Raw genomic sequence first — 57322 nt, 5'->3', positions numbered from 1 at the left:
GAGGTCTGTGTGGGCGGTGCCGTGCGTGCTCGTCGATGCTCGGTTCCGTGTGAACAGCGCATCCCCGGCCGTCCGCTGGGGGCGTGGCGGCGGGAGCGTGCCGCCGCGAGCCGCATGCGACACGCTCTCGGGAGGGCCGGCGGCCGGGGCGGCGTCCTCGGGCGCCGGGGGAGGCCGGTGCCGCGGTGGGGCGCGCACCGGCCGCCGGCGGGCTCGGGGCGCGCTGTCCGGGTCGCGCCGTTCAGGTCACACGGCGATGACCGTGACGCCCGCCTCGCTGAAGCGGGATGAGGCCTCAGGGCTGATCCCGGAGTCGGTCACCAGGAAGTCGATCCGGTCGAGGCCGCAGACCCGGGCGAAGGCGCGCTTGCCGATCTTCGAGGAGTCGGCGGCCACGACGACCCGCTGGGCCTGCTCGGCGAGGAGCCTGTTGATGCTGGCCTCGCCCTCGTGGTGGACATGGGCGCCACGCTCGGTGTCGATCGCGTTCACCCCCAGTACGGCGACGTCCAGGGTGATCTCACCGAGCACCCCGCTGGCCAGCGGACCGGTGAGCTCGTACGACTGCGGCCTGGCCACCCCGCCGGTCACCACGGTCTTGATCTGTGGCCGGATCACCAGCTCGTTGGCGATGTTGAGGGCGTTGGTGACCACGGTGAGCATCGGCTGGGCCCCCGCCCCGGAGGCGGGATCGCCGACGATGTCGGAGCGCACCGCCAGCGAGCGGGCGACCTCGGTGATCGTCGTGCCCCCGGTCAGCCCCACCACCTCGCCCACGGCCACCAGTTCGGAGACCGCCCGGCCGATGGCCTGCTTCTCCGCCGCGTTGCGCCCGGACTTGTAGCGGAGCGCCAGCTCGTACGAGACCCCGTGCGCCACGGCGCCGCCGCGGGTACGGGTGAGCAGGTGCTGCTCGGCGAGCTGGTCCAGGTCGCGGCGGATGGTCGCGGCCGAGACGTCCAGCGTCGTGGCGGCGTCCTCGACCTCGACCCTGCCGTTCTTTCCGACAAGCTCCAGCAGTGCGTTCCACCGGGCATCCCTGGACAACAGAACTCTCCTTAGACGTCCGGGATTCGGGCATGCACTACCTGGGGTGCGGTCGCCGGACACGCGTAAGCGTGGCACAAGACACCGTGCAGTCAAGTTCCACTCATCCCATGTGCAAGAACATGCTTGTAAATGCTTCGAGTGGGCGTATAGCGTGCGTTAGTGAGCATCCAGTCGCGTGCAGGGAGTGCAGAAGTGTCGTATGTGGAGATCGAGACAGCCAGCCAGCCCGAGTGCTGGCGCCGCGCGGCAGCACTCGCGCAGAGCCAGTCGGGCGCGCTGCCCGCGAAGGGCGAGCGCATCGCCGTCGTCGGCTGCGGTACGTCCTTGTACATGGCCCAGGCCTACGCGGCGCTCCGCGAAGGATCGGGGCAGGGCGAGTCCGACGCGTTCGCCGCCTCCGAGTTCCCCATGGGCCGGAGCTACGACCGGGTCGTGGCCCTCACCCGCTCGGGTACCACCACGGAGGTGCTGGAGCTGCTGAACCGGCTTCGCGGCACCACCCCCACCGTCGCCATCACCGCTGACCCGGCCACCCCGGTCATGACCTCGGCCGACGCCGTCGTCGTGCTGGACTTCGCGGACGAGCAGTCCGTCGTGCAGACCCGGTTCGCCACCACACTCCTCACCCTGCTCCGTTCCCATCTCGGCCTGCACAGCGACGAGGTGGTGCGGGACGCGGAGGCGGCGCTGCGCGAACCGCTGCCCGAAGGCCTGGTGGAGTGCACCCAGTTCTCCTTCCTCGGCCGGGGCTGGACGGTCGGACTGGCCAACGAGGCCGCGCTGAAGATGAAGGAGGCCTCGCTCTCCTGGACCGAGTCCTACCCGGCGATGGAGTACCGCCACGGTCCGATCAGCATCGCCACGGCCGGCACCGCCACCTGGATGTTCGGCGACGCGCCGGAGGGCCTCCGGGAGCAGGTGCTCTCGACCGGAGCCCGCTGGGTGGAGAGCGGTCTGGACCCGCTGGCCGATCTGGTCCGGGTGCAGAGGCTCGCGATCGCCCGCGCCCAGGCCGCCGGCATCGACCCGGACAGCCCGCGCCACCTCACACGCTCGGTCGTCCTCACCGAGGCCTGAGCCGGGAGCCGGTCCCGGTCCGGCGCCGCACTCGGCGTCCTTGCCTGCCCATCCCGGGCCGGGCCGGAACTGGTGGCGAGCGGGTAGCCGGCGGTCGGTGACCGGCGATGGCTGCCGGTCGGCGAGGACCGGGGGAGCCGACGCGCTTCCCCGGCGCGACACGGCTCGAAGGCCCATCACCCGGCCCCGGCTTCGGGCGACCTGCCGGGAGCGGCGTCTCCCTCCCGATCCATCCGCCCCGCCGGTCAGGTGAAGAGAGCTCGACCCGCCCGGTCCGCCCGCCCCGCCCCGGCCTGTCGCGATGTACCCGCGCCCGAGCCGGGCGTCACCTTTCCGGTCGCCTCGTGCCTCAGGCACATCAGCAGCCCCGAACCTTCCCGCCTCCTGGAGCCCTCCATGCCCCTCGCAGCCACTGGCACCCTCGTCGCCGAAGCGGCGGCGGAGCACCGCGCCGTCGCGGCCTTCAACATCATCACGCTCGAGCACGCGGAAGCGGTCATAGCGGGCGCGGAGAGCTGCGGCTCACCGGTGATCCTGCAAGTCAGCGAGAACGCGGTGAAGTTCCACCACGGCCGCCTCGCCCCGCTGGCCCGCGCGGCAGCGGAGTCGGCCCGGCTCGCCGCCGTCCCCGTCTCCCTGCACCTCGACCACGTGACCGCGACCTCCCTGCTCCAGCAAGCTCCCGACTGCGGGTTCAGCTCGGTCATGTTCGACGCCTCGCGTCTGCCGTACGAAGACAACCTCGCCGCGACACGAGAGGCCGCCGACTGGGCGCACCGCAACTGCATCTGGCTGGAGGCGGAGCTGGGGCAGGTCGGCGGGAAAGACGGGGCGGCGCCCCTCGGCGCACATGAGCCCGGCGCCCGTACCGACCCCTTGGAAGCACGTGACTTCGTCGCGGCCACCGGGGTCGACGCCCTTGCCGTCGCCGTGGGCTCCTCGCACGCCATGACCACCCGCACCGCCCGGCTCGACCACGACCTGCTCGCCCGCCTGGCGGACGCCGTGGACGTCCCGCTCGTCCTGCACGGCTCCTCCGGCGTACCGGACGACGAGCTCCGGCGCGCGGTCGCCGGGGGAATCGCGAAGATCAACGTCGGTACGGGCCTGAACATCGCCATGACCGGCGCCGTCCGCAGCCACCTGGCCGGCGATCCCCGCGTGGTGGACCCGCGCGCGTATCTCGCCGCCGGGAGGACGGCGATGAGCCGTACCGTCGCCGATGTCATCTCCACCCTGGAATCGGCCGTCACCGCGGCCGGTGCCTGAGGCGCTGCGAGCGACGGGGATCAGGGAACTTACGGAATTCCGGGGGCGAACGGGGTCCGGGTCACAGCCCGGACTCCGGGTGGCCGGAACGGCGCTCAGGGGCGCATGACGATCTTCCCCACGTGCCCCCTGCGCGCGAGTTCCTCCTGGGCCCGCGCCGCCCGGTCCAGGGGGAAGGCGGCCGCGATGACCGGCTGCACCTCCGCGCGTCGGGCCAGGTCCATGAGGAGCCCGAAGTGGGCGGGCGTGTGCATCGCGGACCCGATGACCTGCGCGTTGTGCAGATAGAGGCGGCGCACGTCGAAGGCGACGCCGTATCCACCGAGCGCCCCCGCGATCACCCACCGGCCCCCCTCGCGCAGCAGCGGCAGGCCGTCGCCGACCAACTCACCCGCCACGACGTCCAGCGCTAGGTCGATACCCTCCGGGGCGGCGGCGCGGATCTGACCGGTGACGTCTCCCGCACGGTCGACGACCTCGTGCGCGCCCGCCTCCCGGACCGCCTCGATCTTCGGCCCGCTGCTGATGGCGACCACCTTCGCGCCACGGGCGCGGGCGATCTGGACACATGCGATACCGACTCCGCCGGACGCGCCCGACACCAGGACCGTCTCGCCCGCCCTCAGCCTGCCGCGTTCGATCATGCCCAGCGCCGTGCCGTAGGCCGTGGGGAGAGCGGCCAGCTGTTCGTCGGAGAGAGGGGAATCCGTGACGTCATGCGTCTGGTCCACGGGCGCCGTGACGTACTCGGCGTATCCGCCGTCGCGTTCGCTCCCCATCAGCCCGACCGGGTTGGCGTCCGGCCCTTCGGCGTCGTAGATCGCGGGGTCGACGACCACCCGGCGTCCCACCAGGTCCTCCGTCACTCCGGGCCCGACCGCGACGATCCGGCCGGCGACGTCCGCGCCCTGAACGCGTGGGAAGTCGATCGGTCCTCGCCATCCCGACAGCGCCGTCGGATCGTCCGGACGGCCGTAGGCGCCCTCGCGGGTCCACAGGTCGGTGTTGTTCAGCGCCACCGCGCCGACCTCGACCAGGACCTCCCCCGCACGGACGGCGGGGACGGCGATCTCCGACACATCGAGGACCTCCGGGCCTCCGTGCCTGGTGATGCGTACCGCTCGCATGACATCGGGGACATCTGGAACACCCATCGCTTGAACCTCCCCGGGTATACTGATCTGTGAACATCTCCACCGTACATCGCTCGGCGAAGGGCCTCCCGTGCAGGAAACGCGGCCTCTCACGCCGGCCGGCCGCCGCATCGTGGCAGCCGCCGAGGAACTGTTCTACGCCCGTGGCATCACGGCGGTCGGGGTGGATCTCATCGCCGAGCACTCCGGCGTGACCAAGCGGACCCTGTACAACCAGTTCGGTTCCAAGGACCACCTCGTGGCGGTCTACCTCGCGGAGCGCGACCGGCGCTGGCGGTCACTCGTACGTGCCACCGTCGACGCCGCCGCCACCCCGGCCGAAGCCGTCACCGCCCCCTTCGAGGCCCTGCGGGCCTGGAGCCGGACCAACGTTCGCGGCTGCGCCTTCATCAACGCACTGGCGGAACTCCCGGACCCCTCGCACCCCGCGCACCGCATCGCGGCGAACCAGAAGCTCTGGCTGCTGAGCCTCTTCGAGGAACTCGCCGTCGCAGCCGGCTGCCCGCAGTCGACCACCCTCGCCACCCAGCTCCTCGCCCTGCACGAGGGCGCCGTCGCCACCCGGCCTCTGCCGCTCGACTGCCTCCCGGCGAGCACCGACCTGGCGCGGCGCCTGGTCCGGGCGGGCACACAGCCCGGGTCGTAGACACGCTCGCGCCGGGCAGCCCAGCCGCCCGGCGCTCCGCGGCGGAGACCCCGCCGGACCCCTCAGCGCGTCGTGATCTCGTACGCCTTGCGCAGCGTCTCGTGCACGGTCCACGTCGTACGGTCGCCCTCGCGCAGCACGCAGAGGTCGCCGGGACCCACCGCGACCGTCGGACCGCCGGCCACCTCGATGGTGGCGCGGCCGCTGACGACCACGAAGAGTTCGTCGGCCTCGGTGTCGGTCACCACCCCCGGGGTGATCTGCCAGATGCCCCGGACGCGCCGGCCGTCCTCGGACTCCCAGAGGACCTTGCCCGACACCTCGGGAGAACCCTCGACGATCTGCGCGGGGTCGAGCGGGTCCGGCTCGAGGTCCGCGTCCGGAATGTGCACGGCGAAGGTGGTGAACTCTGTCATGGCGGTGACGCTAAGCCACCGGACCGCCGTTCCCCACCGCCACAGTGTCGCGGCAACCGCTGTGCCGGGCGACGTTACGTCGACCCGCGAAGGCGGGCACCGCACGGCGTACGATTCCGATGCCTGTCCGCCGCACCCCGGCCCTCTCCTGGGTAGGCGACGCCACCACACGAGGAAACGCGCATGAGCCACACGGACGCCCCCCGCCCCAGCTGCTGCACCCCGAGCCGGACACCGGCCGCGGACGCCCCGTCCCTCCCGGTGGTGGAGCCGGGCGGCCCGGTGACGCTCTCCGGGAGGCAGGGGAAGGCGGTACCGCTGCCCGGCGGTGAGTTCCTGATGGGCACCGAGAGCGCGGAGGGCTTCCCGGCCGACGGTGAAGGGCCCGTACGAGCGGTGCGCCTGAGTCCGTTCCGGGTCGAGCCTTACGCGGTGACGAACGCCGAGTTCGGCGCCTTCGTCGCGGCGACCGGCCATGTCACGGAGGCCGAGCGCTTCGGCTGGTCCTACGTCTTCGCGTCGTTCCTCCCGGGCGCGCTGCGCAAGGTCTCCGAGCGCGTGCAGGAGACCCCGTGGTGGTGCGGGGTGCACGGGGCCTGCTGGCGGGCGCCCGAGGGACCGGGCAGCGATGTCACCGATCGGGCCGACCACCCCGTCGTCCATGTGTCGTGGAACGACGCCCAGGCCTACTGCGCCTGGGCGGGCGGCCGGCTGCCGACCGAGGCGGAATGGGAGTACGCCGCGCGCGGTGGGCTCGAACAGCGCCGCTACTCCTGGGGTGACGAACTGACCCCTGACGGCGAGCACCGCTGCAACATCTGGCAGGGCCACTTCCCCACGAAGAACACCATGGACGACGGCTACCGGGGGACCGCGCCGGTGGACACCTACCAGCCCAACGGCTTCGGCCTCTTCAACACCGCGGGAAACGTCTGGGAGTGGTGCGCGGACTGGTGGACCACCGACCACGGCCCCGCCCCGCTGACCGACCCCTCCGGACCCGCCACCGGGACCGCGAAAGTCATCAGAGGCGGCTCCTACCTCTGCCACGCCTCCTACTGCAACCGCTACCGGGTCGCCGCCCGCACCTCCAACACCCCTGACAGCACGACGGGTCACATGGGCTTCCGGTGCTTCTACGACGCATGAGCCGACGCGGACGAGTCCGGGGCTGATCGCACGGAGGCGCGCGGGTGGTACTGGTCCCGCCAGGCCCGGGGCGAGATGCCGTAGGCGTCCTTGAACACCTTGCTGAAGTGGGTCGCGTTCACGAATCCCCAGCTCCGCCCGGTGGCCGCGATCGTCCGGAGCCTCCCCTTCGGGCCGGCCAGCTCGCGCTTGCACTCAGCGAGGCGGCGTGCCCGGATCCAGTCGCCGAGGCTGATCCCGGACTCGGCCAGGACGACGTAGAGATGGCGTACGGAGATGCCGTGCGCGAAGGCGATCTGCGCCGCCGACAGGCCCGGATCGGCCAGGTGTTCCCGGATGTAGTGGGTGATGCGCAGGCTGAGCGTCGCCTCCAGCGGCGCCCTGGCCGGCCCGGAGTCACCGTGCTGGGCGATCAGGGCTGCGCGTAGCAGCTCGATGCCGGGTGCCACGGCAGCGTCGGCGTACGCGCTCGGGTGCAGGTCCTTGCTCGCCGCCAGCTGGGAGAAGTAGCTGTAGGCGAGAGGTGCGAGAGGGTTGCCGGACCCCAGAGCGACCGTGGTGGTGTCTCGCAGCAGCCGGTCAGGCAGTGCCAGCGCCGCGAGAGGAAGGCGTAAGAAGTGGCTGTCGACCCCCTCGTCGAAGAGGAGCGTGTACGGGGCGTTCGACCGGAAGACGGCGAACTCACCAGGTCGCAGAACGCATTCCCGGCCGCTCTGCGTCCCCATGCTGGTGCCCGTCACCTGCAGGCTGAGGAAGAGGGAAGGCTCCTCGTCCTTCCTGACCAGCTGCTCCGTACGCCGAAGGGTGGCCGCGGTCGCGCGCGCCGAACTGATCCTCAGGGGCCCGATGGTGTTGATGTCCATCCGGGCGGAGATCTCCGAGGCCGGCGGGCGGTGGTCGATGTCGACGACCACGACGGAGTTCCAGACCGCGTGCCTGATCACTTCCTCCCGGTCCTTCGGACGTATGAAAGCGGTGTCCAGGGCCGGGCTCATGAGGCACTCCTCGGTCCTGACCGGTCATCCGGATGGCTTGAAGCCACCTCAACTCTTCGTCCCACAGGCCCCCCTAGGCACAGAAGTCTCACCTTTCGGCGGCGTCAGTCTGGAGGACATTCCCATGTGGCGCAACGCTCTGAACTAGTCGTAGTTGAGGCGTAGTTGTGGCAGAACAACGGATGCACGCCGCGCTGCGCGCCTGGCAAAGAGTCCTGCACGGACGACAAAACCGAAGGCTCACGATCACCTTAAGTTCCTCAGCAGGGGCGGCCGTCGGCTCGGAACGACGCGCAACCGCCGTGCCGTCGTCGCGCAAGGCAAGCGTGGCGTCCCCGAATCCAACCTCCGCAGGAACGGAAGCCCGATGTCGCTGAAGACCAGACTCACCGCAACGCTGTTCGCCATGGGCGTCGCCGTTGCCGCGCTCCCCATGACCGCCGCACCGGCCCAGGCCGCCAAGATGCATGGCTGTGACTACCCCTACGTCTGCCTCTTCAAGGGTTCCTACACCACCGGCAGCATCTGGGGCCATTACAAGGACCCGGGCTACCAGTCCATGCCGGTTGCCTACCGCAACGTCACTGACGCCGTGGTCAACACCCGTAACGACGACTCTGTCTGGCTGATCGATACGGGAGCCAATCCGGACCGGTACATCTGCATCCCGCGGAATACCGCCGTGAACCTGGGGAACTACGCCCACCCCAACGGTGGCACCTGGGCGAACGACGTCGACGTCATCAAGATCTGGCCGGCTTCGGACAACGGCCTGTGCAGTGGAACCACTCAGGTGCAGCAGGGCGAGGTGTGAGAGAAAGCGGCGGGTGCACAGGGGCTGACAGTCAGCCCGTCGACCGGCGCCCCTGAGCTGTGATCGGTGGCGCGGGCGGCTCGCTCTCCCCGGAGCACCAGGGGCGGCGAGACGCCCGCGCCGTCGGCAGGCCCTCACTGCTGAATGCGATTGCGCCGCCGTGGTGCCCGTCGGCGTGGCGATCCGTCTCCGGCGGTGCGGGGCTCCTGGGACAGATCCTGCGGCACCGGCCCTCTTCCCTTGTGCGGTAAGGGTGTTGGAGCATTCACATATGAATCACAATGGGCCCGAACCGGCCGCGGACGCGGCGACGGCATATCTCACGAGGCTCCAGGAGCGGCTGACCGACGACGGGTGCACGGTGACCTCGCTGCACTGGAAGGACCAGCCGGTGGTGATCGGGCGCCGCGCCGACCGTAAGGTCCGCTGGTTCGGCACGAAGACCGAACTGTTCGTCTTCGCGACAGCCGTCCCGGAGATCGACCTGACCACCTTGGCGGGGTTCACCGGGTGGTCCATGAGCTACGCCAAGAGCGTACGCAAGGGGTTACCGGGCATGCGCAACGCGGCCATGGTGCTTCCCGCGCTGGTCAGCGGGCGTGTGCAGCCGGATGCCGCGCAATGGGCCGCCGAGGACGCCCGGGTCGTCGGCGCGACGCTGATCGGCAGGCCCGTCGCGGTACAGGCCGTGCCGGGTGGTGGGGTGCGCGTCGCGATGTACCGGGGGCAGGTCCCCGTGGGTGGCCTGTTCACCAAGCATGTACTCGCGAAGGCGGCTCTGTACTTCCGTTGAGGGGTCTCCGTCCCGCCCTGGTCGGCCACCACCGGATGTGCGGCTGTCGCCGCCCCGAGGGCGGGACCCGGAGGCGAGTCGACCGGGCCGCCCCCGCTCCGCGCCGGGGCGGCCCGTCGGGCGTCACCCGTCAGAGCTCCGTCTGCATCGCCGGTCTGACCGCGACCACGGCCCAGGTGCGGTGCGGGATGTGCAGGACGTCACCGGGGAAGCGGTCGCGCAGGATGCCCTCCAGGTCGGCGGAGAACTCTTCGACCCGGTGGGGGGCGAGGCTCGCGCCCACCCCCGCGCTGGCCCGGATCCGCCCGGTCCATGCCTGCGGGGTGTACGGCACGTCGAGGTCGAAGGAGAACGTCTCGATCGCGCCGAATCCGGCGGTGGCCAGATCGGTCAGCCAACGCGGATACAGCCCGGTGCCGCCCCCCATGCTCCATGCGGGGTTGTACGCGGTGATCAACTGCTCGGTCGCCTCGACGACGTTGCCCGGAAGCGGCAGCCAGTCGAAGTGCGCGATGACGGCGTGCCCACCCGGGCGGAGAAGGCGCCCCACCTCGGCCGCAGCCCTCGGCGCGTCGAACCAGTGCCAGCACTGGCCCGCCGAGACCACGTCGAACGAGGCGCCCGGAAGCCCGGTGTCCTCGGCCGTGGCGACCTCGTAGGCGATCTCGACGCCGGCCTCCCGGTCGAGCCTCTTCGCCTGTTCGAGCAGCGCGGCGGCGGGGTCGATGCCCGTGACCCGTGCCCCGGCCCGGGCGAAGAGCCGGGCGAGGCTTCCGGTTCCGGTGCCGAGGTCCAGCACGTCGCCCTCCGCCACCTTCGCTCCGAGTCGGCCGAGCCGCTCGATGGTCTCCGGCGGGAATCCGGCGCGGTGGCGCGTGTAGTCGTGCGCCGTCAGCCCGAAGTCCGGATCGAGTCCAGTGGCCACGCGGTCCTCCGCTCTCTGCACGTACGGAACGGACGTACGTGTCATGGAAGTTTCTGGAGAGCGAAACTACCCGTTGTCGATCATCGAGGCATGGAATCCGCCGCCCTTGCCGGGGCGCCGCCGGAGGCTCTGCGTACGGGTGTCCCTCGCCCTCCGCCGCTCGGTAGCGGCGCGGGCGGAACTCGGCGCTCACCCAGCGCCTCTCACCGGCGAGGCTCTCGTGCGTTGCCTCCCGGTTCCGGGACAGGGGCTTCCTGCCGGTCCCACCCCCAGCACGGCCCCGTACGGTGACGGCTCGGTTCCGTCGAGTGAAAGAGGCGCTTCCGGAGGGTGACGATTCAGGGGCGACGGGTGACCGGATCTGTGAGGGCGCGCACAGGGCCCACGTCACACAGGGCCGGGGTTAGTAGATGCCCGGCGGACGCTCGTCCAATGAACGCGGGCCGTCCCGGCAGTCCCCGCGGCGGCCTGCGAAGGAGCGTAGTAGGTCACACACTTGTCGCGGGCCCCGAGCGTTCCGCATGGTGTTTGACGTACCGGGGAGCCGAGCGCCGGACCCGGACGGCAAGAGCCCGTCCGTGATCCAGACACCGGCCCTGATGACGCGAAGCCGCGTCCAACGCGGACACCGCGTCGCCGACCCCCCGTCGGCCTCCCCATCACGTCCCCTGAATGGAGAGGTACACACTCATGCACGCCATCACCCGCAGCCCCCTCGCCCGCAAGTCCGCCGTGGCCTCCCTCGCCGCCGCAGGCGCCGCCGCCGTCACGCTGACCCTCGTCCCGAGCCCGGCGCACGCCGCCGAGGCTTCCGCGGTGCAGGCCAAGACCGCCTCTGTGCAGGCCAAGGCCGAGGCAAAGGCAAAGGCGAAGGCGAAGGCCGAAGCGAAGGCGAAGGCGAAGGCCAAGGCGAAGGCTGAGACCGTCAAGGTCAAGCACATCGTCAAGGCCGGCGAGAAGAAGTACGGCGACGACCTCGACGGCTGGATCCGCACCGCCCTGGACGTCATGGACGCCAAGGGCATCCCGGGCAGCTACGAGGGCCTGCACCGCAACATCATGCGTGAGTCGTCCGGTAACCCGAAGGCGCAGAACGACTGGGACGTCAACGCCCAGAACGGCATCCCGTCCAAGGGCCTGCTCCAGACCATTCAGCCCACCTTCGACTACTACCACGTCAAGGGCACGAAGGACTCCATCACCGACCCGGTCGCCAACATCGTCGCCGCATGCAACTACGCGGCCGACAAGTACGGCTCCATGGACAACGTCGACTCCGCCTACTGACCGGCGGATCCACAGACCGCCTGAGCCCAGGGACAGTCGGTCCCGCGGGAGGCCGGCGGGGCCCAGGCAGCACGGCGGGGGCCGGAGGGACAACACGTCCATCCGGCCCCCGCCTGCGTCCGTTCCCGTCCGTGCCGCGTCGTCCGGCGCGGCGACGGCGCCTGCCGGCTCGCGGGGTGCCGCTCCTCCCGGTTCTCGTCAACTTGGTTGCTTCCATTGACACTTCACGCGGAAGCCCTAAGTTGGGAGCGCTCCCATAAAGGCTCTGCCACTGGAAGGAGTTCCCCCCACATGAACAACAGGATTCCGTTAACCGGGCGTTCGAGGTCGCGCCTCCCCCGCCCCCTCCAGGCGCTCGTCATGCTGTTCGCCGTCGTCGTCGGCGCGCTCGTCTGGTCGGCCCCCGCCCAGGCCCACGGCACGATCATCGGCCCCGCCACCCGCGCGTACCAGTGCTGGGAGACATGGGGCAGCAACCACACGGACCCGGCCATGGAGACACAGGACCCCATGTGCTGGCAGGCCTGGCAGGCCAACAGCGACACCATGTGGAACTGGATGAGCGCCCTGCGTGACGGCCTCGGCGGCCAGTTCGAGGCGACAACCCCCGACGGCACCCTCTGCAGCAACAACCTCTCCCGGAACGACAGCCTGAACAAGCCCGGGGCATGGAAGACCACCACGGTCGGCGACGACTTCTCGGTGCACCTGCGCGATCAGGCGTCCCACGGTGCCGACTACTTCAAGGTCTACGTGAGCAAGCAGGGATACGACCCCACGACCCAGACCCTGGGCTGGGGCGACCTCGACTTCATCACGCAGACCGGCGGCTATGCGCCGGCGCAGGACATCACGTTCCCCGTCCAGACCTCCGGCTACACCGGACATCACGTCGTGTTCGTGATCTGGCAGGCCTCGCATCTCGACCAGGCCTACATGTGGTGCAGTGACGTGAGCTTCAGCTGAGCTGAGCAGCGGCGCACTTGCGCATCGTTCTCGGGCGGGTGCCGTTGGGTCGCACTCCGGCCGAGTCCAAGCGGCCCAGTTCGGTCCGGTGCTCCCTGAACAGTGCCGGCATGCTGCCGTACCCCCGCTGCCCCGCTGCCCCGCTGCCCCGCTGCCCCGCTGCCCCGCTGAGCAGCGGGGCGGCGGGAATGCGGAGCACTCGTCATTGGGATGTCCTTGCCGTCCTGCTGCTTGCGTTCGCGCACGGCCGCCACCGGGCCGTGGGCCAGTGCTCTGGGCCGGTGCGGGCATGGTCCGGAACATGTACGGCCAGCGGCTCAACCGCATCGACAGGGGTGGCGGGCACTTTGCCACCGCCGCCGACGTGGAGGCCGAGAAGGCGATCATTGGCGTCATTCGTGCCGCACGGCCCGATGACGCGGTGCTCGGCGAGGAGGGCGGACAGCAGGGCTCCGCCGACGCTGTGCGCCAGTGGTTGGTGGATCCCCTGTGCGGCACGCTGAACTACGCCGTGGGCAACATGCTGGTGGCCGTCAACGTGGCGCTGCGTGATGGGGCGGCGGCGGTGGCCGACCCGTTCAGCGGCGAGGTTTCTTCACCGATGGGGAGACCGCCTGGGTGCGGCATGGCGGGGCCGATGACGACGCACTACTGATGCCCTCGCCCGCTACCCGATTGGTGGACGCCAACCTGGATCCGCCATTCCCGAGTGCGCCTGGATTCCGGGCCGTGGATCTGCTGGCCCACCCTGAATTCGTCGAACGTTTCCGGCCTCGGGTCGTGTCGACGACCCTGGCGCTGGCCTGGGTCGCTGCCGGCAAGCGCGCCGCCTATGTCACCGATGGCGGTGATCTGTCCAGGAGCGTGCACTTCGCGGCTGGCATCGCGTTGTGCCGGGCCGCTGGCTGTGTTGTCACCGGGATCGACGGTGCCCCGATCGGTGAGTCAGGTCGTGGGCTTGTGGTTGCCGCCGACGACGAGACCCACGGGCTGCTGATGTCGATTGCGCGCAGCCGAAGCTAGTGCCGCATCAGACAACGTTCGCCCCGTTGTGATGTGACGCGCCGTCCCGGTGCTGTGCCGGGCGGCGCGTGGTCGTCATCCTGTCCGGGTGGCAGAACGAGTACATGTACGCGAGATCGACGACGACGAAGGCAGACGGCTGCTTCGGATCATCCGCCGGGGAACCGGGTCGGTAGTGACCTGGCGGCGTGCCCAGATGGTCCTGCTGTCCGCCCAGGGCATGCCGGTGGCGAAGATCGCCGAAGTGACGTTCACCAGCGCGGACCGGGTCCGGGATGTGGTCCACAACTTCAACACCGACGGCTTCGACTCGCTGTATCCGAAGTACAAGGGCGGCCGGCCCAGGACCTTCACCCTGCCCGAGCGGCGCGAGATCAAGAAGATCGCGAAGTCCAAGCCGACCGAACACGACCTGCCCTTTTCGACCTGGAGCCTGACCAAGCTGGCGGACTTCCTGGTCGCCGAGGGGGTGGTCGACGACATCAGCCACGAGGGCCTACGCATCCTGCTCCGCGAGGAAGGCGTCTCCTTTCAACGCCTGAAGACCTGGAAGACCTCCCGCGACCCCGACTGCGCGGCCAAGAAGGCCCGCGTCGAACACCTCTACGCGATCGCCGACGGAGAGGTCATACCCGAGGCGGACGAGCCCGAAGTCGTCTTCTGCATGGACGAGTTCGGACCGCTCAACCTGATGCCCCACCCGGGCCGGCAGTGGGCCGAGCGCGCCGGAAAGCACAAGGACCCCGACCGCGAACCCCGTCGCAGGCGGCGGGCGACCTACAACCGCTACGGCGGAGTACGGCACCTGTTCGCCGCCCTGGACCTGGCCAAGGACAAGCTCTACGGCCACATCAAGCCGGTCAAGAAGCGCACCCAGTTCCTGGAGTTCTGCCGCTACCTGCGAACCCTCTACCCGCCCGGGGTCCGTATCGCGATCGTCTGTGACAACTTCTCCCCGCACCTGACCACGAAGAAGTGCCAGCGGGTCGGCACCTGGGCCGCGGCGAACAACGTCGAGATCGCCTACACCCCCACCAACAGCTCCTGGCTCAACCGCATCGAGGCCCAGTTCACCGCCCTGCGCTACTTCACGCTGGACGGCACCGATCACGCCAGCCACAAGGAGCAGGGCAGCATGATCCGCCGCTACATCATCTGGCGGAACAAGCACACCGCCGATATTCGCTTGCACACCCTCGTTACGCGGGTCAACGTCGCCTGACACCCGACGAAGGCAGAGAAGATGACCACGCCGACCCACCCCGTCGACCACGAACTCATCCAGGCCGCAGCCCATGTCGCGCGCACGCGCTGCCGGGGAGACAACCACACCATGGCAGCCGCAGCCCGAGCCAGCGACGGCCGGATCATCACTGCGGTGAACGCCTACCACTTCACGGGAGGCCCCTGCGCCGAGCTGGTCCTCATCGGTGCGGCAGCCGCCCAGGGCGCCTATGAGCTGGACACCATCGTCGCCGTAGGCGACCGCGACCGAGGGGTTGTTCCCCCGTGCGGCCGGTGCCGTCAGGTCCTTCTCGACTACTTCCCCGCCCTCAAGGCCATCGTCGGCGAAGTAGACCGCATCCGAACCGTCCTGATCACCGACTTGCTGCCCGAAAGCTACGTCTGGGCGGACCACCAGCTCGAGGCCGAGTAAACCGCGCCACTCAGCATGGGCTGACACCGCCGGCCGACAACGGGGCGAACGTTGTCTGATGCGGCACTAGCGCTGCGAGACGCATGGGCTTTCGCCGGGCTGGACCAAGAAGCGACTCGGAGGGGCCTGCCGCCCCGGCGGATGCCCTTCTCGCTGCGGATCCGGGCACGTTCACGGCGTCCATATGCCCGGACGACCGTCCCGGCGAACCTTCCCGGTCGGAGCACCCGCAATTCGACGGCCTGGTCCGGGCTTTCGGTCAGGGTCCGGGAAATCACCAGGTGACGCAGGTGCGGACAGGCGACGCCGATGCCGGCCGCAAGGCCGATCTCGTAGCAACGCCACCCCTCCAGCATGGTGGCGAAGTGAGTACCCGCCGCGGTGATGGAAAGGGACCCGCCGGGCATGGGCGGGCGGCGTCTCCGGACTCGGCCACGAGGTGCTGCAGGTAGTCCTCCGGCGCCCTGGTGGGTCAGGTCTCGGCGCGGGCTGCGGCGATTGCGGACGCGGCGGCGTGGTCGGCGTCGGTGTCTGTGAGGGGGTGGCCGGTATTCAGCAGGGCGTAGTACAGCGGAGCGGAGACGGCGGCGATGACGCGGTGCGGGTCCGTCCCTTCGGGTAGTTCGCCCCGGGCGACGGCGTCGGTGACGCAGCCGGCCCACTCGGCGATACGGACGGCGTAGAAGCGGTGAAGGGCCTGGGCGGCCTGCTCGTCGCACAGCGACGCGGCGATCAGGGCCTTGAACAGGCGGCCCTGCCGGGGGTCGTTGAGGGTCTTCACGACCAAGCGGGCGTTGGCCCGCAGATCCTCGGTGACGGAGCCGGTCTCCGCGCGGGGCAGGGACTGGGCCGCCATGTCCTCCAGCAGGTCCGCCGCCATTGCCCCCGGCGTTCCCCAGCGGCGGTAGACGGTCGTCTTGCCGACGCCGGAGCGGCGGGCGACCTCCGCCAGATCCAGTGCGGCGAAGCCTTCTTCGACCAGGACGTCGCCCGCCGTCCGCAGGACGGCCTCGCGGACGCGGGCGGTGCGCCCACCGGGGCGGACGGATCCCGGGGTGGGGGTTGCGGGCATGGCGGCCTCCTTCTGTCTCTGGCGTTCATGATGCCAAGACCATCCTATCGGCACTGCGGTTCCCTTACGGCGCTCCAGGGTGCTACTGTCTTGGCGTAACGGAACGCTGGACCCGTTAGTAACCCCTCCATTGCTCCCTTGCTGCGCCCCTCGCTTCTCTGCCCGTCCCGTGCGGGTGTGCCGAAGGGGCGCGACGTCGAAAGGATTCGTCAGTCATGTCCACTACTGATGCGGCACCGCGGTCCACCGCCCAGTCGCCCGCAGCACCAGACTTCCCGCAGCAGCTGACCGGCCGCCTGAAGGTCGTCATGGCGGTGCTGCTGGTCGCCCAGTTCATGCTCGCCGTCGACTTCTCGATCCTGAACGTCGCACTGCCCGTGGTCGGCGAGGGCCTGGGCTTCTCGCTGTCGAACCTGCAGTGGATCGCCACCTCCTTCGCGCTGGCCGCAGCCGGCTTCACACTCTTCTTCGGCCGGCTCGGCGACCTGATCGGCCGTAAGCGCACCTTCCTGGTCGGCCTCGGCGTTCTCGGCGCCGCTTCTCTGGCCGGCGGACTGGCCACGAGCCCGGAGGTGCTGCTCATCGCGCGGGTCTTCCAGGGCCTCGCCACCGCGGCCGTCACGCCCGCCGGCTTGTCCCTGCTGATCACCTCCTTCCCCGAGGGCCCACTGCGGCAGAAGGCGCTGGGACTGAACGGGGCGCTGATGTCGGCCGGGTTCACCGCCGGCGCGATCCTCGGCGGTGTCCTGACCGACCTGCTCTCCTGGCGCTGGGCGTTCTTCATCAACGTCCCCGTCGCCCTCGCGGTCCTGCTCGTCGCACCCGCCGTCATCAAGGAATCCCGGCCCGCGGTGCGGCCGAAGCTGGACCTGCCCGGCGCCCTCTCGGTCACTCTGGGCCTGCTCGGCATCGTCTACGGCCTCACCCAGGCCGGTGAGCACGGCTGGGGCAACGCCCACACCCTGACCGGCCTGCTCGCCGGTGTCGTGCTGCTGGTCGTCTTCTACTTCGTCGAGCGCAAGGCCGACCAGCCGCTTGTCCCGCTGAGTGTGCTGCGGCGACCCACCGTGGCGTGGGGCAACATCGCCGGGCTCCTGGCCTTCGTCACCGAGACCTCGCTGGTCTACCTGCTGACCCTCTACCTGCAGAAGACCCTCGGCTTCACTCCGCTGCAGGCCGGACTCTCCTTCGGCGTCCTCGGGATCGGAACCGTACTCGGCGGTGTACTCGCCCCGAGGATCATCGCCCGCACCTCCACCCTGACAACCCTCGTCGCCGGGGGGATCATCCAGACCGTCTTCACCGCGGCCCTGCTCTTCCTGGGCACCAGCACGACGGCCTCGATGGCGCTGCTGCTGCCCGCCACCTTCCTGGGCGGGGTGGGCAACATGCTCGTCATCGTCGGCTTCATGGTCACAGCCACCTCCGGCCTGCCCGACCGGGAACAGGGCCTGGCGACCGGTCTGGCCACCATGTCCCAGCAGGTCGGTATCACCATGGGCACTCCGATCATGTCCACAGTCGTCACCGCCGCCACCGCGGGCGTCGTCACCGCCGGCGCGGTCCTGCGGGGCGTGACGATCGCGATCGCCGCCAACGCCGCCCTGGTCCTGCTCGGCGTCCTGATCGCCGTGGTCTTCCTGCGGGCCAAGCGGACCGCGGCCCGCGCCTGATCCGCCGCACGCGGTGCAACCCGTCAAGCCGGGCGGGTGGCCAAGCCCAGGCCGCCCGCCCCATCCTCCACGCCGAACGAAAGGACCGACCGTGGCTTCCCGGCACGCCGTCGCCAGCCTCTCCGTCGAATGGGAAACGCGCACCCTCACCGCATCGGAAGCAGTCCCGGTACGCGTCTACCGGCCCGACACTTCCACCCGGGCGCCGTCGGCCGGCTGGCTCGTGTGGGCGCACGGCGGGAGCTGGCAGTACGGTTCCGCCGCCGACTGGCACGGGACCACCGCGTCTCTCGCCGCGCTCTCCGGATGGACGGTGGTCAGCGTGGACTACCGGCTCGCGCCCGCGCACCGCCATCCGGCGGCCCTGCTGGACGTACTGACCGCCCTGGACTGGGCCCGCACCCAGGCGGACGGAACGCGGGTGCCGGTCGGCGGAGACAGTGCGGGAGGCACCCTCGCGGCCTGCGCCGCACTTGCCTCGAGGGAACGCGGCCGGCCCCTCGCCGCACAGGTCCTCGCCTATCCGCCCCTGGACCCAGCTTGCACGGCCGCCTCCTACCGACGCGACACAGCCGCCTTTCCCGCGGCCGCGGACCTGCGCCGCGCCTGGCGCCTCTGGCGCGGCGCAGGCCCGACGCCCCCTTCGGCCGGCGACGGAACACGACTGCACAGCACTCCGTTCGAGGCGGATTCCCTCGACGGACTCGCTCCAGCCCTCCTCGCCGCCGGACGCACGGACCCGGTGGCCGGCGACGCCGAGCGCTACGCCCGTCTGCTGCGTGCCGCACACGTGCCGGTCGGTCTGTTCCAGCCTTCCGGACCGGAACACGGGGATGTCCTGCTGCCCGGCAGCCAGCTGCTCCGCCACCTTGCCGGCGCTCTGCGCACCCTGCCCACTCACGTAGAGGACGTCTTCTCATGAGTATCCACGCGAACGCACACACCGCCATGCCCGCTCCGATGGAGGCCCTGGTCCGCCACCTCACAGACCTCCGGGAAGGGACGCACGGCGGGCACACCGCCCGCTCCGAGAAGGAGGCCGCGTTCCGCGAAGCCACCGAGCTGCTCGACCGTCCCGTCCGTCAGGTGCTCGGCGAGTTCAACGAGCACCTTCTGATGGGCACAGGCACGGTCAGGGCCACCGGTCCGCTGCGTGACGCCGACGGGGGAAGCCACGCGACCTGGCACCTGCTGTGGCCCGAACAACGCCTCACCGGCATCGCTCCCATGACTCTCCACGCCCACTACGGGGCCGGCTTCCACCACCCCCACCTGCGCGGCGCCACCGTCGAGGAGTGGCCGCTGAACGTCTTCACCCCCGACCAGGCCGAGGAACTGATCCCCACGCTGCGCGCCATCGTCGCCGCAGACCTGCACAACCTCGTCTTCCAGCGCGACTGGCGCATCGTCCCCGCCCTTCACCACCCGACCACCGTCCCCGGCGATGGCGACGGCGACGATGGCGACGGCGAAGAGGGCAAGTGACCATGGAATCCCCACTCCGCGTCCGGCTGTCCGTCCTCGACCAGTCGCCCAGCGGTGAAGGGTTCGGCCATGCCGACGCACTGCGGCACACGGGGAGAAGGGCCAGGTCCGCACCCGCGCTCACCTGGACTTTCACCGTGCACGGCCGGTCGAGTACCGCAGCAGCGTGGTCGTGGCGGCAGATGGGGGCGAGTGAGAGGTGGTCCTGCGCATCCGGCGCGGAGGCCGCCCCGGCCGACCGCAGCGCACACGACACGTTCGACACCCGTGCCACCTCCTGTTTGAAACATTGCGATCAGATGGCAACTTCCTTTGGATTCCGGGAAAGTGATCCGCTGTGAGGCAGGGTCAGGTCAGCCCACCCGCCACACGCGTATCAAGGAGCCCCGTGTCCATTCCGGCGAACACACCCACCACCGGCAGACGCGCCTTCGGAGTGCTCGCCGCCGGCACCGTCATCAGCGCGCTGCTGCCCGTGGCCTCCGCCTCCGCGCATCCGCACCGCGGACGCCTCATCGCGGCCGACGACTTCCGCCACGGCCTGCGGCGGTGGGCCGTGGAGCTGGAGCAGGGCGGGGAGGTCACCGCCTCGCGCGGGGTGCTCGACATCAACGTCCCCGCAGGTGCCACGGTCTGGTTCAGGCAGCGCCTGACCGGCCCCTACATCCTGTCGTACACCGCCACCGCGGTGTCGGCAGGAGGCGCCTGGGACCGCGTCTCCGACCTCAACAACTTCTGGAACGCGACCGACGCCCGATCCCCCCACGACCTCTTCGCCACCGAGCGCGGAGGTGCGCTGGCCGAGTACGACCACCTGCGGACCTACTACGCGGGGTACGGCGCCAACACGAACACCACCACCCGGCTGCGCCGGTACGTCGGGGAGCCGGGCAACCGCCCCTTGGTGTACGACTACACCCGGCCCCTGCTCACCGCGAACGAGCCCAACCGGGTACGCATCGTCTCGGACGGCTCCACCGTGCGCTGGTGGAACAACGGCAGTCTGGTCTTCGACTACCGCGACCCCCAGCCGTACACCGGCGGCCACTTCGCCTTCCGTACGACCTGGAGCCACTTCCGCATCAGCGACTTCGAGGTGCGGCGGGTGCCAGGGCGCCACTGACCCCGGACCCGGCGGAGACGGCCGACAAGCGCTCTTCTGCCCGCCGAACCGCGGCGATCCGACGTTGACCACCGTGCGGCATGTCGATGCGGGAGCCTGAGCGCGAGCTCGGCGTGACGTGGCGGGCGGCGATCCCCGTATCCGCACGGCCATCGTCGACCGCTTGACCTGCAACGGGACCATCATTGCGACCGCCATCGACTCCCACCGCCTCGCCGGCCGACGGTGCGGTGCCCGGGGGACACCGCACCGCAGGGTGGGCGAGTGCGCGGGACGGCCGGGTCAGCCCGCGCTGCAGCTGCCGACCGACGGGGACGGGCTGCTGGGTCCGCTCACGGTGAAGCCGAACGACGTCGACTGGCCGGCGCCCAGCGTGCGGTTGTGGCTGGCCGGGGTCACCGTCAGAACGTTTCCGCTCCGGCTCGAGGTGCCGTTCCAGAGCGAGGTGACCGTCTGGCCGGACGCCAGCGTCACGGGCACCTTCCAGTTCGTGATGCCGCCGCTGCCGGCCTTGATGGTCACCTCACCGTTGAAGCCGTTGCTCCAGGAGTTGGTGGTGCGGTATGTGGCGGTGCAGGCGCCGGTCCCCGTGGGAGGAGGCGTGGTGGGAGGAGGCGTGGTGGGCGGCGGTGTGGTACCGCCACCGCCCAGGCTGACACTGGAGCTTCCGGTGCTCTGGTAGCCCTCCGTCGCCATGATCATGTAGTAGTTGAACGACCCCATGGGCATTCCGGCCGCTTCCCAGGCGTCGAAGTGCGTGCCGGTGTTGATGGTGCCGCTGCTGCGCTTGCTCTGCCGGATGCTCCAGTACTGCTGGAAGGTCTTGGTGCCTTCCACGGAGGGCTGGTTGGTCCTGGTGGACTCGTAGATGTCGTACGTCCCGCCACCGTCGGTGACCGAGCCCCGCCTCGTGCCGCCGGACCCGGGGTTGTACGGGCCGAAGTTCTCCACGATGTAGTACTCGACCAGCGGGTTCGCGGTCCATCCGTACAGCGCCAGGTAGCCGTTGCTACCGGGGTTGAACGAGCCGGAGTAGGTGACGGCCCGTCTGCTGCCGTTGCTCCAGCCGAGGCCGCCGACCCAGTTGTTGGTGTTGCTCCACTGACTGCTGTACGAGCCGGCGGTGTCCGACAGGGTCATGCTGACGGAGCCCGGGGCGTCGGTCCAGAAGGAGTAGTAGTAGCCGTTGTGCGTACCGGTCGAGTTGCTCGTCAGGACCGTTGCGGCGCGCGCTGTTCCGGGCAGCAACAGACCCGCTGTCCCGGCCGCCATCAGCGCCCCGGCACCGCCGAAGACGAGTTTCCTGCGACTGACCTGACGTGGTTCGGAGTTGGGGACGATGTCGCTCATGCGTTGTTTCCTCCTCGCGAAAGGCACGGTCTGTGACCGAGGGCGCGCCGAGCACATGCGTCGGCGTCCATCGATGAGGTGAGGTGGCACAGTCCGGTCGTGCGTATCCGTGCACGGCCGGGGAGCGACACAACAGTCGAGCCTGGCACGTAAGTTGTCAACGGTTTCCGTAACATTTCCGAAACTCGGGTGTCATCGTGGATCTCTTCCTCACTGTTCAATGCGGGCACAAGAGGCGCCTTGGGGGAGGAGGGTCGGAATGCGGCACGATCAGCCTCGTCGAAACTTTCGGCAACTCGAAACTTTCGGACGTCCTCGTACAGGCGCTCCGGACCGCGATGCGGATCCCGGACCCGGCTTCCGCGACCCGGCGCGCGTACTTACGGAGAGTGAACGCTGGATCGGCGCGTCCGAGCCGGTCCGCGAGCGTGTGCACGTCTACCCCGCTGGTGGTCATCATCGACGCGCACAGGTGTCGCAGGGCATGCGTCATCTTGTCGCGGGTTCGACGACTACTCGGTCGACACGATCAAGAACGTCAGCGGTGGCGGGGTGGCGTACTGGAACATCTCCGTCAACGGGTACGTCCACCCCGGTCGGTGGGTGCCAGTTCAAGCTGAACGCGGGTGACCGGGTGGCGTTCACCTGGACTGCGTTCTGACACTTCCGCCTCACAGACGGCGGGCCTCGGCGGGCGTGACCGGCTCATCGGCACGCACGCCGTGCAGGACGTGAGCCAACACCTCCGCCCCACGCACCACCCGGGGTCCTGGACGGTTGAAGTAGGACGGGCCGTCCAGGACCCACACCCGATCGGCGCCCACGGCCGGGAGGTCCCGCCATCCGGGCAGGCCGGTGAGCAGTTCCCGCTCCCGCAGGGTCCGTTCCGGCGGGAAACCGCAGGGCAGTAGGAGCACCACGTCCGGGCGGGCGGAGCGTACTGCCTCCCACGTCATCGGCTTGGTGTGCTCGCCGGGCGAGGCGAGGAGCGGTTCGCCGCCGGCCACCGTGATCTGCTCGGGCACCCAGTGTCCGGCGGGCCACAGCGGATCCAGCCACTCGATCGCCACCACCCGCGGACGGGCACGGCCCGCGACCGCCGCGCGCACCCTGTCGAGGCGGGCGGAGAGCTCGGCCCGGCGCTGTTCGGCATGTTTCCGCACGCCGAGCAGGTCTCCGACCGTGACCAGGCAGTCCAGCACGTCGCCCAGCGTGCGGGGCTCCAGGCTCAGCACGCGGGTGTCGGCGTCGAGGAGGCGGACGGTCCGGCTGACCTCCGTGTAGGAGACGGCGCACACGTCGCACAGGTCCTGGGTGAGGACGACCTCGGGGCGCAGCGCCGAGAGTGCCTCGGTGTCCAGGGTGTAGAGCGAGGATCCGGAGTGTGCCGATCCGCCGACGGCGTCGGAGATCTCCCGGCTGGTTAGCCGCTCCTGGTCCAGGTCGGCGCCGGTGACCACAGGGACGGACGCGACGTCCCTCGGTGGCCAGTCGCATTCGTGGGTGCGGCCGACGAGCTGTGCGGACAGACCGAGTTCGGCGACGATGTCGGTCGCGGCAGGCAGCAGGGAGACGATGCGCATACCGCGACCCTACGACTCCGGCAGATGCCTCATCGCGCGGTGATCGTGTCTTCCGCACTCACGGTCGTGCCCCGGGTCGCGGCGGTGAAGGACGAGTCGCCGATGCTCCCGAACGCGGCGCGGGTGGTGGCCTGCCGTCAGTTCCCGGCCACCGTGCCCAGGAAGCGGATGTGGGGCCGGTCGCCGGGGCCGGGGCGGGTCACCTCGGCGCGCACGCCGTAGACGTCGGCGATCAGGGGCTCGGTCAGCGTGTCGTCCGGAGTGCCGGCGGCGATCACCCGGCCGTCTTTGAGGACGACGACCTGGTCGCAGTACATGGCGGCCAGGTTGAGGTCGTGCAGGGCGACGATGCTGGTGACGGGCAGTTCGGCGATCAGGTTCAGCAGGTCGAGCTGGTGCTGGATGTCGAGGTGGTTGGTGGGCTCGTCCAGGAGCAGCTCGCGCGGTTCCTGGGCCAGGGCGCGGGCGATCTGCACGCGTTGGCGTTCGCCGCCGGACAGTGTGTGCCAGGGCTGGTCCGCGCGGTCGGTGAGACCGGTGCGTCCCAGGGCGGTGCGTACGGCCTCCTCATCCGACGGGGTGGCGGGAGTCCAGGCGCGGCGGTGCGGGATGCGTCCGAGGCGTACGACGTCGAGGACGGTCAGCTCGACGAGGGTGTCGGCGTGCTGCTCGACGACGGCCACGCGCCGGGCCACGGCGCGGCGGCCCCAGCTGCCGAGTGGGCGCCCGTCGAGGGTGACGACGCCGGAGGCGGGGGTGAGGACGCCCGCCAGCAGCCGCAGCAGTGTCGACTTCCCCGAGCCGTTGGGGCCGAGCAGACCGGTCACGGAGCCGGGGCGGGGAACGAGGCTGACGCCGTCGAGGATCAGCCGCCCGTCGATGGAGCGGCTCACGTGGTCGGCGGCGAGGGCGGGCGGCCCGGCGCACGACACGTCCTCGGGTGTCGGCCGGGCGGTCGTCGGTGCTCGCCCCGGCGTGTGGACACCGTCGTTCCGCCCTGGTGCGCGGGCCGTCATCGCATCCTCCTCGTGCGGTACAGGACCAGGACGAAGGCCGGGACGCCGACCAGTGAGGTCACCACGCCCACCGGCACCTCCTGGGGATCGAGGACGTTACGGGCCAGGGTGTCGGCCCAGACCAGGAACACCGCCCCGGCGAGAGCGGTGACCGGAAGCAGTCGGGCGTGCCCCGGGCCGACGAGGGCGCGGGCGGCGTGCGGCAGGACCAGGCCGACGAAGCCGATCGCCCCCGCGGAGCTGACCAGAGCGGCGGTCAGCAGTGCGGTCACGCACAGCAGCACCAGCCGGGTACGGGCCACCGCGACCCCGAGCGTGGCCGCGGCGTCCTGTCCGAAGGCGAAGGCATCCAGGGTGCGGGCATGGCCCAGGCACACCACAAGGGCGAGCGCCAGGACGGCCGCGCACAGTCCCACCTCGGTCCAGCCGGCCCCGCTGAGCGAGCCGAGCAGCCAGAACAGCACGCCCCGGGTGGTCTCCGCGTCGGCCGCCGTCGTCACCACGAACGAGGTCAGAGCGGAGAACAACTGCATGGCCGCCACCCCGGACAGCACCACCCGGTCCGTCGTCCCTCCGAGTGTGTGGCTGAGCAGCAGCACCAGCGCGAACGAACCGACCGCACCCAGGAACGCGCCGCCGGAGACGGACAGGACACCGCCGCCGGCACCGAGGACGATCACGGTGACGGCGCCGGTCGACGCCCCCGAGGAGACCCCCAGGACGAAGGGGTCGGCGAGGGGGTTGCGCAGCAGTGACTGCATCACCGCGCCGCACACCGCGAGTCCGGCGCCGCACACCGCGGCGAGCAGGGTACGCGGCAGCCGCAGGTTCCAGACGATGCCCTCGCGGATCGGAGTCAACTCCGTCGCGCCCCAGCCCAGACGGGAGGCGACCACCGACCAGACGTCGCCCACGCCGATGTCCGCCGGGCCGATGGTGATGGCCACGGCGACGGACACGGCGAGCACCGCCAGCCCACCGGACAGGCCGGCCACGAGGCGCAGCACCCCGGCGGCGCCGCCCCGAGTCGGGCGGACGGGGGAGGACCGCAGGGCGGTGGTCATCCGCCGAGCCCGTACGCGCGCATCGCAGCGGCCACCTTCTCCACGCCCTCGACCGTACGGATCGTCGGGTTCATGGCCTGCCCGCTGAGCAGCACGTACCGCTTGTCCTTCACCGCCTTCATGTTCTTCGTCGCCGGATTCGACTCCAGGAACGCGATCTTCTTGGCCGCCGACTCGGCGGTCTGCGACTTGCGGGTGAGGTCGCCGATGACGAGTACGTCGGGGTCGCGGTCGGCGACGGTCTCCCAGTTGATCTGGGGCCATTCCTGCTTGGTGTCGTCGAAGACGTTCTTCGCACCGAGCGTGTTGGTGATGATGCCGGGCGCGCCGCAGCAGCCCGCCATGTAGGGGGACTCCTGGTTCGCGAACCAGTACAGGACAGTGGTGTCCTCGGCGCGGATCCCGGACGTGGCCTTGGTCACCCGGCTCTTCAGCCGTTCGACCAACTGCTCACCCCGATCCTCCACCCGGAAGACCCGGGCCAGTTCCCGCACCTCACGGTAGACCGTCTCCATGGTCAGCGGCTTCGTCCGTGCGCCGTCGCCATCACCGCTGTTGTCCTTGCCCTCGCAGTCGGCGGGCGACAGATACGTCGGCACGCCGAGCTCCTCGAACTTCTCGCGCGGTGCCACTCCGCCCTTGCCCAGGGTGGAGGCGAAGGAGGACGCCACGAAGTCCGGTTCGGTGGCCAGGACCTTCTCGAACGACGGCTGGTTGTCGGCGAGCCGGGGCACCTCGCCGTCGCCCTTCTCCAGTCCCTTCATGACTGGATCGGTCCAGGTGGCCGTGCCCACCATGCGGTCTGCCAGACCGAGGGAGAGCAGGATCTCGGTGGTGCCCTGGTTCAGCGACACGGCCCGCTTCGGCGCGTCCTCGACCGTCACCTTCCGCCCGCAGTTGTCGAAGGTCACGCCCTGGCTCCCGGTGCCTGCGGGTTTGGCGGAGGAGCCGGAGCCGGAACCGCACGCGGTAAGCAGCAGGGCCCCGGTCAGGAGCAGGACGGAACAGCGGGTGGGACGTGACAGGTGCACGGTGGCGGCTTCCTAGGCGTCAGACCCATACGCGGGGTCCGTGCGGACGATCAGGTCGCCAGCAGGTCTTCGGACTCGGGATCACCCCGGCGGAACGCCTTCCCGGACCCGGCCGTGGCCTGCATCCAGTGGCTTCTGTCCCGCCTGTCACCCTTACCGCTGCGCGTCAGTTCCGGTCTCTCACCGGATTCCCTGACCCGTGCACGTGTACCTCTACGCTCACGAGTTCGACTGGCGTCCGGAAAGTACCACGTCCTGCCAGCGCGGCCCGAACCGCCCGTTGTGCTGGGGGTACGGTCTGATGGGACGTGGCGGTAACGGCCTCAGGCGCTGGGTCGGATTCGGTGATCCCGACCCAACGTCCCGGAGGAGTCCCACAGATGCCGACGAATCCCCTCCTGACTCGCGTAGATGCGGGTCAGGAGGGGATCGGCGTTCTGTCCGAGGCTGCTCAGACAGCCTCTCGAAGATCATCTTGCGCGGTTGTCGCACAAGCCGACCCTGGTGCAGGCGCTCCGGACCGCGACGCGGACCTTGGAGCCGGTTCCCGCGACAGGCATCCCACCCGCCGGCCGGGCCGGAGAGCGCTCAGCGGGTGAGGGTCTCGCGGACGGTTCCGCCGACCAGCGCGCACCATGTGCTGAGGTCGATCTTGCCGTTGGGGTGCAGGTTGTGCAGACGCTGCATGTCCTGCACGGCCTTCTTGGTGCTGTGGTCGTAGGCGCCCGTGATGCTGACGGTGTCCGCATAGCCCTTGATGGCGAGCAGATACTGCACGGCCTGAACGGGAAGTCCGGAGGCGCCCTTGTCCAGAGTGGGGGCCAGCGCTTCCCAGGTGGGGGTGTCGAAGGTGGCGTCAGGCGTGACGGCGATGCCCCGACTGGTCTGGAAGTCGGCGACGACCTCGTTCATGTCGGTACTGAACACACCGTCGATGGGCAGGTCGCTGTAACCGGCGTTCACCAGCAGGTACTGGGCGACCCGTACCACCTGACTGTCGACGAACCGCCAGATGTCCGGCCAGCGCCGTGCGGGTGCGGCGGCGGGCGATACGTTCATGGACTGCATCACTCGCCGGCGGATCCCGGGGAAAAGCCGGTAGAACGCGACACCTGGGCAGTCGGTGCCCAGGCGGAAGTCCCAGTGGCCGAAGATGTCCCACGCATTCAGGTCGAACTGCCTGCACACCGCGGTACACAGTTCCACCAGCGAGTCCACCAGCGCCGCCGGCGGGGTCTCGGTGGTGTAGGTGCCCTCGTTCTCGATCCCGATGGCGTTGCCGTTCTCTCCCGGGCAGTGGGCGGCGGTCACCTGGTGCTCGCCGGTGACGAGGGTCTCCAGGCTGCGGTGGCGACCCTCGAGGACATGGCCGCCACGGCTGACGGTGAAGTGCTGGCCGGTGTCCGCCCAGCCATTGGTGTCCATGTGAAGGTCCTGGCAGTCACGCGCCAACTGCATGGCGTGCTCGCGGGAGTAGTCAGTGACATTGGGGAACGCCATGTGGTGCAGGATGATCTTGTTGGTGGTGTTGCTGCCGATCTGGACCGGACTGACCGGCGGCCGCGCACCCCAGCTGTCGCAGTCGATGATCCAGGGGAACTGCGGCGAGGGGGCCGCACCGGCAGCGGCCGGGAACGCCACCTCCGTGCCGACGACAGCAGCGACTGCGGTGCCAAGGCCGACCCGGAACAGGGTGCGACGGTCGACTTCATGCTCGTGCATAGCCACGGGGACTCCGAAGTGAGTGGACAAGCCATGAATATTGGGCTTGTCGGAGACTATGCAGTGGATCTCCGATTCTCCAGGGTCGGTTCGCCACCTTCCCGGGTCTGCCGCACGCAAGGGTGACATCTGAACTGGCCTGCCTCGTCAGGCAGGTGGGAACGATGCTGCTGTGCCCAAGCCCTGTCCCCAAGAGTTCCGCGAGGACGTCGTGCGGGTCGCGAGGAATCGTGGTCCGGGTGTCACTGTCGAGCAGGTGGCTGCCGACTTCGGCGTCCACGCGATGACGCTGTGGAAGTGGATGCGCCGCGCGGACATCGACGACGGCACAGATCCTCAGCGGCCGCGTCCGAGAGGCCGCTCGGCGCGGGTGCGGGGCGCTGTGGGTTGGAGGGCATGACCCCACTATGGCGACCGGGGGAGCGGCGGGTCCTGAGATGCGAGCCGACGTCCGAAGTGAACGCGGGCGGCCTTCGGTTCCGACCGGAAGTCCCAGAAAAGAGGCGCCGCCACGCCCCCTCCTGCCTCGCGTTTATGCAGGTCGGAAGGGGTATGGCGGCGCCTTTTCCGAGGACCCTCAGATGTCCCGGAAGATCTCGATCTGCGCCCCCACCGAGTTCAGCCGCTCCGCGAGCTCCTCGTAACCGCGGTTGATCACATACACGTTGCGCAGCACCGACGTCCCCTCCGCCGCCATCATCGCCAGCAGGACCACCACCGCCGGGCGCAGTGCCGGCGGGCACATCATCTCGGCGGCGCGCCAGCGGGTGGGGCCCTCGACCAGGACGCGGTGCGGGTCCAGGAGTTGGAGGCGGCCGCCGAGGCGGTTGAGGTCGGTGAGGTAGATGGCGCGGTTGTCGTAGACCCAGTCGTGGATGAGGGTCTGGCCGTGGGCCGAGGCCGCGATGGCCGCGAAGAACGGCACGTTGTCGATGTTCAGGCCCGGGAAGGGCATCGGGTGGATCTTGTCGATCGGCGCCTCCAGCTTGGAGGGCCGGACCGTGAGGTCCACGAGCCGGGTGCGGCCGTTGTCGGCGGCGTACTCGGCGGTGCGGTCGCAGTCGACGCCCATCTCCTCCAGGACCGCGAGCTCGATCTCCAGGAACTCGATCGGGACGCGACGGATCGTCAGCTCCGACTCCGTCACCACGGCGGCGGCCAGCAGGCTCATCGCCTCGACCGGGTCCTCCGAGGGGGAGTAGTCGACGTCGACGTCGATCTCCGGGACGCCGTGCACCGTGAGGGTCGTCGTGCCGACGCCGTCGACGCGTACGCCCAGGGCCTCCAGGAAGAAGCACAGGTCCTGGACCATGTAGTTGGAGGACGCGTTGCGGATGACGGTCTTGCCGTCGTGCCGGGCGGCGGCGAGCAGGGCGTTCTCGGTCACCGTGTCGCCGCGCTCGGTCAGGACGATCGGGCGGCCGGGGCGGACCTCGCGGTCGACCTGCGCGTGGTACAGCCCGTCGGTCGCCGCGATCTCGAGACCGAAGCGGCGCAGAGCGATCATGTGCGGCTCGATGGTGCGGGTGCCGAGGTCGCAGCCGCCGGCGTACGGCAGTGTGAAACGGTCCATGCGGTGCAGCAGCGGGCCGAGGAACATGATGATGGAGCGGGTCCGGCGCGCGGCGTCGGCGTCGATGGACGCGAGATCCAGCTCGGCGGGCGGGACGATCTCGAGGTCGGCGCCGTCGTTGATCCAGCGGGTGCGGACGCCGATGGAGTTGAGGACCTCCAGCAGGCGGAAGACCTCCTCGATGCGGGCGACCCGGCGGAGCACCGTACGGCCCTTGTTGAGCAGGGAGCCGCAGAGGAGGGCGACGCAGGCGTTCTTGCTCGTCTTGACGTCGATGGAGCCGGAGAGCCGGCGTCCGCCGACCACCCGCAGGTGCATGGGCCCGGAGTACCCGAGGGACACGATCTCGCTGTCGAGAGCTTCACCGATGCGTGCGATCATCTCAAGGCTGATGTTCTGGTTGCCGCGCTCGATGCGGTTGACCGCGCTCTGGCTCGTGGCGAGCGCCTCGGCCAGCTGGCTCTGTGTCCAGCCCCGGTGCTGACGGGCGTCACGGATGAGCTTGCCGATACGGGCGAGGTAGTCGTCTTCCATGCCTGCACGCTATCTCAGATATGAGATGAAGATCGTGCCGGGGGTGTGCGAGTCCCGTAACAAGCCGGTGCCGGGCGGCCGAGAGCGCCTGTTTGAAGCTTCGGGCGCACCCGGCGGCCCGGCGTGCGGGGCTCCGCCGATCGGGTGACTCAACTACGCCGGCTGCGCCTGGTCGTCTTACGCCATCCGAACGGACCGGGCAGGTCCATCGAGGTGGTGCGCCGGCCGGTGGAGCTGTGGGTCCGCTTCGGGCCGTGCCGGCCACCGGTCGTCACGGACCACGAGCGCCGGTTGATGTTGAGCCGGACGCCCGGAAGGATCTGGAAGCTCTTGCGGAAGGTGAGCGGCATCTGTGCCTCCTCTGTCAGGAGTACGGGTATCCCGAAGCGGCCCACTCATGCCTGCGGGCCCGTACGAGGCGCGGGGACACGCCCACGCCGTACGGGCCCGCGGGGCCTGACCCGATCCGGTCACATCTCCGGCCTGGTCGCCTCCTCCAGGAGTTCCAGGACGTGGCGGTAGGGCCGGCCGGTCGCGCGGGTCATACCCATCTCGCAGGTCCGGTTGCACGAGGCGTGCGCCTCGTACTCCCCGGCCACGACCTCCGCCGCCTGGGCCGCCGTCGCCGACGCGGTGACCTCGGGGTGGAGCAGACCGCGGTCACCGGCGAAGGCGCAGCAGCCCCAGCTGTCGGGGACGTCCGCGCGTTCGGCGACCGCCCGGCCGATCGCCGCCAGGTCGTCGTCGATGCCCAGGTGCACCGTCGAGCACGTCGGGTGCAGCGCGAGGGACGCCAGTTTCCGGGGTTCCGGAAGATTCGGGAGGAGCCGCTCGACGGCGAACCGCACGCTGTCCGTGAAGCGCAGCGGCGCATACCGTCCGCGTTCCTCGGGCGGCAGGGCATCGAGCAGCTGGGTCAGCCCGTGGGTGCAGGACGAGGCGTCGCAGACGACCGGCAGACAGCCGCCGTCGGTCGCCTCCCACAGCACCGCCAGGGTGCGTTCCGCCATGGCCCGGTGGCCGTCGACGTAGCCCTTCGACTGCCAGGGGGTGCCGCAGCACAGGCCGTCCAGCCCCTCCGGGACGGCGACCCGCACGCCCGCCCTGTCGCACAGCGCGAGGAACGCGCCCGCCGCGCCCTCCGGTACGCCCTCTCCGTCGCCCTCCGGTGCGAAGAGCGAACCGATGCACGCCGCGAAGAACACCGCCTCGGCCCCCTCGGGAGCACGGGCTCCGGGGCGCGGCCCGCCGGGCTTCGGCATGTCGGCGGGCCAGGCGGGTACCAGGCCGGACGCGCCGAGCCGGCGTACGGCACCGGCGGCGCCGCGGACCAGTGGTTCCGGCAGCGCGTGGGCGACGGACAGGCCCGCCCGCACCCCGGTCGCCGCGCCCGCCCAGTGACGGGCCACCGCCTGCCCGGCCTTCCGGGCCAGCGGGCCGTGCCGGTCGGCCCGCAGCCGCTTCATCACCGCGCCGGTGTCGATGGAGACGGGGCAGGCGGTCACGCAGAGGCTGTCGGCGGCGCAGCTGTCGACAGCCGCGTACTCGAACTCCGAGGCCAGCTCGGCGCGTCGGGCCTCGTCGCCCGCCGCTTCGGCGAGCGCCATCTCCCGCAGCAGGGCGATCCGCTGCCGGGGACTGGTCGTGACGTCCGCGCTCGGACAGACGGGCTCGCAGTAGCCGCAGTCCACGCAGCGGTCGATGTCCTCGTCGACCTGCGGCACGATCTTGAGATGCCGCAGATGGGCGGTCGGGTCGTCGTCGAGGACGACCCCCGGACTCAGCACCCCGGCGGGGTCGCAGAGGTTCTTGATCTCCCGCATGACGGCGAAGAGTTCGTCCCCGTACTGGCGGCGCACGTACGGAGCCATCACCCGGCCCGTTCCGTGCTCGGCCTTGAGCGAGCCGCCCGCCCCCAGTACCAGGTCGACCATGTCGTCGGTGAACCGCGTGTACCGCTCGACGTCGGTGTCCTCGTCGAAGCCCTGGGTGAGCATGAAGTGCAGGTTGGCGTCGCGGGCGTGGCCGAAGATCACCGCGTCCTCGTAGCCGTGCCGCTCGAACAGCTCCACGAGGCTCTCGCAGGTGGCCGTCAGCGAGGGCATGGGGACGACGATGTCCTCCAGGAGCGCCGTGGTGCCGGCGGGACGGGCACCCGCCACGGCGGTGTAGAGCCCCTTGCGCAGACGCCACAGTCCGGCCCGCTCCTTCTGCGAGCGGGTGAGCGCTGCCCCCCGGTCCGAGGGCATGGCGTCGAGCACCGGGGCCGCCGCCGCGAGCAGCTCCGCCAGCTCCTCCTCGCTGTCCTCGGCGAACTCGACCAGCAGGGCGGCGTGCCGGTCGACGCGCAGGCCCTCCAGCGCCGGTTCGGGACGCAGCCCCTGCTGGGAGACGCGGAGGGCTGCGGCGTCGAGCAGTTCGGCGGTGCGCACCCCGCACTCCTGGAGTGCCGGAAGGGCGTCGGTGGCCCTCGCGACGGACGGGAGCACCAGCAGTCCCGTCGCCGTGTGCGGGCGTACGGGCACGGTCCGGAAGACGGCCTCCGCGATGAACCCGAGCGTTCCCTCGCTCCCGATCATGAGGCGCGCCAGGATCTCGACCGGGGCCGTGTGGTCCAGGAAGGCGTTCAGGGCGTAGCCCATGGTGTTCTTCATGGAGAACAGCCGCTCGATCGTGCGTCGCGACTCCGTGTTGTCGCGCACCCGGTTCCGCAGGCGCACCAGCCCTTCGTACAGGGCCGGTTCGCGGCTGCGCAGCAGGGCGTCGGCATCCGGTGCCCCCGAGTCGACGACGGTGCCCGAGGGCAGGACGAAGCGGAGGGACTCCACGGTGCGGTAGGAGTTGTCCTGCGTCCCGCAGTTCATGCCGCTGGAGTTGTTGGAGACGACCCCGCCGACCGTGCACGCCCCCTCGCTCGCCGGGTCGGGGCCGAGCCTGCGGCCGTGACGGGCCAGCCGGGCATTGGCCTGACGAAGCGTCATCCCGGGCTGCACGCGGATGCGACGGCCCTCGTCGAGCACCTCGGCCTCACGCCAGTGCGTGCGTACGTCCACCAGGACGCCCGGTCCGGACGCCTGGCCCGAGAGGCTGGTGCCGCCGGAACGCAGGGTCAGCGGCAGTCCGGCGGAACGGCAGGCCGCGATGAGCGACGCCACCTCCTCCGCCGAGGCGGCGCTGACCACGGCCTCGGGCGTCAGGGCGTAGTGGGAGGCGTCGTGCGCGGCCGCCCGGCGGGCGGCGCCCGTGTCGAAGCGCCCCGGTTCGGTGAGCGAGGATCTGAGAGCGGCAAGCGTGTCGAGGGACATGCCCGAGGCCGGCTGGACGGGTGCGGTGGGCACAGGGCTCCTTGCAAGGGGTGAAACAGGTGTACTGGTCGGTCGGCCGGTCCGACGCCCGGACCGGAGAGGGGCCAAGCGGCAGAGGGGAGAAGGGGGTTCGCGGTCCCTGTGCCCTGTGGGCCCGAGGGACGCACGCCGAGCAGGCCGGCGGGGGCGTGCGCCCTGCGCGGTCACCGGGCCTACCCGGCGTGCACCGCTGCCCGCAGCAGTGTCGCCACGCGGGAGGCCGTCGCGGGCACGGCGTCCGCCTCCAGCATCTCGATCGCGGCGTTGAGGAAGGCGACGGGCACCCGCACAGACCCGGTGCCGGGCGCCGGACCCGTCGGGGTGTGCGTCCCGGCGACGACGTAACCGACGCCCTGGACGGGCACGGCGAGGTCCTCCCGCACGAGGACGTGCAGGCTGTGACGCGCGGTCGCGCGCGCCACGCGGAAACGCCGGCACACCTCGCGTTCGGACGGGAGCAGCGATCCCTCCCGCAGCCGGCCGTCGAGGACGTCTTGGCGCAGGACCTCCGCGATGCGCCGGTAGACGGGCAGGGACCGCGGGCTCATCGTGGGGCGGAGGCGGAGGCGGAGGCGGAGGCGGGCGCGGGCTCGGCGAGCGCCTTGCGCAGGGAGCCGTCGTGGGTCCGCAGGGCGGTCCGCGCCTGTTCGGCCGTGGTGCCGGCGAGCAGCATGTGCACGGCCGTCTTGACCTCGTGACCGGAGGCTTCCAGTGCCACGTCGATCTCATCGGCGTCCGCACCGGTGGCGAGGGAGACGATGTGGTGCGAGCGCTTGCGCAGCTTCTCGTTGGAGGCCTGGAGATCGACCATCAGGTTCCCGTACGTCTTTCCCAGCCGGATCATCGTCACCGTGGACAGGGCGTTGACCACGAGCTTCTGGGCCGTGCCGGCCTTCAGCCGGGTGGATCCGGTGATGAACTCGGCGCCCACGACCACCTCGATCGCGATGTCCGCCGCCCGGCCGAGCGCGGAGTCCGGGCTGCAGGAGACGCCGATGGTGGCGGCGCCGAGGGCGCGCGCGTGGCGCACCCCCGCCACCGCGTAGGGCGTGCGTCCGCTCGCCGCGATCCCGCAGACGACGTCCCGCTCGGTGAGGCCGATCGCGTCCAGGTGCTCGACGGCCGTCGACCCGTCGTCCTCCGCCCCCTCCACGGGCAGTGTGACGGCGGAGGGGCCGCCCGCGATCAGCCCGACCACCTGGCCGGGGCGGGTGTTGAAGGTGGGCACGCACTCACTGGCGTCCAGGACACCGATGCGTCCGGCGGTACCGGCGCCCATGTAGATGAGCCGGCCGCCCTCGGCGAGCCGTGCCGCGGCGACGTCGGCCGCCCGCGCGATGGCGTCGGACGCCGCGTGCACCGCCTCCGGCACCCGCGCGTCGTCGCGGGTCATGAGCCGGACCAGGTCCGGGGTGGGGAGCAGGTCGATGTCCGCGCGGTCGGCGCGGTGCTGCTCGGTGGCGAGGGAGCTGAGCTCCTGCGTGGTCAGGGGCGACGCGTCGGTCAGGGGTGCTGCGTGGGGAGAAGGCATCTCGGTTCTCTGTGTCTGGGAGGACGGTGGGCGGGGCGGGCGGCGTGGCGCCGCCCGCCCCGTGACCGTCACTTCACCGTTGGCGCGTGTTCCGGAAGTGGTGCCGTCCGCCCGTCGGCGTGGTCCGGGAGGCGCGGAAGGCGCGCGGGCCGGCCACGGCGGGGTGGGCGGGGTTCACCGGAACGGTCAGGCGCGGGGCTTGAGGTCGACCGGCATGCGCGTGCGCACCGACTCCTCGATCGCGCACAGGATGCGGGTGATCTCGATGCCGTCCTCACCGGTCGCGAGTACGGGCTTGTCGAAGACGACCGCGTCGACGAAGTACGCGATCGCGTCCAGCACGAAACCGGTCAGGTGCTCGCCGGTCGGCGGGGCGTACAGGTCGGGGAAGGAGCTGCGCTCGGAGGTGTAGATCTCCAGGGTGCGGTTGTGGGAACCGTCGATGTTGACGGCGCCCTTGTCGCCCAGGATCTCCAGCTTGAGGTCCTTCACCGTCGAGTGGGTGTCCGGCAGGATCCACGCGGACTCGAAGACGGCGACGGTGCCGCTCGCGAACTCCACGGTCGCGGCGTGGAAGTCGGCGGTCGGAACGCCCCGCTCGCGGAGGATCTTGTCGCGGCTGACCGCGTACACCCGCACGACCTCGTCGTTCAGCATCCAGCGGACGGCGTCGATGGTGTGGCTCGCCAGGAACCACAGGGCCGAGGAGTGGCTCGCCCAGGAGAGCATTCCCGTGGCTACGGCCATGGTGTTGCTCAGACGCGAGTAGACGTAGGCGGGGGCGCCGATGTCACCCCGGTCGATGGCCTGCTTGGCCGAGAGCATCATCGGGTTGACGCGGTTGTGGAAGTCGACCATCAGCTTCACGCCGTTGGCCCGCGCCGCGTCGTCGATCGCGATGGCGTCCTCGACGGTGGTGGCCAGCGGCTTCTCGACGAGTATGTGCTTGCCCGCCTCAGCGGCGGCCACCGCGAGCTCACGGTGCAGGTGGTCGGGGGTGGCGATCGAGACCGCGTCGATCGTGGGGTCGGCGAGCACCTCGCGGAAGTCGGTCGTCGCCCGGCCCGCGCCGAACGTGGTGGCGATCTCCTCGGCACGCTCGGCGCGCATGTCGCAGACCGCGGCGAAGTCGACGTAGGGGGAGCGGCTGTACGCCTGGGCGTGCCGTTCGCCGAAGAGGCCGGCGCCGATCAGGGCGAAACGGTTGGTCTTCACGGTGGTTCAGTCCTTGCGTTGTGATGGTGGTGCGTCGGTCAGCAGGAGTCCGGGGAGCGGATCGCATCGGACTCCGGGGTCAGGGAACGTATGAAGGGGGCGGCGTCGGGAAGCCGGTCGGGTCTCTCCAGGGCCAGCCGGGCCAGGGCGGCGGCGCCGTCGAGGGACGACCCCGCGGGCGGTACGAGCTCCGCCCCGGGCGCCGTGTCCGCCACGGCGTCCAGGAAGGGGCCGGTCAGCAGGTCCCCGGCGGAGAAGAGCTGCCCGCACCAGGAGACGACCGGCGGCTCGCCCGGCGGGAGGGCCGCGCACACCGTGTCCGCGAGGTGCTCGCCCGCCCGTCGCCAGATGCCGAGCGCGACGCGGTCGCCGCGGTGCGCGGCACGGGCGACGTCCGGTGCGAAGGCGGCCATCCGGCCGGCGACGTCGCCGTGCGGGTAGAGCCGCCCCGGAAGGCCGGAGGGTTCGCCGTACCGCTCGGCCAGCAGCTCCAGCAATGTCGTCGATCCGCCCGCCCGGCCGTCGTGGGCGCGCATGGCGGCCCGGAGCCCCGCGGCCCCGATCCACGCCCCGCTGCCCTCGTCTCCCAGGAGGTGCCCCCAGCCGTCCCGGCGGAGCCACAGGTCGCGGAAGTCGGTTCCGAGGGCCACCGCTCCGGTCCCGGCGGCCACGACGGCGCCGGGCCTCGCCCCGAGGGCACCGGTGTACGAGGTCACCATGTCGGAGGCGAGCACCACACGGTCCGTGCCGAAGAGGGCGGCGAGCCTGTCGGGAAGGCCGTCGGGCTGCGCGGTGAGACCCAGCAGGCCGCTCATGCCGACGCCGAGCGCCCTGACCCGGAAGTGCGGGTGGGAGGCGCGCAGTGTCTCCAGCACGGTGGCCAGCCCGTCCAGCAGGGCGTCGGAGTCGACCCCGGCGGCGGACACGGTTCTCCCCGGTGCGCGTACGACCGCGCCTGCTGTGCCGCCGTCGCTCAGCCGCACCCGGGTGCCGGTGCCTCCGATGTCAACGGCGGCCACGCAGTCGCCCAGCACTCCGGCATCGGACCCGTCAGGGAGACCGGCGCGCCGGGTACCGGTGTCGGTGTCGGTCATGGGCGGTTCTTCCTGGGCGGGGTGCGTTGGCTCTGCAGCGCCTCGTGGGTGAGGGACAGGGCCCGCATGGTGCGGTCGTACGTACGCTGGGCGATGCCCACGAACAGGCAGTCGATCGTGAGGAGCTGGCTGATCCTGCTGGCCAGTGCGCCCGGCCGGAAGGCGGTCTCCGCCCCTGCCGGGAGCAGGACGTGATCCGCCAGGGTCGCCAGCTGGGAGCGCGGGTGGTTGGTGATGGCGACGGTGGCGGCACCGGCGGCCGCCGCCTGACGCATGGCGCCGATCACGTCGTTGGTCTCCCCGGAGAAGGAGATGCCCACCGCGACGTCCTCGGTGCCTAGCAGCGCGGCACTGGTGAGACCACCGTGCACGTCGTAGTACACATGGCTCGGGTAGCCGATGCGCTCCAGCTTGTGGTGCAGGTCCATCGCCACGAGCCCGGAGGCCCCGGACCCGTGGATGTTGATGCGACGGGCCTTGATCATCAGGCCGATGATCCGGTCCATGACCTCGACGTCGAGCTGCGCCGCGGTGTCCGAGATGGCCTGCATCTCCTCACCGGCCAGCTTCGCGACCACGTCGGCCAGCGAGTCGGCGGGGGTGATGTCCCCGCTGACCTGTGGCCCCGCGGTCTCGCGGGCGGCCTCGGCGGCGAGAGCCAGGCGTAGTTCCGCGTATCCGTGGAAGCCCAGCGCGCGCGTGGTGCGTACGACCGAGGACTCGCTGGTCCCGGCCATCGCGGCGAGTTCCGACATGGTCCTGCGGGACGCGCCCGCCTGGTCGTCGAGCAGGATCTTCGCGATGCGGACACTCGAGGGGTTGAGGTTGGGCAGCAGAGCGCGGATGCGGCTCTCCAGTCGCTCGCCACCGGGTGTGCTCACGGAGTTTTCTGACGTCTTGTCACTCATGGGCGGAGATTACTTTCAGCAGTGGTCGGCTTCAACGCTTCCCCGCGGGTACCGCGGCCGGCGCCTCCGCCAGGGAGTCCGGTCCGTGACCGTCCAGTGCGGCTTGGCGGCGGAGCAGCCGGCCGGGCGCGTCGAGCGCCACCAGCAGGACCAGCGTGACGACGCCGACGGCGGTCAGGGTGGCCATCGCCGTGCCGAGTCCCCAGGAGTCGCCGAGGATCGCGCCGAACCACGGGGCGACGCCGCCTCCGATGGCGCCGATGTTGTAGACGGTGCCCATGCCGGAGGCACGGGTGCGGGCGTCGAAGAAGTCGTACAGGTACTTCGGGAGGAGACCCGAGATGCCGAAGTTGGTCCCCATGAAGCAGAAGAGGAGGGCGACGAGCATGAACGTGTTGTCGGCGCCGACGGCGAAGACGGGGAAGAGGAACGCGAGCGAGACGAAGAGGGTGCCCGCGTAGGTCCGAGCCGTGCCGAAGCGGTCACCGACGAAGCCGGAAGCCGCTGTGCCGGTGACGGTGCCCAGTCCTGCGTAGAACATGATGTCGCCGGTGGCCCCGCGGTCGTACCCGAGGGACTCGAGGTAGGCCGGCATCAGCCCGGACACGGGCCAGTTGGTGCAGAACGCGAGGAAGACGACCAGGATCAGCATCAGGGTCACGGGGAGCCTGCGGCGGCCGAAGAGGGCGAGCGCGGAGAACCGGTGCTCCGTCCCCGATTCCTCCTTCGCCTCCTCCCACTCGGGGGATTCGGGTGCGGACCGGCGGATGTAGAGCGCGACGAACACCGGCAGGATGCCGATGAAGAACAGGGCGCGCCAGCCGAAGTTCTCGACGACGGGGGCGTACACCTGCGCGGCGACGAGACCGCCCACCGCGAAACCGGTGATGAGGAAGGCGCTGGCCTTGTTCTTCAGGTGCTTGGGCCAGCTCTCCACCGCGTAGGTGCTGCTCGCGCTGTACTCACCCGCCATGCCGATGCCGACGATCAGGCGGAAGAAGAAGATGGCCGCGAAGCTCCAGGCCAGCCCGCAGAGGAAGGTGCCGGCCGAGTACAGGACGATCGACCAGACCATGGCGGACTTGCGGCCGTAACGGTCGGCGATCGATCCGAAGATGGCGCCGCCCAGCCAGCGGGAACCGAAGGTGGCCACCAGGAGCGTGCTGGCGGTGGCCAGCGAGACGTCGAACTCGTCGGAGATGTCGCCGAGTACGTAGGTGAGCAGGACGAAGTCGAATCCGTCGAGCATGTAGCCGATCCAGGCGGCCAGGAGCGCGCGCACTTGCTCCCAGCTCAACTCCCGGAACCATGGCTTCTTCCTGGGTGGGCTCACAGACGACAACGCGTACCTCCGAGAAGGGCGACTCACCGATGGGGGAGAGGTCGGTCACATGGGGTCGGGAATCCGGATCGCCGGGCCGGTACGGCCCGAGGAGAAGGGTGGAGGATTCCGCCGCCTCGGTGCTGACTGGTGGAGATTAACTTCATCAGACGCCCAGGACAACCCCTGTTCACCTTTCGGGAGGGCGCTGGGCAGCCGTGCGCCTCAGCGGTGAGCGTCCGTCAGTCGGGTCGGATCGGTCCGTCAACGTTCGTCGGCCCGTCGTCATGTCCGCCCGTACCGCACCCAGGGCGCCGGGTGCTGCGGAGTCGTCCGGGCAGGCGCCGGGCAGGGAGCGACGCGAGGTGGAGGTCAGGGCGGGACGGGGCGGGTGCCCAGGGCAACCCAGGGCAACCCCGGGCCCCGGTCACGCCAGGCGGCTCACCTGATCCCGAGCGCCAGCACGAAGTCCACGCGGTCGTGCAGGGTGGCCAGGCCGTGGCCCGTCAGCTGTTCGACCCGCTGGAGGCGGTAGCGCAGGGTGTTGACGTGGACGTGCAGTTGTTCCGCGCACCGCTGCCACGACCCGGACGCGTCGAGGAACGCGCGGACGGTGGCGACCAGCTCGGTGTGGTGCTCCGCGTCGTAGCGCTCCAGCACGCCGATCAGACGTTCCCGGTACGTCTGGCGCACTTCGTCGGGGACGGCGGCCAGCAGCATCAGATGGGAGGAGATCGCCTCCGTGCCGGCCAACCGCACGGTGCCGCCGCCCCGCCTGGCGACCCGCTGGGTGTGCACCGCCTCCTCAAGCGCCCGGCGCAGGCCGCTCGGGCCGGTCGCCGGGTCCGACATGCCGATCGCCGCCCAGCCTTGGGCCAGGAAGGGTTCGAGCCGCCCGGCGGCCTCCGTGAGGAGTGCGGCGAGGCCGGGCCCGTCCCCGCCGCCCGTGGCGGGAACGAACAGCAGATGGCCGTCGGCCGTGGTGAACGGGGCGGAACAGCCCGGTATCCGCTCGTGCACCTCGTCCAGGATCACGGCGGCGAGCTCGCCCCCGTAGGGGCGGCCGCTGGTGACCACGTGTGCGACGGCCAGGGGTGATTCCAGGTCCAGGCCGAGGCTGCGCAGCCGCCCCTCGGCGGCTTCGGTGCGGCCCGCGCGCAGCAGCTCCACGGACTCGCGCAGCAGGCGCTCCTCGATGCGCCGGCGTTCCTGCCGGGCGACCCCGTCGAGCGCGAGCAGCGCGCACACCTCTGCGGCGGCGTCCGCGATCCCGGGGGCCCAGTCCCGGTGGTCGCCGGCCGCCGCCAGGTAGCCGGCCGGCGGGCGGTGGGCGACAGGGGACTGCACCGGGAGGAAGGTGAGGTGCCCGCCGCCGGGCATCGGCTGCACGGAGGGGAAGGCGCCGGCGGCGAAGGCCGCCCGGAGGCAGCGTCCGAGATGACGGTCCGACACCTCCGGTACGGCGCCCGCGGTGGGGCGCCCGGTGGCGGAGAGGACCGCACAGTGCACGCCGGTGGAGCGGGCCAGCACCTCGACCAGGCCCTCCGCTCCAGCCCCCGACGCCATGCTCGCCACCAGACCGCGGTGGAGCCCGGCGCCGGGGGAGCGGCCCACAGGACCGGCGAGCACCGCGAGCACGGTCTCGGTCAGCGCGGCGTACGACACGTCGTCGCCGACGGACAGCAGCGGCAGCCCGTTCCGCTCGCAGGCGTCGATCAGTGCGGCGGGCAGCTCGCCGACGGCGGCCGACCCCGCGACCAGGGCTGCGGCGCCCGCCGAGGCCAGCGCCGCGACGAACACATCGGCGTCGCCCGGTTCCCGGTACCAGGTGGTCGAGGTGAGGACCAGCTCGCCGCCGTCCAGGTAGCGGCCCGGATCGGGGAGATCGGTGGTGTAGACGCCGGTCACCCGCCGGTCCCGCGGGCCGGGAGGGAGCAGTCGGGTGAGCCCGAGGCCGGGAATCCCGAGAAGTTCGTTCAGCAGCACCAGAGTTCCTGCCAGACGGGGTCGCGGGCCCGCGGTGGGAGGCCGCGGGGCGTGTTACGGGCGTGCACACCGGCGGGCACGGAGTTCGGAGAATCCTACGGGGTCCACCCGCCCGCCGGGCCGGTCGTCTGTAGACCGGCCCAGGTCCGCCCGCCGTCGAGCCCGGGTTCACTGAGGGACATCGCGGGCACGGCACAACCCCTGCCGCTCCGGACCGACCACCCGCGCGGGACACCGGAGTCCCCACCGGCCGACGGTCCGACCGCCGTTGACGAAGCAGCCGCCGTACCCGTCACACCCGCCCGAGCCGCATGCCCCGCGCACCGCACGCCCCCTCGACACCCGGGCGTACGGGCGCACTCCCACCGCCCACCTGAGGAGATCCCGTGCGCGCCGAACCGCTCCCCACCGCTCGCCCCCCTGCCGGCCACCGCCCTGCCGCACCGGACCGTGCCGGCTCCGGCGCACCGCCGTTCGGCGTCGAACGGGCCGGTGCCGAACCCGTGCCGGTGAACCGCAGGCACGGCCGGCCACGCTCGCTGTTCACCCTGTGGTTCGGCGCCAACGTGCAGTTCGCGACGCTGAGCGTGGGCGCCCTTTCGACCTCCGTGTTCGGCCTCGACCTGTTGCCCTCGGTCCTCGCGATCGCCCTGGGGGCCGCACTCAGCGCGGTCATGGTGGGACTCTTCTCCACCCGTGGCCCGCTCACCGGCGTACTCCAGCTCATCCAGACCCGGGGCCCCTTCGGGCGGCTCGGCGCGCTGCCGTCCGCCGCGTTCACCGTCGTCAACGGTGTCGGCTGGTGCGTCGTAGACACCCTGCTCGGCATGTTCATCCTGCGCGACCTGACCGGCCTCGGCTTCACCCCCGCGCTGTTGCTCATGGCAGCGGCCCAGCTCACGGTGGCGGTCCTCGGCTACCGGATGATCCACGCCGTCGAACGCACCCTCGCCCTCGTGCTCGTGGCCGTCTTCGCCCTCGTGTCGGTCCACGGATTCGGCGAGGCCCACGCCGCGGCGCCCGCCGATCCCGCCGGAGGCCCGGTCGCCGCGTTCCTCCTGGTCACCGCCGTCACTGCGGCCCGTGGCCTGGGGTGGTCGGCGTACGCCTCCGACTACAGCCGCTACCTCCCCGCCACCACGCCCCCGCGCCGGGTGTTCCTCGCCGCGGCGGGCGGGAGCGCGCTCGCCGGGATGTGGATCGGCTCGCTGGGCGCCGCGATCGGCACCGTGGCACCCATGGACGACCCCAGCACCATGGTCAGCGGCCTGTTGCCGCACACGCTCGGCACGGTCGCCCTGGCCGCGCTCCTCCTCTCCACCCTCGCGTCCACGGTGATCGACCTGTACTCCGGTGCCATGGCGGCGCTGGCCGCCGGATTCACCATCCCCCGCTGGGTGTCCGTCCTCGCCGTGGGCGGACTCGGCGCCGTCCTCTCCTGGTACGCGGGGCACGGCGACTTCGCCTCCCAGCTCCAGGACTTCCTGCTGATGACCGGGTACTGGCTCGCCCCTTGGGGCGCGGTGCTCGTCACGGCCTACTGGTGGCGGGAGCGCGGGCAGCACGACACGGCGCGCCTCTACGACTCCCGGCACCGCTTCGGGTGGGGTCTCCCCTCGGTACTGCTCGCCCTGCTCGCCGAGGTCCCCTTCATGAACCAGTCCCTCTACACCGGTCCGCTGGCCGCCGCCCACCCCGCGGTGGGCCCGTTCGGACTGCTCGTGGGATTCACCGTGTCGGCCGCCGCGTATGCCACGGCGACCGCCTGGCGGCCCGTCCCTCCCGGCGGCCTTCCCGCTCCCGGCGCGCCGTCCGCAGCAGCCCACCGAGACCTCCCCCTCCACCCTCACCACACGAAGGAGAACCGTTGACCCCCGCAGCCACCCCCACCCCCCTGACCTCCGACGAGGAGGGATTCCTGACCGCCGCGATCGAACTCGCGAACCGTTCCCGCAAGAACGGCAACCACCCCTTCGGATCCCTGCTGGTCCTCGACGGAGCCGCCGTCCTGGAAGCCGGCAACACCGTGACCACCGCACGGGACGCCACCGGCCACGCCGAGACCAACCTGGTCCGGCTGGCGAGCGCCGCGTACACCCGCGCCGAACTCGCCCGGGCCACGCTCTACACCAGCACCGAGCCCTGCGCGATGTGCTCGGGCGCCGTCTACTGGAGCGGTATCGGACGCGTCGTCTACGCCCTCGGAGAGGACGAACTGCTCGCCCTGACCGGCGCGGACGAGGAGAACCCGACCATGGCCCTGCCCTGCCGCACCGTCCTCGCGGCGGGACAGCGGAGCGTCGAGGTGTCCGGCCCCCACCTGTACGAGAAGGCTGCCGCCGTCCACGCCGGCTTCTGGACAGGAGCCGGCGCATGAGCACACGCCACCCCCGCACGCTCATACGCGGCGGCATCGTCCTGCCCTGCGAGGGCTCCCGTACCGTCCACGACCCCGGCTCCGTCCTCATCGAGAACGGCAGGATCACCGCCGTAGGCCCGGTGGGTGAACTGGACGCGGCCGCCGCCGACGCCGTCGTCGTGGACGCCACGGGCCACGCCGTGATCCCCGGGCTGCACAACACCCACCTGCACTCCGGGCTGCTGCGCGGCACCGCCGAATCCAAGTCGCTCTGGGACTGGCTCCGTGATTACGTCGACCCCGCGCACAAGGCGCTGACCCCCGAGATCGCGGAAGCCGCCTCGCTGCTCTGCTACACCGAGTCGCTGCGCGCCGGCACCACCTCCGTGATGGACATGTGGCGCCACATGGAGGGCTCCGCGCACGCGGCGGAACGTGTCGGTCTCCGGGCCACCCTCGTCCCGTACGTCGCCGACCTGCCGGGATACGACTACTTCGAGACGCTCGACACCAACCGCAGGCTCCTGGAGGAGTACCGCACCCACGCCGAGGGCCGGGTCCGCTCCTGGGTGGGCCTGGAACACCTCTTCTACTGTTCCGAGGCCGCGTTCAAGGCGGCTGCCGCACTCGCCGACGAGTTCGACACCGGCATCCACACCCATTCCTCCGAGACGACCTGGGAGGTGGAGGAGTCCCTGCGCCTCACCGGGCGGCGCCCGATCGAGGAGTTCCACCACCGGGGGATTCTCGGCCCCCGGACGGTCGTGGCGCACTGCGTCTGGCTCGACGACCGTGAACTCGACCTCCTGGCGAGCACCGGAACGGCCGTGGCGCACTGCCCCTGCTCCAACATGAAGCTCTCCTCCGGACCGGCCAGGATCATCGACATGCGGAACCGGGGCATCACGGTGGGTCTGGGCAGCGACGGCGAGAAGGAGAACAACAACCTCGACCTCCTGGAGGAGATGAAGTTCGCCTCCCTCCTGCAGAAGCTGACGACCCTCGACCCCACCACCGGCGACCCCTGGGACGTCCTCGCCATGGCCACGCTGGACGGGGCGAGGGCGCTCGGGCTCGACGGTGAGACCGGCTCCCTCGAAGCCGGCAAGAAGGCCGACGTCGTCACCGTCGATCTGCGGGGCCTGCACACCACCCCGCTGCTGCACGGCCCCGACTTCAACGCGGCCGCCCACCTGGTCTTCTCCGCGGGCGCCGCGGACGTGTCCGACGTCTGGGTGGACGGTGATCGCCTGGTGGAGGCAGGACGAGTCCGCAGCGTCGACCCCGGAGCGGTCCGCGACCGGGCCCAGAGCGCGGCCGAGGAGCTCTTCCGCCGGCGGGCCGCCCTCACCCGGTGACGCGGAGTTCCGAGCCTCTTCGATCCGGGAATCCGGAGATCCGGTGATCGCACCGCCGCGGCCGGTGCGATCACCGTGGGAGCGGGTAGGCGCAGGGCACGGCTGCTCACCCGCCCGCCCGGTGAGGCGCGGGACACGGGTGCCCGGGCATGACCGTACGGCGGTCATGTACTAGAGTTATCTCGACATCGAGATATCTGCCGAGGCGCACCGCAGCCGCCGCTCGGTAAGGGTTACCTAACTAATCCTTACCTTAGCGGATGGTGGGGGCCGCAGGCGGCGCCGGCCGCACATGAGGCGCGGCGCGGTTGAACGCGCACATTGAAGAAGGAGACTGTCGTGTCGGCGAACAGCTTCGACGCCCGCAGCACGCTGCAGGTGGGCGACGAGTCGTACGAGATCTTCAAGCTGGACAAGGTCGAGGGCTCCGCGCGCCTCCCTTACAGCCTGAAGGTGCTGCTGGAGAACCTGCTCCGCACCGAGGACGGCGCGAACATCACCGCCGACCACATCCGGGCGCTGGGCGGATGGGACTCCCAGGCCCAGCCCAGCCAGGAGATCCAGTTCACGCCGGCCCGCGTGATCATGCAGGACTTCACCGGCGTTCCCTGCGTCGTGGACCTCGCCACCATGCGTGAGGCCGTCAAGGAGCTCGGCGGCGACCCGGCGAAGATCAACCCGCTGGCCCCGGCCGAGCTGGTCATCGACCACTCCGTCATCGCCGACAAGTTCGGCACCAAGGACGCCTTCGGCCAGAACGTCGAGCTGGAGTACGGCCGCAACAAGGAGCGCTACCAGTTCCTGCGCTGGGGCCAGACCGCCTTCGACGAGTTCAAGGTCGTCCCCCCGGGCACCGGCATCGTCCACCAGGTCAACATCGAGCACCTGGCCCGCACGGTCATGGTCCGCAACGGACAGGCCTACCCCGACACCCTCGTCGGCACCGACTCGCACACCACCATGGTCAACGGCCTCGGCGTGCTGGGCTGGGGCGTCGGCGGCATCGAGGCCGAGGCCGCGATGCTCGGCCAGCCGGTCTCCATGCTCATCCCGCGCGTCGTCGGCTTCAAGCTGACCGGCGAGCTCCCGGCCGGCACCACCGCCACCGACCTCGTGCTGACCATCACCGAGATGCTCCGCAAGCACGGCGTCGTCGGCAAGTTCGTCGAGTTCTACGGTGAGGGCGTCGCCGCCACCTCCCTCGCGAACCGCGCCACCATCGGCAACATGTCGCCCGAGTTCGGCTCCACCGCCGCGATCTTCCCGATCGACGACGAGACCCTGAACTACCTCCGTCTGACCGGCCGCGACGCCCAGCAGGTCGCGCTCGTCGAGGCGTACGCCAAGGAGCAGGGCCTCTGGCTCGACCCGGCCGCCGAGCCCGACTTCTCCGAGAAGCTGGAGCTCGACCTCTCCACGGTCGTTCCCTCCATCGCCGGCCCGAAGCGCCCGCAGGACCGCATCGTCCTCGCGAACGCCAAGGCCCAGTTCGCCCAGGACGTCCGCAACTACGTCGCGGACGACGAGGAGGCGGGCAAGGAGTCCTTCCCGGCCTCCGACGCCCCGGCCTCCTCCAACGGCGTCCCGTCGAACCCGGTCACCGTCACCGCCCCCGACGGCACCACGTACGAGCTGGACCACGGCGCCGTCACCGTCGCCGCGATCACCTCCTGCACCAACACCTCGAACCCGTACGTCATGGTCGCCGCGGCGCTCGTGGCGAAGAAGGCGGTCGAGAAGGGCCTGACCCGCAAGCCGTGGGTCAAGACCACCCTCGCCCCGGGCTCCAAGGTCGTCACCGACTACTTCGACAAGGCGGGCCTGACCCCCTACCTCGACAAGGTCGGCTTCAACCTCGTCGGCTACGGCTGCACCACCTGCATCGGCAACTCCGGCCCGCTGCCGGACGAGGTCTCCAAGGCGGTCAACGACCACGACCTGGCCGTCACCTCGGTGCTCTCCGGCAACCGCAACTTCGAGGGCCGGATCAACCCCGACGTCAAGATGAACTACCTGGCGTCCCCGCCGCTGGTCGTCGCGTACGCCATCGCAGGCTCGATGAAGGTCGACATCACCAAGGACGCCCTCGGCGTCGACCAGGACGGCAAGCCCGTCCACCTCGAGGACATCTGGCCCTCCGAGGCCGAGGTCAACGACGTCGTGGCGAACGCCATCGGCGAGGACATGTTCAACAAGTCCTACCAGGACGTCTTCGCGGGCGACGCCCAGTGGCAGGCGCTCTCGATCCCCACCGGCAACACCTTCGAGTGGGACGCCGAGTCCACCTACGTCCGCAAGCCCCCGTACTTCGAGGGCATGACGATGGAGACCACCCCGGTCTCCGACATCACGGGCGCCCGCGTCCTCGCCAAGCTGGGCGACTCGGTCACCACCGACCACATCTCCCCGGCCGGTGCGATCAAGGCCGACACCCCGGCCGGCAAGTACCTCACGGAGCACGGCATCGAGCGCCGTGACTTCAACTCCTACGGCTCGCGCCGTGGCAACCACGAGGTCATGATCCGCGGCACGTTCGCCAACATCCGCCTGCGCAACCAGATCGCGCCGGGCACCGAGGGCGGCTTCACCCGCGACTTCACCCAGGCCGACGCGCCGGTGTCGTTCATCTACGACGCCTCGCAGAACTACCAGGCCGCCGGCACCCCGCTCGTCATCCTGGCGGGCAAGGAGTACGGCTCCGGCTCGTCCCGCGACTGGGCGGCCAAGGGCACCGCGCTCCTGGGCGTGAAGGCCGTCATCGCCGAGTCCTACGAGCGCATCCACCGCTCGAACCTCATCGGCATGGGCGTCCTCCCGCTCCAGTTCCCGGAGGGGCAGACCGCCGAGTCCCTCGGTCTGACCGGTGAGGAGACCTTCTCCTTCGCCGGTGTGACCGAGCTCAACGACGGCACCACCCCGCGCACCGTCAAGGTCACCACCGACACGGGTGTCGAGTTCGACGGCGTCGTCCGGATCGACACGCCCGGCGAGGCGGACTACTACCGCAACGGCGGCATCCTGCAGTACGTGCTCCGCAGCCTCATCCGCAAGTAGAGGCACCGCCTCATCCGCGAGTAGAGGCACCGCGAAGTGAGCGAGGGCCGCACCCCCGGGGTGCGGCCCTTCGCCCGTTAGGCTCGAAGGTCTGATGAAGAACAACCTCGCCCCACCCGCGGCCAAGGCCGGACACGAGTCCGTACGGCGCCACAACCTGAGCCTGGTCCTGCGTACCGTCCGTGACGAGGGCGAGGTCACCCGTGCCAGGGTGGCGAGCCTCGTCGGGCTCACCAGGGCGGCCGTGTCCTCGCTGGTCGAGGAGTTGCTCGCCCTGGGCTGCCTCAGCGAGTCCGGCAAGACCTCCAGCGGATCGGCCGGCCGCCCCGGCACCGTGCTCAAGCTCGCCAGGACCGGCCCGGCCGGCCTCGGCGTCGAGATCAACATCGACTACGTCACGGTGTGCGCCGTCGACCTCACCGGCACCGACCGGGTCCGCGTCACCGAGCACACCGACCACCGGGACGTCCCGCCCGCCGAGGTCCTCGTCCACGCCGCCCGGCTCACCAACCGGGTCATCGCCTCCGCCCAGGAACAGGAACTGCGGGTCGTCGGCGTCGAGCTGGCCCTCCCCGGGCTCGTCTCCGGTGGCGTCGTGCGCCAGGCACCCAACCTCGGCTGGAACCGGGTGGCCGCCGAGGGCATCTTCGGCCAGGCGCTCAGCACCCTGCGCCCCGCCGGAAGAGCACTGGCCGTCGGCTCCGACAACGAGGCCAACCTGGCGGCCCTCGCCGAGCTCTGGTTCGGCGGACTCGGCGGCGTACGCACCTTCCTCTACCTCACGGGCGAGACAGGCGTGGGCGGCGCGCTCGTCGTGAACGGCGAGATGCTGCGTGGGGCCCACGGCTTCGCGGGCGAGATCGGCCACGTCGTCGTGGACCCCCAGGGCCCGCTCTGCGGATGCGGGGCGCACGGCTGCCTGGAGCAGTACGCCGGCCGTTCCGCCCTGCTGAGGGCGGCCGGAATCGACCCGGACACGGGCGTACGCGGAATCGACGAGCTGGAGCAGCGGGCCGCCGCGGGCCAGGAGCAGGCCCTCACCGCACTGCACGAGGCGGGCGACCACCTCGGCGTGGTCCTGGCCGGAGCGGTGAACCTCTTCGACCCCGAGGCGGTCGTCCTCGGCGGGATCTACCGCAACCTGATGCCCTGGCTGGAGCCGTCCGCGGACGCTCAGCTCAGCGCCCGCGTGGTCTCCGGCCGTTGGCACCAAAGGGGCAGCGGGCTGCGCGCCTCCTCCGTCTCGGGCGACGCCGCCCGCGGCGCGGCGGCCCGGGTGGTGCAGGAGATCCTCGCCAACCCGGCGGGACACCAGGTGCGTTGAACGGCCGAGGGGCGCGCCGGGCGATGATCCGCCGGCGCACCCCTCATGGGCCGATGCGTGACGTCAGCAGGCGTTGGTGCGGAAGTCGGAGATGGCCGAGCCGCTGAATCCGCAGGTGAACGGTGTGAAACGGGTGTCGCCGTTGATGTAGCGCTTGAACCAGGACACCAGCATCCGCGAGAGCTGCGGGTTGTCCCGGTTGGAGAAGAAGTGGTCGGCGCCCGCGAGTTCGACGTACGACTTGGAGCCGGGCAGGCTGTTGTAGAAGGGGATCGAGTGCGATGACACGGGTGCCACCGAGTCCGACTGGCCCCCGACGATCGCCACCGGTTCGCTCACCTCGGGCCATGACTTGTCGCTGTTCCACGGGGCGATCGGCACCGCTGCCTTGATCTTGCCGCTGGTGTCGGCCTTGAGCGCCTCGAGGGAACCGCCACCGCCCATCGACCAGCCGGCCACTCCCTGACGGTTTCCGTCGATCTTCGAACGCACCGCGCTGGGCGAGGAGTTGACCGCCCAGGTGAGGGCGGAGCGCAGCTGGGTGCCCCGGCTGGAGGGCTGGTCGTAGATGGAGTTGGTCTCGATCCCGACCACGACGTAACCCCACGACGCCAGGCGCGGGCCGATCCAGCTGATGCTCGACCAGTAGGAGAGATACCCCGGGACCACGGCGATCACCGGGTAGGTGCCGGCGGTCGTGGGGTAGTACACCTGGCCGCCCCGGACTCCGGAGGCGCCGCTGATGGAGGTGGAGGCGGTGGAGAAGCTCCCGTTGCCGGTGATGTTGGCGGAGGTCGGGGCCTGCCCGATCTCGTCGGCCGCGGCGGGCGACGCCGTGGCCAGCAGCCCGCCCGCGGTGAGTCCCACCGCGAGCAGCAGGGACGACACGGCGCGGACGGCGCGGCCGTGCAAGGGGTGCGATGTACGGCGTTCCATACGGAGCTCTCCTCGTGTGGGGGGCGGCACGGGAGGTCGCGGAAGCGCTCCCGGTGCGGGTGATCCGCCATGCAAGCGCATCCGCGGAAACCGGGCATCGGCGAAATCACCGGTGGCCCGGCGCCCACGGCACCTTCCACCCCCGCCGTTCGGCGCGGCCGGTGGTTTCGCCGGTGCGTGGCCCCCGGAACGCCCGCACCGTCATGTGTGAGGGGCGGGCGGAGGGTCCGTCGACGAGAGAGGGGCACGCTCGTGATCACATGGCGCAGAACCTTGGTACCGGCGGTGGTACTCGTGGCCACCGCACTGCTGGGCGCGGGTGCGACCGCGACGGCGCTCCCGGCCCAGCCGCAGGACGGGACCGCTCCCCGGGGAGCGGCGCCGGGGGCAGCGGTGAGCGGTCCGGTGGCCGGCAGCCTGCCGGGGGACCCGAAGGCGCCGGATCCGGCGGACACCTACCCCTGGCTCTCCGCGCCCGGTCTCGCGAAGGCCGGATACGTCGAGGAGGAGTTCCAGCTGTCGGGACGGGCGGACGCCTACTCCGTCACCGGGGAGCGGCTCGCCCAGGACGTGCCGTACACCACCCGCGTCGTCGTGCGGCGGCCGAGCAGCCCGGCCCGGTTCAACGGCACGGTGCTGACGGAGTGGCAGAACGTCAGCGGCGGCTACGACCTGGACGCCCTGTGGGCGCCCGACCAGATGACGCGCGCCGGATACGCCTGGGTGGGCGTCTCCGCCCAGCGCGTGGGGGTCGACCAGCTGCGGGAGTGGAGCCCGGCCCGCTACGGCACGCTCGACGTGACCGGGCAGGGGCGCTTCACCGCCGACGAGATGTCCTACGACATCTACGCCCAGGCCGCCGCCGCCCTGCGCGCCGGGACCGGCAAGGTGCTCGGCCCGCTACGGGCGCGCACCCTGCTGGGCATCGGGGCGTCGCAGTCGGCGGGCCGGATGACGGTCTACTACGACCGGGTGCTCCCGCAGACCGAGCCAGTGTTCGACGGCTACGGCTTCGTCGTCGGCTCCGCACCCACCCGCAAGGGCGACGAGCCGGTCTTCCACGTGCTCTCCGAGACCGATGTGCGTACCCCGGTCCGCCGGGCCGACGACGACGGCTACCGCCGCTGGGAGGTGGCCGGGTCCGCGCATTCCGGGCGGTACGGCCAGGCCTACCGTGAGCCGCTGCTGGCCCGGGACCTTGGCGAGGCACCCACCTTCTCCTGCACCAGGCCGCCGTACAGCGAGGTACCGCTGCACCATGTCATCGCCGCCGCCTACGCACACCTGGAGCGCTGGGTCGAACGCGGCGTGCTCCCGCCGTCCGCGCGGCCCCTGGAGTTCGCCCCGGACGGGACCAAGGCCAGGGACACGCACGGCCTGGCGAGGGGAGGCGTCCGGCTCTCGCAGGTCGAGGTGCCCACGGCCCTGAACACCGGGGACAACGGAGGGGAGACCTTCTGCGTGCTCTTCGGAACCCATGTGCCCTTCACGGCCGAGGAACTCGGCCGGCTGTATCCCACCCACGCGCGTTACGTCGCCGGCGTCACGGCAGCCGACACCCGGGCGGTCCACGCCGGCCACCTCCTGCCGGCCGACGCGGCCGCCAACCTCCGGGACGCGGTGTCCTCGGACGTGGGCCGGGACTGACACCGGCGGACACACGGAGCGGGGGCGTACACGCGACCACACGTGTACGCCCCCGCTCGGGTACTCAGGTGCGGGATCAGCCCTGGTGCGCCGCGATCAGCTGCTGATACCAGCGGTAGCTGTCCTTCGGGGTCCGCTCCAGGGTGTCGTAGTCGACCCGGATGATCCCGAACCGCTTCGCGTAGCCCAGCGCCCACTCGAAGTTGTCCAGCAGCGACCAGACGTAGTAGCCGCGTACGTCGACCCCGGCGTCCATGGCGTCACGGAGCGCCGTGAGGTGGGTGCGGAGGTACTCCACCCGGTCCGCGTCGTGGATGGAACCGTCCGCCTCGACGCTGTCGAACTCGGCGGAACCGTTCTCCGTGATGTGCACCGGGGGCAGGGCGTCGCCGTACGTCTGCTTCAGGACGGTCAGGAGATCGGTGAAGGTCTCCGGCACGACGGGCCAGCCCATCGCCGTACGCCGCACGTCCGGGTACTGGCCCTCCGCGTACCGGTTGTCGGTCGCCACGCGCAGCGCCGGGTCGGCCTCGCGGTGCGGGGCCGAGGCCACCACGATCGGGCGGTAGTAGTTGATGCCCAGGAAGTCCATCGGCTGGGAGATCAGTTCGAGGTCGCCCTCGCGACGGAAGTCCTGCCCGGTGATCAGCTCACCCCAGGTCTCCTCCTCGGTGGCCGGGTAGCGGCCCGCGAGGAGCGGCTCGGTCCACACCAGGTTGTGCTGGGTGTCCGCGCGGATCACCGCCGCGAGGTCGGCGTCCGACTCGGTCGCCGGGACGTTGCGGTCCAGGTTGAGCGTGATGCCCGCCTCGCGTACACCCGCGGCCCGCAGCGCGTTCATCGCGTGGCCGTGGCCGACCAGCAGGTGGTGCGCTGCGGCCAGCGCGCCGCGTCCCTCCTTGGCGCCCGGCGCGTGCCGGCCGACCGAGTAGCCGAGGAAGGCGCTGCACCAGGGCTCGTTCAGGGTGATCCAGCGCGGCACCCGGTCACCGAGGTGCTCGGCGACGATCGCCGTGTACTCACCGAAGCGCTCCGCCGTCTCCCGGACCCGCCAGCCGCCCTTGTCCTCCAGGGCCTGCGGCAGGTCCCAGTGGTAGAGCGTGGCGGCCGGCTCGATGCCCGCCTCCAGCAGCGAGTCGACGAGCCGGGAGTAGAAGTCGAGCCCCTTGGGGTTGACGGCCCCGCTGCCCGTGGGCTGGATCCGGGACCAGGCGATCGAGAAGCGGTACGACTCCACGCCCAGGTCGCGCAGGAGCGCCACGTCCTCCGCGTAGCGGTGGTAGTGGTCGCACGCCACGTCACCGGTGTCACCGCCGTCGGTCCTGCCGGGCGTGTGGCTGTAGGTGTCCCAGATGGACGGGCCGCGGCCGTCCTCCTCCACGGCACCCTCGATCTGGTACGAGGCCGTGGCCGCGCCGAAGACGAATCCGGGCGGGAAGACCGGGAAGTCACTCATGGAAACCCTTACTTGACCGAGCCGCCGGTGATCCCGGCGGCGATGTACTTCTGGGACAGGACGAGGAGGATGGCCGCCGGCACGGCGGAGAGCACGGACGCGGCCATGACCGAACCCCAGTCGCCGACGTGCGCGCCGATGTACTGGTAGATGCCGAGCGTGATCGGCTTGACGTCGTCCGTCGTGTTCAGGGTGAGCGCGAACATGAAGTCGCTCCACGCGTAGAGGAACGAGAACAGCCCGGCGGTGATCAGCGAGTTCCGGCTCATCGGCAGGACGACCTGGACGAACGTACGGATGCGGCCCGCGCCGTCGACCTCGGCGGCCTCGATGACCTCGCGGGGGATCGACACCATGAACGAACGCATCAGCACGATCGCGAAGGGGATGCCCAGTGAGGCGTCCGCCAGCATCAGACCGAAGTAGGAGTTGACCAGCCCGAGGTCCACGTACGCGCTGTACAGGGCGTTCGCGATGACGATGCCCGGCACCATCTGCGTGATGAGCGTGCCGAAGACGATCGTCTTGCTGCCGCGCAGCTTGAACTGCGCCAGGCCGTACGCCGCCGGTGCGGAGATCGCCAGGCAGATGGCCACGGCGCCGAGCGCCACGGCCAGCGAGGTCAGCAGGTTGCCGCCCTGCGCGGTGATCGCGGAGGTGAACCCGGAGAAGTCGATGCTCGTCGGCACCGGTGCGACGTCGACGAGGCCGGCGTCCGGCTGGAGCGCCGTGTTGATCATCCAGTACAGCGGGAAGAGCATGACGCAGAGGACGACGACGCCGAAGGCGGTCGCTCCCCAGCGGCGCCCCGGCCGGCGGACTGCGGGAGCCGGGGCGGCGGGGTTCTGGGTGGTGGTCGCCATGCCGGTCACTTCCCCTCGTTGCGGTTGGCCCGCAGGTAGAACACCGCGAAGACGGCGGAGATCAGGATCAGGATGTTGCCGACCACGGCACCGGCCCCGAAGTCCATCTGGACGAAGGAGTTCTGGTACGTGAGCGTGCCGAGCGTCTGGGTGGAGTCAGCGGGGCCGCCGTCCGTGAGGGCGAGGACCAGGTCGAGGATCTTGACCGTCGACATGAAGCCGAGCACCAGCACCACCGTGATGACGGGCTTGAGCATCGGCAGGGTCACCGAACGGAAGGTGCGCCAGGCGGAGGCACCGTCGAGCGCTGCTGCCTCGTTCAGCTCCTTGGGGACCTCCTGGAGGCCGCCGTAGAGGATCACCATGTTGAACGGGATGCCGATCCAGATGTTCACCAGGATCACCGAGATCAGCGCCACGCTCGTGCTCGTCAGCCAGGGTGTCTCGCCGACGCCGAAGATGCCGAGGAAGGAGTTGAGGACACCGGTGTCCTGGTCGAAGATGCGCCGCCAGACGATGCCCGAGACGACCATCGGGACCAGCCACGGAAGCAGGATCAGCGAGCGCAGGATGCCGTTCAGCGGGAACTTGCGGCTGAAGAACACGGCGAGCGCGAGCCCGATGCAGAACTGGCCGACGAGCGAGCCGATGGTGAAGAGGATCGTCTGCCACAGGGCCTTGCCGAACAGCCCGTCCTCGAAGACGTTCTTCCAGTTGTCGAAGCCGTTGAACGGGGCCTCGCCGGTGAAGAACGTCGACGGCGAATAGTCCTGGAAGCTCATGATGATGTTGCGCACGAGCGGATAACCGAAGAACAGGGCCATGAAGATCACGGCGGGGGCGATGAACCCCCACTGGGCGAGCGTCCTGCGGCGCTTGGCGCTCCGGGGGTCCACGGGCTTCTTGACCGCGCCGGCCCCTGCGGCCTTCGGGCCGGTCGGCAGCGCGGCGGCCGAGGTAGTGGTGGATGACATGGTTCGTTACCTCAGTTCCCGCTCTTGACCTGCTGCTGGGCACGCTTCAGAGCGGCCTCGCTGGACTCGCCGGTGAGCGCCGACTGGAAGGCGCTCTGCAGGGCGAGCGACACCGACGACCACTGCGCTCCGACCTTCGCGGTGCGGGAGCGTGCCGTCGCGACCTGACCGGCCAGGGCCGCCAGCTCCGGGGTCTTCTTCCGCCAGGTCTCGGCCGCCCTGGAGTTGGCCGGCACCATCCAGCTGTTGATGGCGTAGGAGATCTCCTCCTGCTCGCCGGACATACAGCCGATGATCTTGGCAGCCGTCTTCTCGCGCTTGCTGTCACCGGTGTTGGGCACCGTCAGCACACCGCCGCCGAGCGGTCCGACGGAGTCGTCCCCCGCCTCGGGGACGGGGATCTCGGCGATGCCCCAGTCGAGACCCTTCTTGGAGTTCAGGGTCTCGACCTGCCACGGGCCGTTGATCATCATGGCCGCGTTGCCCGCCATGAACTGGTCGTTCACGTCGGCCTGCGTCCAGTTGACCGTGGACTTGGAGAGCGAGCCGTCCTTCAGGAGCGCCTTCCAGTAGTCCAGCGCCTCGGCCACCTCCGGGCTGTCGAGCTTCGTCTCGTCACCGCCGTTGGACCACATGAAGGGAGTGAACTGGAAGACCCCGTCCTCCGCGCCGCCCGCGCTGAGCGCCAGACCGTACTTCTTCCCCTGGGTCAGCTTCTTGGCGGTGGACCGCATCTCCGCCCAGGTGGTCGGCACCTTCAGGCCGGCCTTGTCGAGCGTGTCCTTGTTGTAGAACAGCGCCAGGGTGTTCACCGTGCGCGCGGCCCCGTAGTACGTCCCGTCGAACGAGCCGAAGTCGACGATCCCCTCGGGGATGTCCTTCGTGGACAGCCCGAGGTCCTTCAGCGGGATCAGCCCGCCAGCCTCGGCGAACGTCGGCATCTCGGAGGCGTCCAGCTGGAGGACGTCCGGCAGCGACTTCGACGACGCCATGCGCAGCGCCTTCGTCATCAGCTGCGCGGCCGGCACGCTCTGCTGCTCGATGGTGACCCCGAGCTCCTTGCTGCAGCGCTTCAGGGTGTCGCCGTCCCAGCGGTGGTACGACTCGTCGGTCGAGGAGTTCATGACGGTGAAGACGTCCTCGTCCCGCTGCTGCCCGCACCCCGACAGGACGGTGCCGGCGAGGATCGCGGAGACGACGGTGAGGGGGACGACGATGCGCCTGGAGCGGGGGCTGCGGCGTCGGATCCGTCCGTCAGGGGAGGGTTCAGTCACGGTGGTGCCCTTGCGGTGAGAGGGTGGCCGGACCCATGGGAACGCTCCCACGGGAGCTGGTCAAGCCCCTGCGCGGATCCGGCGATGTCGCGGAGGGGGTGGAACCGGGGTGCCCGGTCGGTGTTCCGGGCACCCTGGGGGTGGGTCAGCGGACGTTGAGGAGGTGTTCCATGGCGAGTTGGTCGAGGGCTTCGAAGGCCATGGAGCGTTCCGCTGCGGCGGTGGCGTCGA

The 57322-nt window shown here is 70.6% G+C and carries 48 protein-coding genes, 2 pseudogenes and 1 riboswitch; of the genes and pseudogenes, 23 read left to right on the top strand and 27 right to left on the bottom strand.

The features are described from left to right. Positions 1 to 246: 246 nt before the first annotated feature. Positions 247 to 1047, bottom strand: coding sequence for a DeoR/GlpR family DNA-binding transcription regulator (locus ACGFNN_RS33120; protein WP_393561544.1), 801 nt, complete (start codon positions 1045 to 1047; stop codon positions 247 to 249). A gap of 195 nt (positions 1048 to 1242) precedes the next feature. Here ACGFNN_RS33120 and ACGFNN_RS33115 point away from each other — a divergent pair, with 195 nt between their 5' ends. Both ACGFNN_RS33115 and ACGFNN_RS33110 read left to right on the top strand, forming a co-directional pair. After that, positions 1243 to 2127, top strand: coding sequence for an SIS domain-containing protein (locus ACGFNN_RS33115; RefSeq protein ID WP_393561542.1), 885 nt, complete (start codon positions 1243 to 1245; stop codon positions 2125 to 2127). A gap of 396 nt (positions 2128 to 2523) precedes the next feature. Continuing rightward, the gene (locus ACGFNN_RS33110; protein WP_393561540.1) at positions 2524 to 3396 is read left to right on the top strand and encodes a ketose-bisphosphate aldolase; all 873 of its coding nucleotides are present in this window, start codon (positions 2524 to 2526) and stop codon (positions 3394 to 3396) included. 95 nt (positions 3397 to 3491) lie between these two features. Here ACGFNN_RS33110 and ACGFNN_RS33105 read toward each other — a convergent pair whose 3' ends face one another. Further along, positions 3492 to 4550: a zinc-binding dehydrogenase gene (locus tag ACGFNN_RS33105; RefSeq protein WP_393561538.1), complete on the bottom strand. Its 1059-nt coding sequence runs from the start codon at positions 4548 to 4550 to the stop codon at positions 3492 to 3494. Between the two features lie 70 nt (positions 4551 to 4620). Here ACGFNN_RS33105 and ACGFNN_RS33100 point away from each other — a divergent pair, with 70 nt between their 5' ends. Then, on the top strand, positions 4621 to 5196 hold the full coding sequence (locus ACGFNN_RS33100; RefSeq protein WP_393561536.1) for a TetR/AcrR family transcriptional regulator: 576 nt from the start codon (positions 4621 to 4623) through the stop codon (positions 5194 to 5196). A 62-nt stretch (positions 5197 to 5258) separates the two neighbouring features. On the opposite strand, the gene ACGFNN_RS33095 is transcribed toward ACGFNN_RS33100, so the two are convergent. After that, positions 5259 to 5612: a cupin domain-containing protein gene (locus ACGFNN_RS33095; RefSeq protein WP_393561534.1), complete on the bottom strand. Its 354-nt coding sequence runs from the start codon at positions 5610 to 5612 to the stop codon at positions 5259 to 5261. Between the two features lie 183 nt (positions 5613 to 5795). Between ACGFNN_RS33095 and ACGFNN_RS33090 the strand changes: the two genes are divergently transcribed. Continuing rightward, on the top strand, positions 5796 to 6761 hold the full coding sequence (locus ACGFNN_RS33090) for a formylglycine-generating enzyme family protein (protein ID WP_393561532.1): 966 nt from the start codon (positions 5796 to 5798) through the stop codon (positions 6759 to 6761). On the opposite strand, the gene ACGFNN_RS33085 is transcribed toward ACGFNN_RS33090, so the two are convergent. Continuing rightward, a complete protein-coding gene (locus tag ACGFNN_RS33085; RefSeq protein ID WP_393561530.1) occupies positions 6749 to 7756 on the bottom strand; it encodes a helix-turn-helix domain-containing protein in 1008 nt (335 codons plus the stop codon). The genes ACGFNN_RS33090 and ACGFNN_RS33085 overlap by 13 nt on opposite strands. 367 nt (positions 7757 to 8123) lie before the next feature. On the opposite strand from ACGFNN_RS33085, the gene ACGFNN_RS33080 reads away from it, so the two are divergent. Continuing rightward, entirely contained in the window at positions 8124 to 8570 is a 447-nt protein-coding gene (locus ACGFNN_RS33080; RefSeq protein ID WP_393561528.1) for a hypothetical protein, read from the top strand. Positions 8571 to 8841: 271 nt separating this feature from the next. Continuing rightward, positions 8842 to 9363, top strand: coding sequence for a hypothetical protein (locus tag ACGFNN_RS33075; protein WP_393561526.1), 522 nt, complete (start codon positions 8842 to 8844; stop codon positions 9361 to 9363). A gap of 130 nt (positions 9364 to 9493) precedes the next feature. Here ACGFNN_RS33075 and ACGFNN_RS33070 read toward each other — a convergent pair whose 3' ends face one another. Continuing rightward, positions 9494 to 10288, bottom strand: coding sequence for a class I SAM-dependent methyltransferase (locus ACGFNN_RS33070; protein ID WP_393561525.1), 795 nt, complete (start codon positions 10286 to 10288; stop codon positions 9494 to 9496). 690 nt (positions 10289 to 10978) lie between these two features. On the opposite strand from ACGFNN_RS33070, the gene ACGFNN_RS33065 reads away from it, so the two are divergent. The 5 genes and pseudogenes from ACGFNN_RS33065 (at position 10979) to ACGFNN_RS33045 (ending at position 15221) form a co-directional block, all read left to right on the top strand. Further along, the gene (locus tag ACGFNN_RS33065; protein WP_393561523.1) at positions 10979 to 11575 is read left to right on the top strand and encodes a transglycosylase SLT domain-containing protein; all 597 of its coding nucleotides are present in this window, start codon (positions 10979 to 10981) and stop codon (positions 11573 to 11575) included. Positions 11576 to 11935: 360 nt separating this feature from the next. Then, positions 11936 to 12541, top strand: coding sequence for a lytic polysaccharide monooxygenase (locus tag ACGFNN_RS33060; RefSeq protein ID WP_393561522.1), 606 nt, complete (start codon positions 11936 to 11938; stop codon positions 12539 to 12541). Between the two features lie 268 nt (positions 12542 to 12809). Beyond that, positions 12810 to 13564 (top strand): annotated as a pseudogene (locus ACGFNN_RS33055) (inositol monophosphatase family protein). Between the two features lie 88 nt (positions 13565 to 13652). Continuing rightward, complete coding sequence (locus tag ACGFNN_RS33050; RefSeq protein WP_393561520.1) at positions 13653 to 14786, top strand: IS630 family transposase; 1134 nt, start codon at positions 13653 to 13655, stop codon at positions 14784 to 14786. A gap of 21 nt (positions 14787 to 14807) precedes the next feature. Beyond that, positions 14808 to 15221: a cytidine deaminase family protein gene (locus ACGFNN_RS33045; RefSeq protein ID WP_393561518.1), complete on the top strand. Its 414-nt coding sequence runs from the start codon at positions 14808 to 14810 to the stop codon at positions 15219 to 15221. A gap of 472 nt (positions 15222 to 15693) precedes the next feature. Here ACGFNN_RS33045 and ACGFNN_RS33040 read toward each other — a convergent pair whose 3' ends face one another. After that, entirely contained in the window at positions 15694 to 16293 is a 600-nt protein-coding gene (locus tag ACGFNN_RS33040; RefSeq protein WP_393561516.1) for a TetR/AcrR family transcriptional regulator C-terminal ligand-binding domain-containing protein, read from the bottom strand. 215 nt (positions 16294 to 16508) lie between these two features. Between ACGFNN_RS33040 and ACGFNN_RS33035 the strand changes: the two genes are divergently transcribed. From ACGFNN_RS33035 to ACGFNN_RS33020, 4 genes are all read left to right on the top strand, one after another. Further along, positions 16509 to 17966 (top strand): MFS transporter, encoded by a 1458-nt coding sequence (locus ACGFNN_RS33035; protein WP_393561514.1) that lies wholly within the window; start codon positions 16509 to 16511, stop codon positions 17964 to 17966. Between the two features lie 91 nt (positions 17967 to 18057). Next, positions 18058 to 18888, top strand: a complete 831-nt coding sequence (locus tag ACGFNN_RS33030; RefSeq protein WP_393561512.1) for an alpha/beta hydrolase — start codon at positions 18058 to 18060, stop codon at positions 18886 to 18888. Next, entirely contained in the window at positions 18885 to 19451 is a 567-nt protein-coding gene (locus tag ACGFNN_RS33025) for a hypothetical protein (RefSeq protein ID WP_393561510.1), read from the top strand. Before ACGFNN_RS33030 ends, ACGFNN_RS33025 begins: the two co-directional genes overlap by 4 nt. 388 nt (positions 19452 to 19839) lie before the next feature. After that, complete coding sequence (locus ACGFNN_RS33020) at positions 19840 to 20574, top strand: DUF6250 domain-containing protein (protein ID WP_393561508.1); 735 nt, start codon at positions 19840 to 19842, stop codon at positions 20572 to 20574. 282 nt (positions 20575 to 20856) lie between these two features. Here ACGFNN_RS33020 and ACGFNN_RS33015 read toward each other — a convergent pair whose 3' ends face one another. Further along, positions 20857 to 21924, bottom strand: a complete 1068-nt coding sequence (locus ACGFNN_RS33015; RefSeq protein ID WP_393561506.1) for a glycoside hydrolase family 11 protein — start codon at positions 21922 to 21924, stop codon at positions 20857 to 20859. Positions 21925 to 22428: 504 nt separating this feature from the next. Between ACGFNN_RS33015 and ACGFNN_RS33010 the strand changes: the two are divergent. After that, a pseudogene (locus ACGFNN_RS33010) lies at positions 22429 to 22585 on the top strand (DUF4430 domain-containing protein); the annotation flags it as partial. A gap of 10 nt (positions 22586 to 22595) precedes the next feature. Here ACGFNN_RS33010 and ACGFNN_RS33005 read toward each other — a convergent pair. The 5 genes from ACGFNN_RS33005 to ACGFNN_RS32985 form a co-directional block, all read right to left on the bottom strand. Continuing rightward, entirely contained in the window at positions 22596 to 23507 is a 912-nt protein-coding gene (locus ACGFNN_RS33005; protein WP_393561504.1) for a cobalamin-binding protein, read from the bottom strand. A gap of 137 nt (positions 23508 to 23644) precedes the next feature. Continuing rightward, positions 23645 to 24523 (bottom strand): ABC transporter ATP-binding protein, encoded by an 879-nt coding sequence (locus ACGFNN_RS33000; RefSeq protein WP_393561502.1) that lies wholly within the window; start codon positions 24521 to 24523, stop codon positions 23645 to 23647. Beyond that, positions 24520 to 25587 (bottom strand): FecCD family ABC transporter permease, encoded by a 1068-nt coding sequence (locus ACGFNN_RS32995; protein WP_393561500.1) that lies wholly within the window; start codon positions 25585 to 25587, stop codon positions 24520 to 24522. Before ACGFNN_RS32995 ends, ACGFNN_RS33000 begins: the two co-directional genes overlap by 4 nt. After that, positions 25584 to 26618, bottom strand: a complete 1035-nt coding sequence (locus tag ACGFNN_RS32990) for an ABC transporter substrate-binding protein (RefSeq protein WP_393561498.1) — start codon at positions 26616 to 26618, stop codon at positions 25584 to 25586. Before ACGFNN_RS32990 ends, ACGFNN_RS32995 begins: the two co-directional genes overlap by 4 nt. Positions 26619 to 26660: 42 nt before the next feature. Beyond that, positions 26661 to 26856: riboswitch (cobalamin riboswitch) on the bottom strand. 350 nt (positions 26857 to 27206) lie between these two features. Then, positions 27207 to 28340 carry an N-acetylmuramoyl-L-alanine amidase gene (locus tag ACGFNN_RS32985; protein WP_393561496.1) on the bottom strand — a complete coding sequence of 378 codons (1134 nt, stop codon included), beginning with the start codon at positions 28338 to 28340 and terminating at the stop codon, positions 27207 to 27209. Positions 28341 to 28512: 172 nt separating this feature from the next. Here ACGFNN_RS32985 and ACGFNN_RS32980 point away from each other — a divergent pair, with 172 nt between their 5' ends. Further along, positions 28513 to 28740 (top strand): transposase, encoded by a 228-nt coding sequence (locus tag ACGFNN_RS32980; protein ID WP_393561494.1) that lies wholly within the window; start codon positions 28513 to 28515, stop codon positions 28738 to 28740. 177 nt (positions 28741 to 28917) lie between these two features. On the opposite strand, the gene ACGFNN_RS32975 is transcribed toward ACGFNN_RS32980, so the two are convergent. The 10 genes from ACGFNN_RS32975 to ACGFNN_RS32930 all read right to left on the bottom strand — a co-directional run bounded on the left by ACGFNN_RS32975 (position 28918) and on the right by ACGFNN_RS32930 (position 41846). Then, positions 28918 to 30447 carry a UDP-N-acetylglucosamine 1-carboxyvinyltransferase gene (locus tag ACGFNN_RS32975; RefSeq protein WP_362539971.1) on the bottom strand — a complete coding sequence of 510 codons (1530 nt, stop codon included), beginning with the start codon at positions 30445 to 30447 and terminating at the stop codon, positions 28918 to 28920. A 149-nt stretch (positions 30448 to 30596) separates the two neighbouring features. Further along, entirely contained in the window at positions 30597 to 30797 is a 201-nt protein-coding gene (locus ACGFNN_RS32970) for a DUF4236 domain-containing protein (RefSeq protein ID WP_362665792.1), read from the bottom strand. Between the two features lie 120 nt (positions 30798 to 30917). Further along, positions 30918 to 33785: an FAD-binding and (Fe-S)-binding domain-containing protein gene (locus ACGFNN_RS32965; RefSeq protein WP_393561491.1), complete on the bottom strand. Its 2868-nt coding sequence runs from the start codon at positions 33783 to 33785 to the stop codon at positions 30918 to 30920. A gap of 179 nt (positions 33786 to 33964) precedes the next feature. Continuing rightward, a complete protein-coding gene (locus tag ACGFNN_RS32960) occupies positions 33965 to 34339 on the bottom strand; it encodes a winged helix-turn-helix domain-containing protein (RefSeq protein ID WP_393561489.1) in 375 nt (124 codons plus the stop codon). Then, a complete protein-coding gene (murQ, locus tag ACGFNN_RS32955; protein WP_393561487.1) occupies positions 34336 to 35322 on the bottom strand; it encodes an N-acetylmuramic acid 6-phosphate etherase in 987 nt (328 codons plus the stop codon). The genes ACGFNN_RS32960 and murQ overlap by 4 nt, the downstream gene beginning before the upstream one ends. Before the next feature lie 186 nt (positions 35323 to 35508). Then, on the bottom strand, positions 35509 to 36537 hold the full coding sequence (locus tag ACGFNN_RS32950; RefSeq protein ID WP_393561485.1) for a Gfo/Idh/MocA family protein: 1029 nt from the start codon (positions 36535 to 36537) through the stop codon (positions 35509 to 35511). Between the two features lie 38 nt (positions 36538 to 36575). Next, positions 36576 to 37631, bottom strand: coding sequence for an N-acetylglucosamine kinase (locus ACGFNN_RS32945; RefSeq protein ID WP_393561483.1), 1056 nt, complete (start codon positions 37629 to 37631; stop codon positions 36576 to 36578). After that, positions 37628 to 38539 (bottom strand): MurR/RpiR family transcriptional regulator, encoded by a 912-nt coding sequence (locus ACGFNN_RS32940; protein WP_393561481.1) that lies wholly within the window; start codon positions 38537 to 38539, stop codon positions 37628 to 37630. Before ACGFNN_RS32940 ends, ACGFNN_RS32945 begins: the two co-directional genes overlap by 4 nt. Before the next feature lie 31 nt (positions 38540 to 38570). After that, positions 38571 to 39836 carry an MFS transporter gene (locus tag ACGFNN_RS32935; protein ID WP_393561480.1) on the bottom strand — a complete coding sequence of 422 codons (1266 nt, stop codon included), beginning with the start codon at positions 39834 to 39836 and terminating at the stop codon, positions 38571 to 38573. Between the two features lie 465 nt (positions 39837 to 40301). Beyond that, positions 40302 to 41846, bottom strand: coding sequence for a PucR family transcriptional regulator ligand-binding domain-containing protein (locus tag ACGFNN_RS32930; RefSeq protein ID WP_393561478.1), 1545 nt, complete (start codon positions 41844 to 41846; stop codon positions 40302 to 40304). Between the two features lie 386 nt (positions 41847 to 42232). On the opposite strand from ACGFNN_RS32930, the gene ACGFNN_RS32925 reads away from it, so the two are divergent. The 5 genes from ACGFNN_RS32925 to ACGFNN_RS32905 all read left to right on the top strand — a co-directional run bounded on the left by ACGFNN_RS32925 (position 42233) and on the right by ACGFNN_RS32905 (position 49941). Then, entirely contained in the window at positions 42233 to 43717 is a 1485-nt protein-coding gene (locus tag ACGFNN_RS32925; protein WP_393561476.1) for a purine-cytosine permease family protein, read from the top strand. Beyond that, the gene (locus ACGFNN_RS32920; protein ID WP_393561475.1) at positions 43714 to 44223 is read left to right on the top strand and encodes a nucleoside deaminase; all 510 of its coding nucleotides are present in this window, start codon (positions 43714 to 43716) and stop codon (positions 44221 to 44223) included. The genes ACGFNN_RS32925 and ACGFNN_RS32920 overlap by 4 nt, the downstream gene beginning before the upstream one ends. Beyond that, entirely contained in the window at positions 44220 to 45563 is a 1344-nt protein-coding gene (locus tag ACGFNN_RS32915; RefSeq protein ID WP_393561473.1) for an amidohydrolase family protein, read from the top strand. The genes ACGFNN_RS32920 and ACGFNN_RS32915 overlap by 4 nt, the downstream gene beginning before the upstream one ends. A 339-nt stretch (positions 45564 to 45902) precedes the next feature. Then, positions 45903 to 48617 (top strand): aconitate hydratase AcnA, encoded by a 2715-nt coding sequence (gene acnA / locus ACGFNN_RS32910; RefSeq protein WP_393561471.1) that lies wholly within the window; start codon positions 45903 to 45905, stop codon positions 48615 to 48617. A gap of 94 nt (positions 48618 to 48711) precedes the next feature. Further along, the gene (locus tag ACGFNN_RS32905; protein WP_393561469.1) at positions 48712 to 49941 is read left to right on the top strand and encodes an ROK family protein; all 1230 of its coding nucleotides are present in this window, start codon (positions 48712 to 48714) and stop codon (positions 49939 to 49941) included. 63 nt (positions 49942 to 50004) lie between these two features. Here ACGFNN_RS32905 and ACGFNN_RS32900 read toward each other — a convergent pair whose 3' ends face one another. After that, a complete protein-coding gene (locus ACGFNN_RS32900; RefSeq protein WP_393561467.1) occupies positions 50005 to 50877 on the bottom strand; it encodes an alpha/beta hydrolase family protein in 873 nt (290 codons plus the stop codon). Positions 50878 to 51171: 294 nt separating this feature from the next. Between ACGFNN_RS32900 and ACGFNN_RS32895 the strand changes: the two genes are divergently transcribed. After that, positions 51172 to 52524: an alpha/beta hydrolase domain-containing protein gene (locus ACGFNN_RS32895; RefSeq protein WP_393561465.1), complete on the top strand. Its 1353-nt coding sequence runs from the start codon at positions 51172 to 51174 to the stop codon at positions 52522 to 52524. Positions 52525 to 52600: 76 nt separating this feature from the next. Here ACGFNN_RS32895 and ACGFNN_RS32890 read toward each other — a convergent pair whose 3' ends face one another. Genes ACGFNN_RS32890 through ACGFNN_RS32875 form a run of 4 tightly spaced genes read right to left on the bottom strand, consistent with a single transcriptional unit; the run spans position 52601 to position 57091 of the window. Continuing rightward, complete coding sequence (locus ACGFNN_RS32890; protein WP_393561463.1) at positions 52601 to 53980, bottom strand: GH1 family beta-glucosidase; 1380 nt, start codon at positions 53978 to 53980, stop codon at positions 52601 to 52603. 8 nt (positions 53981 to 53988) lie between these two features. After that, positions 53989 to 54843 (bottom strand): carbohydrate ABC transporter permease, encoded by an 855-nt coding sequence (locus ACGFNN_RS32885; protein ID WP_393561461.1) that lies wholly within the window; start codon positions 54841 to 54843, stop codon positions 53989 to 53991. Between the two features lie 5 nt (positions 54844 to 54848). Beyond that, on the bottom strand, positions 54849 to 55817 hold the full coding sequence (locus ACGFNN_RS32880; protein ID WP_393561459.1) for a carbohydrate ABC transporter permease: 969 nt from the start codon (positions 55815 to 55817) through the stop codon (positions 54849 to 54851). A gap of 11 nt (positions 55818 to 55828) precedes the next feature. Beyond that, positions 55829 to 57091, bottom strand: coding sequence for an ABC transporter substrate-binding protein (locus ACGFNN_RS32875; RefSeq protein ID WP_393561457.1), 1263 nt, complete (start codon positions 57089 to 57091; stop codon positions 55829 to 55831). Positions 57092 to 57322 lie beyond the last annotated feature (231 nt).

Source organism: Streptomyces sp. NPDC048590, assembly GCF_043199535.1.
Taxonomy (GTDB): Bacteria; Actinomycetota; Actinomycetes; order Streptomycetales; family Streptomycetaceae; genus Streptomyces.
The sequence above is the reverse complement of the archived record's forward strand: the minus strand, read 5'-3'. Positions and strand labels throughout refer to the sequence as shown.

Excerpts from the sequence above, each read along its gene's own strand:
- ACGFNN_RS32900 (WP_393561467.1), bottom strand. The coding sequence starts at position 50,877 with ATGGAACGCCGTACATCGCACCCCTTGCACGGCCGCGCCGTCCGCGCC.
- ACGFNN_RS33105 (WP_393561538.1), bottom strand. The coding sequence starts at position 4,550 with ATGGGTGTTCCAGATGTCCCCGATGTCATGCGAGCGGTACGCATCACC.
- murQ (WP_393561487.1), bottom strand. The coding sequence starts at position 35,322 with ATGCCTTCTCCCCACGCAGCACCCCTGACCGACGCGTCGCCCCTGACC.
- ACGFNN_RS33095 (WP_393561534.1), bottom strand. The coding sequence starts at position 5,612 with ATGACAGAGTTCACCACCTTCGCCGTGCACATTCCGGACGCGGACCTC.
- ACGFNN_RS33075 (WP_393561526.1), top strand. The coding sequence starts at position 8,842 with ATGAATCACAATGGGCCCGAACCGGCCGCGGACGCGGCGACGGCATAT.
- ACGFNN_RS33040 (WP_393561516.1), bottom strand. The coding sequence starts at position 16,293 with ATGCCCGCAACCCCCACCCCGGGATCCGTCCGCCCCGGTGGGCGCACC.
- ACGFNN_RS33015 (WP_393561506.1), bottom strand. The coding sequence starts at position 21,924 with ATGAGCGACATCGTCCCCAACTCCGAACCACGTCAGGTCAGTCGCAGG.
- ACGFNN_RS32905 (WP_393561469.1), top strand. The coding sequence starts at position 48,712 with ATGAAGAACAACCTCGCCCCACCCGCGGCCAAGGCCGGACACGAGTCC.
- ACGFNN_RS33060 (WP_393561522.1), top strand. The coding sequence starts at position 11,936 with ATGCTGTTCGCCGTCGTCGTCGGCGCGCTCGTCTGGTCGGCCCCCGCC.
- ACGFNN_RS33005 (WP_393561504.1), bottom strand. The coding sequence starts at position 23,507 with ATGCGCATCGTCTCCCTGCTGCCTGCCGCGACCGACATCGTCGCCGAA.
- ACGFNN_RS32995 (WP_393561500.1), bottom strand. The coding sequence starts at position 25,587 with ATGACCACCGCCCTGCGGTCCTCCCCCGTCCGCCCGACTCGGGGCGGC.
- ACGFNN_RS32885 (WP_393561461.1), bottom strand. The coding sequence starts at position 54,843 with ATGGCGACCACCACCCAGAACCCCGCCGCCCCGGCTCCCGCAGTCCGC.
- ACGFNN_RS33090 (WP_393561532.1), top strand. The coding sequence starts at position 5,796 with ATGAGCCACACGGACGCCCCCCGCCCCAGCTGCTGCACCCCGAGCCGG.
- ACGFNN_RS32940 (WP_393561481.1), bottom strand. The coding sequence starts at position 38,539 with ATGAGTGACAAGACGTCAGAAAACTCCGTGAGCACACCCGGTGGCGAG.
- ACGFNN_RS33085 (WP_393561530.1), bottom strand. The coding sequence starts at position 7,756 with ATGAGCCCGGCCCTGGACACCGCTTTCATACGTCCGAAGGACCGGGAG.
- ACGFNN_RS33035 (WP_393561514.1), top strand. The coding sequence starts at position 16,509 with ATGTCCACTACTGATGCGGCACCGCGGTCCACCGCCCAGTCGCCCGCA.
- ACGFNN_RS32915 (WP_393561473.1), top strand. The coding sequence starts at position 44,220 with ATGAGCACACGCCACCCCCGCACGCTCATACGCGGCGGCATCGTCCTG.
- ACGFNN_RS33045 (WP_393561518.1), top strand. The coding sequence starts at position 14,808 with ATGACCACGCCGACCCACCCCGTCGACCACGAACTCATCCAGGCCGCA.
- ACGFNN_RS33065 (WP_393561523.1), top strand. The coding sequence starts at position 10,979 with ATGCACGCCATCACCCGCAGCCCCCTCGCCCGCAAGTCCGCCGTGGCC.
- ACGFNN_RS32975 (WP_362539971.1), bottom strand. The coding sequence starts at position 30,447 with ATGGAAGACGACTACCTCGCCCGTATCGGCAAGCTCATCCGTGACGCC.
- ACGFNN_RS33080 (WP_393561528.1), top strand. The coding sequence starts at position 8,124 with ATGTCGCTGAAGACCAGACTCACCGCAACGCTGTTCGCCATGGGCGTC.
- ACGFNN_RS32945 (WP_393561483.1), bottom strand. The coding sequence starts at position 37,631 with ATGACCGACACCGACACCGGTACCCGGCGCGCCGGTCTCCCTGACGGG.
- ACGFNN_RS32985 (WP_393561496.1), bottom strand. The coding sequence starts at position 28,340 with ATGCACGAGCATGAAGTCGACCGTCGCACCCTGTTCCGGGTCGGCCTT.
- ACGFNN_RS32960 (WP_393561489.1), bottom strand. The coding sequence starts at position 34,339 with ATGAGCCCGCGGTCCCTGCCCGTCTACCGGCGCATCGCGGAGGTCCTG.
- ACGFNN_RS32890 (WP_393561463.1), bottom strand. The coding sequence starts at position 53,980 with ATGAGTGACTTCCCGGTCTTCCCGCCCGGATTCGTCTTCGGCGCGGCC.
- ACGFNN_RS33110 (WP_393561540.1), top strand. The coding sequence starts at position 2,524 with ATGCCCCTCGCAGCCACTGGCACCCTCGTCGCCGAAGCGGCGGCGGAG.
- ACGFNN_RS33000 (WP_393561502.1), bottom strand. The coding sequence starts at position 24,523 with ATGACGGCCCGCGCACCAGGGCGGAACGACGGTGTCCACACGCCGGGG.
- ACGFNN_RS32970 (WP_362665792.1), bottom strand. The coding sequence starts at position 30,797 with ATGCCGCTCACCTTCCGCAAGAGCTTCCAGATCCTTCCGGGCGTCCGG.
- ACGFNN_RS32880 (WP_393561459.1), bottom strand. The coding sequence starts at position 55,817 with ATGTCATCCACCACTACCTCGGCCGCCGCGCTGCCGACCGGCCCGAAG.
- ACGFNN_RS33025 (WP_393561510.1), top strand. The coding sequence starts at position 18,885 with ATGAGTATCCACGCGAACGCACACACCGCCATGCCCGCTCCGATGGAG.